Genomic DNA, 55,333 nt, shown 5'->3' with positions numbered 1-55,333 from the left:
AAGAACTTCAGCGTCGGCGTCGGCGCGCGCTATTGGGCCATGTGGACCAAAAAAGACAGCGAAGTGATATGCACAGGCTGTGATGGCCCGGGAACCACTGAGACTGTGTTTTCGAAGTTCAGCGCAGAGCGCTGGGGCACGTTCTTTCAAGCCTCTTATAGGCTCGATTGAAAGGTCACAGCTCCAAACGGAACGCGGCTTGGTTGAACTCCGGGCCTGCAACAACGCCCCTGGAAACCGGATGAGCTCCGAACAAGCCGTCTGTCATCATCGCGCAACTTGTCCGGCAGGCTTTAAGCAGTGTCAGGCCCAAGTCACTGCTCCAAGTCCGATCGAAGGCAGGGCTGATTTATGAAGCTGCAGCATGGCATTGGAGTTTGTTCGCCTCGCTGGCTGTGCGCTGCACCTGGCAGGGCCCCGGCGGATCGACGCCCGCATCGCCGAATAGTGCGCGCCCAATCGAGTTCTGGCGTGGAAGGGCCTTTCTCAATCGTGCGGATCGCTCGCGCCAGATGATCTCGCCGCACCTGCACCTCAAAATCAACGGAGCTGAGCAGATCGATCGTTCTCTTGTTGCCGGCGCGCACGCGTCTCCGAATCTTGTCGAAGCCAATGAATACGCCGCCGATCTGCGGCGAGCACCCTCGATGCCTGCTAGAATTAGTAGGTTCCCCGCTCTTAGCGAAGTGAGTAGAGCCATTTTGCGAGACACGCGTCGTGCAACAAGGCCAGACCCACGTAAATAAATGCTTGTTAGTTCGGCCTGTCCCTGAACGCGAACCCAAACTGGCCACTAGGCCGGCCCACTGCTTTTGCGCGATAACGCGAAGTACGGCCGGGATAGCAGAATCTCGATCCAGTTGGGTTTTGACCCCGCTGCGCCGCATCTCTGTTGCACTGGCCCTGGTTGGCTGCCCGTGACGGGAAGCGCCGGGGGCGACGATCCCGCCTCGTGCCACGACACCACGGCGAAGGCCAGTGGCACGGACGCGCGCAGCGCTGGCACGCCAAGTCCCCTATCGTCCATCGAGCATCGCCTGCCGCCAAATTCTACCACCCCTCAGACGCTCGAGCTGCCCGGGCGAACGCTTGGTTTCATCGCGACTGCGGGCTCGATCCGCGTGTTCGGCGACAAGGGCGAGCCGCAGGCGGACATCGCCTACACCTCCTATCAGCTCGGCGGCACAGATCGTGCCAAGCGTCCAGTCACATTCCTCTTCAATGGCGGCCCGGGCGCCGCCTCGGCTTGGCTGCGATATGGCAGCGCCGGGCCATGGCGGTTGCCGATCGATGCGGAGTTCGTCACGCCGTCGGTGTCGCCGGAGATCAGGCCCAACGCCGAGACCTGGCTGGATTTTACCGACCTCGTCTTCATTGATCCCGTCGGCACCGGCTATAGCCGTTTCGTAGCGACGGACGACGATGTGAGCAAGCAATTCTATTCAGTCGATGGCGATGCCTGTTCAATCGCGCTGGTGATCCGCCGCTGGCTCGAGAGGCACGAGCGGCTCTCCTCGCCGAAATATGTCGCGGGCGAAAGCTATGGCGGCATTCGCGGACCGAAGGTCGTGCGCAATCTGCAGATGCGGCAGGGCGTCGGGGTGAAGGGTCTGATCTTGATCTCGCCGCTGTTCGACTACAGCGAGTTCACAGGCAGGAGCCTTCTGAAATATGTTGCGACGCTGCCAAGCTATGTCGCGGTGGCCCGTGAAGCCAAGGGCGAGGGCAAGGGAGAGGTCAGTCGAGCCGACATCGCCGACGTGGAAGATTACGCACGTGGCGAATTCCTAGCCGACCTCGTCAAGGGCAAGGCCGACAAGGAGGCCACAAGCCGTCTCGCCGACAAGGTTGCCGCCTTGATCGGCATAGACCGGGCCGTCAGCCGACGGCTTGCCGGGCGCCTTGACGTCAGCGAATTCTGCCGCGAGTTCGATCGCGAGAGGGGCAACGTGACCGGCCGTTATGACGCATCCCTGCGCGGCCTTGATCCCTATCCGGATTCCGATGTCCACCGCTTCGGCGACCCCTCGGCAGATGGGCTGCGGGCGCCGCTGACGAGCGCCGCAGTCGACGTCCTGATCCGCAAGCTCAACTGGCGGCCGGACGGCTCATATGAACTGGCCAACAGCGCGGCAATTGGGGCGCGGGATTTCGGCCACGGCAGCTCTCCAGAATCGCTCTCGGACCTGCGCCAGATCCTTGCGACGGACGCGACAGTGAATGTGCTGGTTGGACATGGCCTTTTCGATATTGCGACGCCCTATTTCGGCTCGAAGATGGCGCTCGATCAGTTGCCGCGCTTTGCCTCGGCACCGCGAGTCAAACTCGTGGTCTATCCGGGCGGACACATGTTCTATTCACGCGACTCCTCGCGCCGTGCCTTTCGCGCAGAGATCGAAGCGATCATGAAGTACTAACATACCTAGCTGCCGCGGACATCGTAGCGCCATATGAAGGGAGCTGTCCGTGATCATGACGCGCGGCGGCGTGCCGGCGGATTTCAAGGGCTTCTTCATGAGCCGCTGCTCCGCGCGCGAGTCTCTTCGGCGCTGGATCAGGACGGCGAGAACAAAGCCCCTGGTCGACAGCGCGCCAAGAGCCATCGTTTGCCCACGATCGAGATAGGGGCTTGGTCCAGGTGCCATTTGTCGCCGCGAGCGGGAGCGCGCTGGCGGATCCGATCGGAGAGGCCTTGCCGAATTGCCGTCCCCACTGGCGCTCGGTTTCATGAGTCAGGCGAAGGCCACGCGCCGCCTGCTCGACCATGCGCAGCTAAGTTAAACCGGAATACCCCCAACGCATCGCTGATCGCTTCCGGTCGGAAGCGATGGCGGCGATAAAGAGAGCCCCGGCCGTCGGCATGCCGGTCACCACGCCCTCGGCCGGTCCAATTCATTGGCTTGACCGTGCAAGGGTGCGGCTGACCCGCAGCGCGCTCGCCGTCATAATCAAGACGTGGCGGCCGCACGCATCGAAGACAGCTCTCGTGCTCAAGAACGAGCACGTTTGGCCCGCAGGGCCACACGCTGGCCTATCTCAAGGGAGGCGTGGCTTGGCAAACAATCGCGGCGATGTCGTCAACAACAACGAGTTTAGAACACGCGCCGCAGGATGAAAGCCTGAGGACGTGTCCCTTGTACCCCTTTGCTGCGCATCTGTGCTCACTATCTCGCGGCGGAATTGATCGATCAGAACGGCAACTTCCAAAGGAAGTGGAGAAAGCAACTTGGTCCGCTGACAGACATCGCAATTAGAGACACCTGCTTCTCGGACCCTGCGAAATGGAACCCCTAGCGGCTCGCTGCAAATTTCCTGTCTTGGCTGCGCCGTACAACCACGGGCGAGTGCAGACGGATCGATGGCTTTCCCTTACGCGATAGGTTGATAACCGAATATCGGGCTGCCCAAATATGATCCGAAATTGGCTTCTGATCGAATTGAAAAATGAGGCGAAAGCACATCATGTGACCTTAGTCGAACGATGCGCCGCCCTGCTGCGGTTCTAATTGAGATCGAGCAGTTCGAAAAGGACGCGGCCTCTGGCGCTCTGCTCTACATCGCCGTGCCTTTAAGATGAGCACGAAATAACTTGAACCTGACGTAGCATCAGGTTGTAGCCTTGGCGTCGCCTGCAGCTCATTGAGAAACCAATTCGAGCGGCGTGGCTATTGTCAGCGCTTGTCATTTGAGGGTGATGAGTGATCGCCGAGGAACATCTCATGCCAGGGTGGCAAGGCGCAGGCTATTGGAGTGGGCTTAGATAAGCTCGCGACCATCGACCCGACCAGGGAGAGACGTTACCATGAACGCATCAAAGCCTTTTCCGCTCAACGCCTGGTACGCTGCTGCATGGTGCCACGAAATCGGCCGCGAGCTTTCCGCCCGCATCATCTGCGGCAAGAACGTCGTGCTCTACCGGCTCACCGACGGGGTGATCGCCGCGCTGGAGGATGCCTGCTGGCACCGGCTGCTGCCGCTGTCGCTCGGACATCTCAAGGGCGATGAGGTCATGTGTGGCTATCACGGGCTGGTCTTCAATTCGGCCGGCCGCTGCACCTACATGCCCGCGCAGAAGACGATCAATCCGTCAGCCTGCGTGCGCGCCTATCCGGTCGTCGAGCGGCATCGCCTGGTCTGGCTGTGGCCCGGTGACCCCGCGCTGGCGGACCCTGCCACAATTCCGGATTTTCACCGGAACGACGGCACGCAATGGGTCGGCGAGGGGGGCACGTTCTATCGGTTGAAATGCGACTATCGCCTTGTGATCGACAATCTCATGGACCTCACACACGAGACGTATGTTCACGCCGGCAGCATCGGCGACGAGGCGATCACGGCCGCGCCCTTCGATGTGACCCATACCGACGACACGGCGACGATGACGCGCTGGATGATCGACATCGAGCCGCCCCCGTTCTGGGCGCGCCAGCTCGGACGGCCGGGCCGTGTCGATCGCTGGCAAATCGTGACGTTCCAGGCACCATCGGTCGTCGTCGGCGACGTCGGCGTGGCGCTGACAGGTACGGGCGCGCCGCAAGGCGACCGCTCGCACGGCGCCAACGGCGCGTTCTTGGCGGCGATCACCCCCGAGACCGAGATGACATGCCACTATTTCTGGAACTTCGTCCGAAATTATCGCAGGGATGATGCGCAATTGACGAAAGAGCTCCAGCTCGCCCACGTCAATGGCGGAGCGGGCGTCTACGATCAGGATCACAGGATACTGGAGGCGCAGCAGGCCGCGATTGACAAGAACCCGCGTTCGCCCTTCTACGATCTCAACATCGATGCGGGCTCGCTCTGGGCGCGGCGGCTGATCGACCGGATGCTGGCCGACGAACAAGCCCGCGTGATCGCAAATGTTGCGGCCGAGTGAGCGAAAGGTCATGACCAAGCCGATCGAATGGGCAGCCGCGCGCCTTCGCGCCACGCGCGAGCTTACGCCTGACGTCCGTCTCTTCGAGATCGAGCCGGACCGCGCATTCGTCACCGCAACGCCCGGCAGTCACATCGACGTCGTTGTGCCTATTGACGGCCGGCCGCAGCTTCGCAGCTATTCACTGATAGGACCTTGTCCGGACGGACTCTATCGCATCGCCGTCAAGCGGCTCGCGTCCAGCCGGGGCGGGTCTATCGGCATGTGGCGCCTCAAGGTGGGCGAACGGCTTACGATCTCCGCGCCGAGCAACAGCTTCGAATTGAGCTACGGCCGGCCGGAATATCTGCTGCTCGCCGGCGGCATCGGCATCACGCCGATCTACACAATGGCACTGGCGCTGAAGCAAGCGGGCGCGAATTTTCGCCTGCTCTATGCCGCACGCAGCCGCGGCGACTTGGCTCTCGCAGACGAGCTAGCCCGTGACATCGGCGAACGGCTCCAGATCTTCGTCGGTGAAGAGGGACAGCGCATCGACATCGCCGGCGAGATCGCCCAACTCGATCGGCGCGGCGAGCTTTATGTGTGTGGCCCGTTCGGCATGTTGGAGGCGACCAGGCGCCTGTGGTGCGAAGCAGGCAGGCCCCTGGCGCACCTCCGCTACGAGACCTTTGGCAATGCTGGCAACTTTGCGGACGTGCCGTTCAAGATTAGGATTCCCCGGCTGGGTCTCGAAGTCGAGGTCCCCGCCAACCGCTCCATGCTGGATGCGCTTGAAGATGCAGGCGTCGACATGATCTTCGGTTGCCGACGCGGGGAATGTGGGCTGTGCGTCCTGCCGATTCTGGAGGCGTCGGCCCCGGTCGATCATCGCGACGTGTTCTTCAGCAGCGAGGAGCAGGCGACGAACGAGAAGCTGTGCACCTGCGTGTCGCGCGCGGTCAGCGGTTGCATTACCATCGATACGCCCGATCGTCTGCCGACCCAGCGTCATTCCTCGGCGTCCCTATCGTGCAGAGGTTGAGCAACGTGTAGTCATGCTGTGGACCGGCGTAGCCACGGTGAATTCACGGCCGAGCGACCCTATGTCAGCCAGGAGGAAGCCCTATTCAAATCGCGCCGCGTGATCACCGCGGAAGGATTGACACCAGGTCTTGGCTTCCAAGTCGCAACTGCGATTTCCATTCGTGATATTCGACTCGAATTGACCGACTTCATCGGCCGGCTCGCGGCTGCAGGGGCCTGGTCGCTCAACAATACCCGCAGCTATGCCGATACGTGGGGCAGGTTGATGAATATCCCGGCCAGGGTCCCGCTGCATTGGCTCGCGCGCGCAAAGGTGCGCATTGCGCCTATCGACGACAGTGTGACCAGGGATGAACAGAGCACGATCGACCTCTACTTCCGCTGGGGCCTCATCAAGCGAAAGCTTGATGCCGAGGATCTCGTCGACCGCTCCTTCTCGGACGCAGTCGCCAAAGGCTTGTGAGACCACCGCCGCTCGCGCTGGCCTTTGGGTGCAGGTCTCTGTTCGAGTCGAATCCTCCCAGTCATGCGAACCGCGCCTGAAAAACGCACCCTTTCGACGCCCCGCTCAAACCACCAATCTATTTTGCCGTCGCGTGCGCTGCGGAATGCCCCACCGCACAGATGATGTAATTGTCCTCGATGCGCCTGTACAATCACACAATTCGTCGTTTCAAGATGCCACCGGCTCGGAAACCGGGTTTCATGTATCATCACCGGACGTTCATCCCGGCATCTTGCGGCGCGTGACATAGCTGATCGGCCGCCACAAGACCGTTGTGACCCTTGATACAGGCCGCTCGGAGCAGTTGGCGCCGATTGCAGGGTTATATGACAGGGAGAAATCTCTGCGAGCCCTTCCCCGACGGAAACAGCATCGGCCTGCATTAAGCGTGCTGAACGGTATAACTAGGAAGCCAGATGTTTCGGCTCTAGAATTGTTGCCTCAGGCTTTTGACTGCGCTTTTGGCGATGAGCATTTTGAGCGCGGAAGGCCATCGTCGATCATTATTGCCGGTTGGCCTTTTAACGAGAAGCAGATGCTGGTTGGGGTGGCCTATCTGGCAATTGGCGTCTGCGTCACGGTCGCAGCCTAGCTTGTGACGAACTGCTTCATCTAGCAAGCCGTATTGCATGGGGGCGTCAATGCATGATTGGAAGAGCGAGCTCGATGCGCTGGTCGCTGAAACCGCGGCATTCGCTAGATCGCTGAAGGTGGATATCTCGCGGCCTCAGCCGAACGAAGCCGTCGAGCAGGGTACCTCCAGCGGGCCTGACTATGGCGGCAGCGAACGCGATGAGATCAAGAAGCGGGTCGAGAGTTTCAAAGCGCATCAAGAGCGCTTCATGCGCGAGCGCGAGGAATATGCCGATTCCTTGATGCGACGGATCAAGCCGATCACGAAACGCTAGAGAACTCGTTGGAAGTTCAGGAGCCCCATAGAGCCGTTAAGCCATACAGGTCACGCGACGCGGACTCTCAAACCTGACGAGGGGCGAACTTTCCGCCCATTTCGGTCGCCGGTAAGCTCACCGTATGCTTCGCGGTCGACCGAACTATTCGGGACCGCGAAGTTCTCAAGCCTGATCGATTGTTCGGTTGCAGGTTTCCACCGGACATCTACCCCATCGCGCTGGAAAAGTGCCTTTTTTCTACGAACAGCACGAGTTCTGCTCCGAGCTCGGGGTGCCACTACGGTCGAGCTTCTTTGGAGGCGATCGCGGGACGCACTGCGATCGGGTCGTTGCCATTGACTAGGATCAAAACACCAAGTGAGAATCTTATATCTTCACCAAGACTAAAATGAGGCTAGAGGTCTCATGCCCAATCTTCCGACCATTGGTGTGCTTGCACTTACCATTCTCGTCGACTTGGGATACCCTTCGATCGCCGCTCCGCGGGGGCACATTCCCCCGGCTCGGCAGGACATTTATTGTCTGCAGGGACGTACCTGGGGATATCCGGGCAATTGCCAGTTCTCGACCTATGACCAGTGCATGGCCACTGCATCCGGCACTTACGCTTATTGCGGTATAAACCCCATCTACGCCTTTCACCGGCACGAAGGACAGGTGCACTGACGCGTGATCGTCAAGCGTGATCCAGGCTTCCTTCGGATTGACCCGTCACGCGAGTCAAGAGTTGGTGGACGCCCGGTCGGACGCCCATCCTGCGATGCGTTCGCGGATCTAGTCTGCCGCGTCCTAGCGCGACAACGATCGGGAGGCTCCATTAAGAAGCAGCATGACTCGCCTTTCCCGATTGCCTACGATGATTTCCAATCCTGGAGCATGCAGCAACATCTGACCGCTCGGGCCAGGGGTCTTTGGTCGAAAATATTGTGAAGCGGCTCAGTCTCCACGGGCTGGACGGCCCGATCGTCGCGGAGTTGGAGCCGTTGATGCCAACCGCAGTGGGCGACCATCGCGCAGCCTCTCCGGGATTTTAGTACTTGCCCTCGGCGCTATTATGGTTCTTGCCGGCTTTTACGTCCTGGCCGGGAAACGGTTCGATCAGAATATCGATATCTTCCCAGAACCGGTTGATGACCTGGTGCCCCTTGGAGAGGAGCGTGCCGCCTTTGAGTTGGAAGATAAAGCCGAGCTCATCAAGCCCAATAGAGGCAGTGCATGATCCAGTAGTCTTGTTCGACCAAGGCCGGATCAATGCCCTTCTCTTACGCCACAATCCGGATCAGATCCGCAAACTGCGGGTGATTGTGGAGGAAGTCACGCGGCATGCAATTCGCTTGTTCGCAGCGCGCTCGAAGAACTTCTTGGCGCGCTCGCTGCCGTACGCTCGCACCACACGACTAAGCGCTTCTGATCAGTCACGGCGGCGTGCTCGGCCACGCGCTTGAGAACCTCGTTCTTTCCTCGGCAAGCTGATCGACGTTGTTGACGAGATCGACCAGCAGGAATTCCTTCGTCAGCGACTTGGGGACGCCCGGGCGCATCGCCAAACAGGTGGTAGACTCCCAAATCCATCAACTGATGCCGTGCAATTGGATGCCGCTCGACCGCTGCCCCTATGTGCTGCAGTCGACCAGCCCGCATCCGACACAGTCATCCTTGCATCGCGGCTTGCAAGACCGCGGCATTGGGCGATTGCAGGGGACCAAGGCCCCAAAAAAGCCGATGAAGAAGTTCAAGGCCGATCGGCATTTTCAATATCGGCATCGCCGAGCTTCAGACCGCCGAAGGCAAGGCCACCGCTAATTCGCGGTAGATCGCACCGGTAAGTTCGTCTTCGTGCAACGTCCAAGAGGACGGGCAGGACCTTCGGCCTTCCTGGAAGCTCTGGAACCGTCCTACAAAGATGCTCAAGGGTCTCGCTGATAATGGGATGCAGTTCACTTTCCTGCCGCGCTATGCGGGCGGACTGACGGCCAAATACAGAGGCATATGTTGGATCTGCTCTGCTCTGCCGAGAAAAGGTATCAACAGCGGCGTATCAAGGTCGAACATCATGGCGGCGCGTCTCAACGACATCGCCATGCGCCGATAGGGCTGCAAGGCATTCCCACGATTGCCAAATCACAGCTCATTGTGAAACTGACTCGTCAGCTTCTTGAAAGCTATGCCTCCTAGCATAAGAACATCTAGGCGAACCCGCGGAGCGCTGACATGGACCCGTTTCACGATCTGGACCGAAATGTCCCGATGTACAATTCCATGCTGCACGAGCAGCAAGCGTGGCAAGCGGAGTGTGAGCAGAAACTAAACGAGGATCCGCAATCCGATGGCGCGAAGCCTCCCAGCATGGCAAACCAGAATCCCTCCGATGCAGAGGCTGACCTCGTTCGCGCCGTCCGTGAAGAAGCTCTCGCTAGCGGCCCGTCGAAGAGAACGGTTTCGAGCTATATTGCCGCGCTCGTTCAGTTCTCTGATTTGATCAAGCCTTAGCATCACGGTCGGCTGGTTAGGCATACTAACGAGTTGCGTGCCGATGGTGGCGATGTCGTGCTAGGTCACTGAAAAGTGCGCGGTCGCTTAAGTCCGAGACTCCGCGCTGAGATCTGCTGTCGCCAGACGGCGTATGTGAGAAATGCTCGAGCTCGTGGTGCGCGCCACGACCGCACTCGTGTTCTGTTCGCCCTCGGCTTACGGTTAGAGCCCTTGTAGCCAGGGGCGTCGAGTTAGCTCAGGGGCAGCTATCAAATCTTGCTCATCTAAGGAGAGCGATGTGGAGCCGAACTATAACGATCCGAACTATTGGACCCGCTGGTACGCTGAGCAGCATGAGCTGCAGCGTGCGAGGGAAGAATCGGACGACATGCCAGCGAATCAAACTGGCTTTGAGCAACAGCTGACAAATCTGCAGCTCAGTTCGCCCGAGGAGAGTTCATCTGACCGGAGTTCGCCCGATATTCGACCCACCGAGCCGCATGAAATTGTCACGCGTACTGAATGGATGCGAACGCCGCCTCGATTCAACCTCCGCGACGATGCCTTCGGCAGCATGCGCCGTAGCGTAGACGTGCCTCGCGCTTACCCTGGCGGTTCGGCGGCGGGTGAATCCTACCTTGATTTGCGCGACAGGCCGTTCAAAAGCACGCGCTATACAGCACCGTCCGAACCGGAGCCCGCGGCCCAGACGAAGGACCGCAAAAGCCGCGGTTTGTGGTCGCGTGTCAAGTCTGGGGTCGGAAATGCCTTCGGGGGAAACCGTCGCAACAAGTCGTCCGGCACCGCGGCGCCCGACGAGGTCCATAAAGAGCTTCGCATGGATTTCGTAAAACGTGGTCGTCCGCCTGGCGAGATATATCCCGAAGACGAGCAATGCATTTCGCAGTTCGGCGAGGCAGTCCGAGACTACGAAATTTTACCCGACGGTAGCATTGGCCGAGGGGACGGAAGGGTTCCCGAGGGTACGATCAGGCCCAATTTAGCGCATATTAGAAGGTTTGCTCGTTGGCTCCGAGCAGAGGACAGGAATCCGCTGGCTTCTCGGCTCTTTAACGATCCAGAGTCACTAGCCGCTGACATAGAGGACTACAGGGCAAGCGGTGGGGACGATGACGACCGTCTCAAGTCGGCTCTGTCTCATCTCCGGAGGATCGCGCCTGAAGGGCGAGAACTCCAAGCCGTCGGCCCCGGCCCCCGCCTGATGGGGCTAGGAATCCACCATCCTTATCCCGACGACGCCCGCATTATCGATGGTCTGGCCAACGAAGAGTTGAGCACGCTCGGACCCGACTCGACTTACCAGAACCGTCGTCGTGTCACGTGGAATGCCAGCGCGCGACGCCGGTTCAGTGACTGGCTGCGAAGGGAGGGTAGAGGGAGCATAGCCAGCCGGCTCAACGGCAGTGATCAGCAGCAACGCTCGTTGAAGAACGATTACAGGGACTTTACCAAGACTGTGGGAAAAGCAGACATGAATCTAGATCGGCTTCGGCAGTACCTAGGCACCGAGTCCGAAGTGAAGGAGCTTCATCCTTATCCCGACGACGCCCTCATCATCGATGGTCTGGTCAACGAAGAGCTGAGCAAGCTCGGAGCAGGCTCGGCTACCCAAAGGAGAGTTGCCACAAATACAGCCCGCCATCAACGAAGGTTCAGTGATTGGCTTCAGACAAGGGGTAGGGAGAGCATAGCAAGCCGACTTAACGGCGATGACGAGCAGAAATGGTCGTTGAAAAAAGACTACCAGGACTTCAGCGAAGCCGTGGGAAAACGCTCCGTGGCACTCAAGCGGCTTGGGCAGTACCTACAAGTCGTTCAGGCGAACGCCGCTTTTGGGGAAGCCAGGGAACAAGCAAGTGGGGCGGGACCGGCCGATCCCGACACCCCCTCGCGGTCGGATCAACCCGCCGGGTCCGAGCCAACCCGGCCGCCGCAGCATGTTGATCAACCTATCCAAGACCGCAGCGGAGCCTCACTTGGTGCGACGCAGTGGCTGGGAGACGAGCATATTCACCGGGACTACGGGCTCCTGGCGCAGGAATTGCTGCAGAGCAATCCGGATCTTGCCATCCGCACGCGGTTCGTGGATCCCCTCATAGCCACTCAGTTGCTCCACTTCGAAGCGAGCGATGCGCTACGCGCGTTCCATCGCATCGTTAATGATCGGACGACTGGTTACGATACAGCCGATTTCCTGTTCTTGCCTGTGAACGACGCCAGCCCGGCGGATCTCAATCGCCGCGGTAACCATTGGTCACTGCTATTCGTTGATCGTCGGGACCGCTCAGGGCCCCTTGCCTATCACTATGATTCCGCGGGGAGGCACAACGAATCGCTTGCAAATCAGCTCGCAGCTAGGCTCGGCGCTCACTTTGAGTCCGCCCTCATGGCCCAGCAGCGAAACGGTCGGGATTGCGGCGTATACGTCTTGGATGGCACACGGGCGCTGGTCTCACGATTAGCAGAAGGGTTGTGGCCAGCCGCGGTCCCCCTCGACAGCCTTGTCATCGATCGAGAGCAACTCCGACGACGTCTGAGCGCCGCTCCCAGCGAACCGCGAGCGGCAGCTGCAGCCGATCGACCGGGGCCCTCGATACGAAGCGTCGATTCGGCAGAGTTTTGGCATGGAGTGGACCAAGCCGGCCAGCCTCCCTCCGATAGCTGGAATACTGCGAGCTTCTGGCGGGATGTGCCGATACCCGACCATTCGCCCGTACAAAGCGTCGATCAGCCAAGCCCATCATGGGAACAAAGCGTCGGGGAATCGATTTTCGGCGCGAGACAGTACATGCCGCCGCCCGTGCAAGACTTAGGAGGGTTCGTCCCTTCAACCTGGCAGCACCGCAATCAACGCGCGCCGGAAAACCTCATGCGCGGGATGCACTGGTACAATGTGCTGCCGAGCGCGGGCCGCCCCCAGACCAACTTCACAATCCATGGTGTGCTATACACGGCCACTTTGGGGCCATCAGGCAAGCAGAACGACATCCACGTTTTCCAGCAATAGGAGCGAGTAATAGATGCCTATGGTGGTGACAAAGGAGGGTCGTGTCCCCAGTGATGGTGTAGCTCAGCAAATCAATGCCGCCCGGTACGCGTGCGCCGTAGCGCGCGGGTGGCTTTGCGGTGGTCACCGGCGGTTCGCCGGCAGGATCGACTTGCGACATGCCAACGCAACCGAGGAACCATCGATGAGCGACGATATGCCGAACCTGCGCACGTTCGTGGAGAAGTCCCCCAATGCCGATCTGTTGCGTGAGATGATCGGCTTTGCGGGCCAGCGTCTGATCGAACTGGAAATCCACGGCCAGAGCGAGGCTGCCCACGGCGAGAGCAGCGCCCAGCGCCTGGCCCAACGCAACGGCTGCCGCGACCGGATCTGGGAGACCCGCATCGGCGCCGTCGAACTTCGCATTCCCAACCTGCGCAAAGGGTCCTACTTCCCCGGCTTCCTGGAGCCGCGCCGCATGGCCGAGAAGGCGCTCACCGCCGCAGTGCAGGAATCCAATGTGCAAGGCGTCTTGACCCGCTCGGTGGACGATCTGGTGCAGGCCATGGGCAATGAATGATGTAGCGCCGATGATTGGGTACTAAACTCTCTTTTTCCGTGGATTCACACCCGGCACTCGGGAAATGGCTCCCGTCGTTTCTTCGATCTGCAGCGCGGAGAGAGTGTCACAACCGCGTTGAAGATAACGCAATTCTCGCACCTGCTTAAAGCAAAACTGACCGTCTGACCTACAGGCGGAAGATGGAATTTTACCTAGCGAGTACGTGCAGTTTCCAACGGCAAACTTCGCATCATCACGTTGCTGGCAAATGATGCGTACCGCTATGATCTAGCAGGCTGTTGAAGAACTCAGCCGCGTTCGCAAACGAAGCCTGAATCGTCGCCATTGTGCATGTAGAACTGGCCGACGAGCCTGCCCGCGGTGCCGATCATAGCCCATCCGCGACCGCAGGCAGGATCACTCTCGTCGTGTCCTTCCCACGAGAACTCCGCGCAGGCCGATCCGTCCCGCGTGCTGTAGCGAACGTCGAGAAAGCCTTTTAGCGCGCCGAAGGCGATTTCACCATCGGACTTGCCCTTGAAGGTGAGATGCGCCTCTTCGACGAGATCGAGGAAGTCGCTGTCCCACTTGTCCATTTCGACGATGCGTCAGCGGCCCGCAAAGGCCTTGGCGAAGCCGGGAACCTTGGCCATCAGCCGGCCTCCGCTATCAGCTTCGGCAGCCGCACCAGATTGTAGGCGGCGGCAGCGAAGGTAAAGCCCATCCCATGCGATCACGGCCACGGAAGCTCGTCTTCTCTTGCCCGGCGATCGTGTTCATCCAGCCGAATGCCTCCTCGATGCGCTTGCGGATTCGTTGGTTGACGGCATAGCGGCCGTGCCGGGTTGTTCGCCCATTGATCGCAGAGCTGCGGCCCCTGATCTTCTGTGGAACGTGCGGTGTCACGTTCATCGAGCGCAGCTCGTTGATGAAGCGTTCTGCGTCATAGACTTTGTCGGCACCAAGCGTGATCGCTGTCGGCCGGTCGGCCCGATGAAGCACAGCTTCGTCTCCTTGCCTTTATCCCTGCGGTAGAGCCTGGCATCCGGATCAGAGGTCGAGGCATGGGTGTCGTTCGAGCGTTTCTGGCCATGGAGGTTCGCTTCCGCATTGCGACCGCCGCGCTGAGCCGGCGGCTCGCCAGAACCGTCCTTCGGCTTGATGCTCTTCGTCGAGGCCCCAGGCCTCGATCAGCGTGCCGTCGAGCGAGAAGTGATCGCTCGATAGAAGCTTCTTCACCTTGGGCTGCGCCAGCACGGCCACCAGGAACTTGGCCCCGATGTCGCCTTCCAGCAGCCGGTCGCGGTTCTTCGAGAACACCGAATGGCCCCAGACGGCGTCGTCGACGCCGATCCCGACGAACCAGCGGAACAGCAAATCGTATTCCAGCCGCTCCATCAGAAGCCGCTCCGAGCAGATCGAATAAAACACCTGCAACAGCATCGCCCGCACCAGCCTCTCCGGCGGGACCGACGGCCGTCCAATCGGCGAATGGAGCGCGGAAAACTCGCGTTCCAGCGTCGACAGCACCTCGTTCACAATGGTCCGGATCGCTCGCAGCGGATGATCGCGCCGTACCCGCGCCCCGAGCTCAACGTAGCTGAACAGCTCGCCGGTTCGATAGTCGCCGCCACGCACGCCCGTCTCCGAATCTCGTCGGAGACAATGAATCACGGTCGCAGGTCGGCGGCGAGCAGCTTTTTCAACAGCATGCTAGGGCTTACATGGGCCGCATGAGGCCTCCACGATGCTGCACGATGATAACGACGAAGCTCCCGACCGTCGTCGTTCCCAAAAATTTGGTTTTAGAACGTGCCTGCCGCGGATCAGTCTTTTCCAAATAGAACCCGCTTGACGCCTGCTTTGGAAGAGCGAGCCTCACTCGCATTCGGTTTCCGGGATTAGAATCCACCTCGCTCGGGGCAGATGGCGCAGGCGGGCGCTTCGGTCGTCATTCTTCGCTCGCAGGCAGCAAACCCGCCAAGGCCTTCGCTTCTGACTTCAGAGCATTGACTGCGGTCTTGCGCGCGTCAGCATCGAACCGCGTTCTGATCGCTGACAGTGAGAGGGCTCCCCTCAGTTTGCCATGCACGTCGACCAGGGGCACGGCTGCAGCAGCAACCTCCGGATCCCGCTCGCCGATCGAAACGTAAAAGCCGCGATCGCGGATCTTCTTCTCCGCCGGATCAGATGAGTCGCGGTAGGCGGTGAGAACCCGGCCAGCGGCGCCGCGATCGATAGGCAACCGCTGACCCTCTTCAAGGTGGTGTCGAACCGAACGTGGAGAATTGACGCGGTAAAGACAGATGCGTTCATCGCCATCCGCGACATAGAAGGACGCGGTTTCCCCGGTTGCTTCGACCAGTCGGCGGAGCGCCGGCCGGATCACTTCACCGAGGTCCAGGCCGCGTTGATAGAGCGCGCCGAGCCGCCACAGCTCCGGTCCCGGCCGAAACAACCGGTCCGGGCCCCGAACCAGGAAACCGTCGGCTTCCAGCGAAGCGGCCAGCCGCAGCACCGTGCTCTTATAGAGGTCGGTTGCGTCAGCAATTTCGGTGAGCGTCATCGCGGTGCGTTCCGCGCCGAAGGCTTTCAGGATCGCGAGAGCCCTGCCAACGGCGTCAACGCCAGTCTTGCCCATATCTGCTCCAGTTCTATGCAATAGAACTCATATCGTTGATGCAAGGTGAAATCCATCTTTATCGAGCGGAGTAGTTCTGACCCACAGAATGTGGTTGACCAGTTCGCCTCATGCAGGTACTGATTTCACACCACAGAATAAGTTCTACGGAGCGAAACTATGGAAGGGCAGCCGGCGCTCGCCGTTGACTTGCGTGACGTGATGATCCGCTTCGGCGCCTTCACGGCCGTCGAGAGTATGAACCTCCAAGTCGGCGACACCGAATTCGTCGCGGTCGTGGGGCCAACCGGGTGCGGCAAGTCCACCATCCTGAATACCGTCACGGGGCTTTTGAAGCCCGCTTCGGGGGAGGTCCGCATCTTCGGCATGCCGCTCGCCGGGCTGAATGACCAGTCCGGCTACATGCTGCAGCAGGAAGGGCTGCTGCCCTGGAAGACCGCGCAGGACAATGTCGGCCTCGGTCTGGTATTCCAGGGCAAGTCTATCCAAGCTGCGCGCGCGGAAGCGCGACCCTGGCTCGCGAAGGTCGGCCTCAAAGGATTCGAAGAGCGCTATCCGCATCAACTCTCTGGCGGCCAGCGCAAGCGGGTCGCGATGGCGCAGACGCTGATCATGGAGCCGAGAATCGTCCTGATGGACGAGCCGTTCTCGGCGCTTGACGTCCACACCCGCCGGCTGATGCACCGCATCCTGCTCGACCTCTGGCAGGCGGAGCGACGCTCCCTGATCTTCATCACCCACGATCTCGATGAGGCAATCACGCTGGCTGACCGCGTGGTCGTCATGTCGTCGGGCCCTGGGAGCCGGATGGTCGGTGACGTGAAGATCACCCTGCCGCGTCCGCGCGATGTCTCTGCGCTCCAGACCACCGATGAGTTCGTCGCCATCTATCGCGAGATCTGGTCCCTGCTCGGCACTGAGGTGGAGAAGAGCTATGCCGCGCAGAACTAAGGTCGTCGCCACGCAGGTTGCCATCATCCTTGTGCTGCTTCTGATCTGGGAATTCGGCGTACGGTCTGGGATTATCGATGCGTTCTTCTTTCCGGCGCCGTCCGCTCTGATCGAGCGCATAAAAGAATGGATGTCCACCGGCGATTTCTGGACCGATGTCGGCATTACGTTGGTCGAGACGATCCTATCCTTCGTCATCGGGATAGCGATCGGCACAGCGCTCGGGATTTGGCTCGGCCTGAGCCCGTTCGCGGCCGACGTCGTTCAGCCCTTTATCAAGATGTTCAATGCGATCCCCCGCATTCTGCTGGGACCGATCTTCGTCATCTGGTTTGGCCTGGGACTGACGTCCAAGGTCGCGCTCGGCGTAACCCTGGTGCTGTTCGTCGCCTTCTTCAATACCTTCCAGGGCGTGCGCGAAGTCAATCCGGTCGTGCTCGCAAATGCGCGGCTTTTGCGGGCCTCGAAATCCTCGTTGTTGCGCCACGTCTATCTGCCGTCCGCTACGACTTGGATCCTGTCGAGCCTGCGAGTGTCCGTCGGCATGGCGGTCATGGGGGCTGTCGTGGCCGAGTACCTCGGCTCGTCCGCAGGTCTTGGCCATCTGATCGCGCAGGCCGAAGGCGTGCTCGACGCAACCGGCGTGTTCGCCGGAATCATCGTCTTGTCTGCATTCGTCATTGCTCTCGACGCCGTCGTCGACCGTGCGGAGAAACGGCTCCTGGTCTGGCGGCCGGCGCCCGCTCACGAAACCTGAACTGATGCATCGTCAACCATGGAGATCCACATGCGCGCGTTGATGCGAGTCATCCTGAGTGTGGCAGCTATCGGCCTCTCGTCGGGTTATGCCGCCGAACCGGAGAAGGCGACACTGAAGATCGCTGTCGGCTCCCAGATACTCAACTACATGCCGCTCGAACTCGGGGTGAAGCTTGGCAACTTCAAGGAAGAAGGCCTCAACGTCACTGTCGAGAATTTTCAGGCCGGCGGCTCCAAGGCACTTCAGGCACTGATCGGCGGTTCGGTCGATGGCACGGTCGGCTTCTACGATCACACCATCCAGATGCAAGCGCAGGGCAAGGCGATCTCCTGCGTGTTCCTGCTCAACGACATCCCGGGAGTTCTCCTGGGCGTACGCAGTGAGCTCGCCGACAAAGTGAAGACCGGCGCTGGCCTCAAGGGACTGAAGCTCGGTATCACCGCGCCCGGCTCGTCGACCGATACGATGGCACGCTATTACATCAAGAAGTCAGGCCTCGGACCACGCGACGTCAATATCATCGCGGTCGGGAGCGGCGCGCCTGGCATGGTCGCGCTCGAGGCAAAGAACATCGACGCTCTGGTCTATTTCGACCCCATCGCCACGCTGCTGGCGCGGAAGAATGCGGCCAAGCCCCTGTTCGATGCGCGCACGGTCGAAGGTTCCCAGGTCGCCTTTGGAGGCGTCTATCCGACGGCGTGCCTTTACCTGCAGCAATCGTTCATCGAGAAGAATCCGGAGACCGTGCAGCGCCTGGTCAATGCGTTGCTAAAGACCCACCGTTGGATCAACTCGGCGTCGACCGAACAACTCGTCGATGCAGTTCCGGCTGGGTACAAGACGGACAACCGCGAGGTGAACATCGAGATTCTGAAGGCCTCGAAGGCGCTGTTTTCCCAGACCGGCCTCATGGACCCCGAAGCGGCCAAGGTTCCGCTGGCGGTACTGAGTGATTTCGACCCGAAGATTGCGGCGGCCAACATCGATCTCGGCAAGACCTTCACCAATCGTTTTGCCGAACATGCAGCCAAGTTGCTGAAATAGCTCCGGGTCCCGGCCGCGCATCTCAAGGAAGGCTTTGTCAGATGTCTCTGCCGCTCTCCGGCCTCCGCGTCCTCGACCTGTCTAATGTCTTGGCAGGTCCGTTCTGCGGCTACCATCTTGCGCGCCTCGGCGCGGAGGTCATCAAGATTGAAAACCCGAACGGCGGTGATCTTGCCCGCCGGCTCGGCGCCGATCCGGAAAGGGCAGAGCGTCTGCAAGGCCTCTCTTTCGTGGCCGTCAATGCCGGCAAGCAATCCATCGCGCTCGACCTGAAGTCGCAACCGGGTAAGGAGGTGTTTCTACGCCTCGTCTCCGAGGCCGATGTGGTTCTCGAAAACTTCCGACCAAAGGTGATGAAGCGGCTTGGTCTCGACTTCGACATCTTGAGCAAGCGTAATCCACGCCTCGTCTATTGCGCGATCTCGGGCTTTGGGCAGAGCGGCCCGTGGTCCGGCCGGCCGGCCTACGATCAGATCGTCCAGGGCCTTTCAGGTGCGATGAGTGTGACGGGCGATGCGGCCACGGCGCCGCTGCGGACCGGCTTCCCGATCTCCGACACGATCGCCGGATTGACGGCCGCCTTTGCCATCGCCGCCGCGCTCGTCGAGCAGCGGCATACGAAGCGCGGCCGTTTCATCGACGTCTCGCTGCTCGAGGCGACCATCGCGGCGATGGGATGGGTAGTATCCAATCATCTGAACGCCGGCGTCGAGCCGCAGCCGATGGGCAATGAGAATTTCACCGCTGCGCCGTCAGGCATTTTTCGGACCGCTACGGGTCCCCTCAATATCGCCGCCAACGAGCAAAAGCAGTACCAGACCCTTTGCGACCTGATCGGGCGGCAGGATCTGAAATCGAACCCGCGTTTTGCAAAGCGCGAGGCGCGCAAGTTGAACCGCGCGTCGCTGACCGAGGAGCTCAACGCGGCCTTGAACTCCAGGCCGGCAGAGGAATGGGAGGCGCTGCTGAACGCCGCGGGTGTTCCTGCCGGCTGTGTGCTGACCGTTCCCCAAATTCTGCAGCAGCCGCATGTGTTGGATCGTAACTTCGTGGAGAGGTTACCTGCTGAAAGGGCAGGTGAGCCGTCCTTGCGGGTCACGCGCCCAGGTTTTCTGCTGGACGAAGGGTTTCCCGTCCCATCGCGTCCGCCGACCCTCGGTGCCGACACTGAACGATGGTTGGCGCGGCTTGGCTACACCGCTCAGGAGGCTGAGCAGTTGATCTCCAGTGGCGTGGTCGGGACGCCACGCCAGGGCGAGGCACACTTTCCGCAGGTTCGCGCCGCAACCGATGGCGCTGCGTGAAGCAGTTGCATGCAAGTGGTGGCCAGATCGGCAACCAGCCAATTTGGATTGGAAAAGCAGAATGAGCGAAACAGAGCTGCGAGAACAGGCTGCCCATTGGTGGCGAACCTCCATATGCGATATCGCCCCAGGGCGGATCGCTTATCGCGGATACCCGATCGAGGACTTGATCGGGCAGATTTCGTTCGCCGCCATGATCTGGCTGATGCTGCGGGGCGAATTGCCTCTACCTGCGCAGGAGAAACTGTTGCAAGCTGCGCTGGTTGCCTCCGTCGATCACGGTCCGCACGCGCCATCGATTGCAATCGCCCAGATGGCGGTCAGTTGCGGGCTGCCGCTCAATGGTGCGATGGCGTCTGCTATTAACACGCTCGACGACGTGCATGGCGGAGCCGGAGAGCAGGCGATCGAGCTATACGAGGACGTCCTGCGACGCAGCGAGACCGCGGAAACCGACCGAGCCGCCAATGATGCCATCGACCAGTTCATCGCCATACGCAGCAAATATCTGCCTGGCTTCGGTCATCGCTTCCATCCCGTTGATCCACGTGCCGCACCGCTGCTGGTCCTCGTCGATGCTGCCGTGGGCGAAGGCGTTCTCAGTGGCCGCTACGCCAGCGCCGCGCGCGCGATCGAGCGCGTCATGCAGCGGCGCAAGGGCAAGCTCATCCCGATGAACATCGATGGCGCGACCGCGGTGATCTATGGTGAGCTGGGATTTGCCCCGCCGCTCGCGCGTGGCATCTTCTGCCTGTCGCGCGCGGTCGGCATCCTGGCACATGCCTGGGAGCAGACCGGACGCAAGGACCGCAACAAGGGACCCATGCCCAAGCAGTTCGCCTACAAATATGAGGGGCAGCCGAAGCGAAGGTTGGCGGGCGCGCCATGATGTATCTCGACAGGCCACCACAGGTCATCGAAACGCGCGTCTGGGCGACCATGCCGGCTGAATTTCGCAGGCCCGGTGTCCGCTCAGATTGGGCAGACGCCAACCGCGGCGGCAAGCCGGTCGATTGCTTCATCGAAGGGCCGTCGTTCGACGCGTCCGGAAACCTCTATCTCGTCGACATTCCCTTCGGCCGCATCTTCCGGATCGCACCGGATGGCGCCTGGTCCCTGATTATCGAGTATGACGGTTGGCCAAACGGACTGAAGATCGCGCCGGACGGCCGCATTCTGGTCGCCGACTACATGAATGGCCTGATGGAGCTGGATGCGCGGCGCGGCACGGTCCGGACCCTGCTCGGTCACCGCATTTCCGAGTCCTTCAAGGGCTGCAACGACCTGCATGTCTCGTCGACCGGCGACATCTACTTTACCGACCAAGGCCAGACCGGGTTACACGATCCAACCGGCCGCGTATTTCGCCTACGTCCCAATGGACAGCTGGATTGCCTGATCTCGAATGGGCCAAGCCCGAATGGTCTCGTGCTCGACCCCCACGAAACCGCGCTGTTCGTGGCAATGACGCGTGACAACAGCGTCTGGCGGGTGCCGCTCGTGCGCGATGGAGGAGTCGCCAAGGTCGGCAGGTTCAGCGTGTTCTTCGGGATAAGCGGTCCAGACGGGCTGAGCATGGACGCGAACGGGCGACTATTCGTTGCGCATGCCTCGCTCGGTCATGTCTTCGTGCTGGCGCCCAACGGTGAATGTATCGCGCGCGTCAAATCCTGCGCTGGCCCAACCTGCACGAATGTCGCATTGGGTCCAAATGGCGCTCTGTTCACCACAGAATCATCTACCGGCTCAATATTGATCGCCGACACTAGTGGTCTCTAAGACAGATTGATTACCAGCACCCGATCATTATCGGGGCTTCGACAAGCGGAGGATCAGAGCGAGTATTGAGGTTCGGCTGGTGTGGGGAAAACGCGGTAGCGCTCAAGCGTCGCCCCGCGACGAGCGAGTAACTCCTCGTTTCTTGAGAGATGCCGCGCAACGGCGGTCCGCACGGCGAGCCGTTACAGAATGCGATTTGAACTTGCGATTCAATAACGAGCACGTCCGATCGCCATGATCGAGACCGCCAATCGGAAGCTGGCCCCACGGCCAGCAACAAGAGCAGGACCTGAGGGTGGCTGTTCCGATGGCGAGGACGACGCAAATCAGCCCCCGCTCCAGTTTTTCCGCTCCCGCCGGGGCCTTCAACTGCTTCGCCTCGGCGCGCGCGAGGTGACCTTCAGATGCACCTGATGCGGCAGCGAGGAAGCCGGTAGGCTCTGCCGCTCCGCCACCTCGCGGCTCGGCGAGCATCGCGGCCTGGACGCTGCCTGGGCGGACGAGTCGCCGCGCAGGCCTGCTGGCGCTCAATCCAACTTCACCTGTATCGCAGCTTTCCTCAGCGAGCCCAGGCGCGCCCGCGTCCTTGCCCTACAGCTGGCGCACGTCCAGATGCACCTGATCGACACATCGCTGAACCGGCCCAGGATATGGCCGGTCGACCCAGGGGCGGTCGAGAGTCTCGATGGTCTGGATGTTCGCAAGCCGCAGGCACATCCAATCTCCCAGTTTCTTCCGCTCGCCAGTCTCATCCACGACCAAGACGAATGCCCGCTCTTCCCCGACAGCGTGGCCGAGGATGTATGGGCAGACCTCCAGTTCTTTACCCGAATAGTTCAACCGAACGGGTTTGCGGTGAAGCATGGCTTGCCTCAGGGCCGCGAAGGCGGCGCTGTGACCTGAGCGAATGATTTGGAAGCGCTGTTTGCGGCGCCCGTACCGGTACTTCTCGAACGATGCGTTGAAGGTTGCGGCCCGAGTAATTCCGTGCCGCTCCATCACCGCGAAGCTGGTGCAGTCGACGAAAGAAAACTCGTCGTCGGGGTACGCGGCCGGGATCTGCGAAGCCGCGTCGAGATCGCTGGCCGTGACCGGCTCGACGACGGCGCCGGACTCACGCAGACGGTCCCAAAACGTGTTCGCAACCTCACTGCCGTACCTTGCCGACAGCAGTTGCCAGGTCTCGGCGAGCACGTGGTCCGTCAGGGTCCATCCCTCCAGGCCGAGCAGAATGGACTTGGCGAGTTCGTTGTTGGGATCGCGCGCAGAGGCTGCGACGAACCAGACCGAACTGTCGACGAACGTGCTCACGTCTCACTCCTCAAGCGGGTATTCCCAAATCTTACCGCCGGGAGCGTTCTGCTCAAGCCACTTTTCGGCAGCTTGCCTGGAGGCGAATAGTTTGGCCCAGGCGAGATCTCCGACGGCTCTGGAGACCTCATCGGCGAGGAAGATCCAGACGGACGCTTGCCGAGGCCCGCCTTCGATCTCGTACTCCCACGCAACGCCCTCCGGATCGTGCTGGTCGAACCATCTGTCGGCGGCTTCGGCGGACGCGAACACCTTGACCCATTCGGGATCGCCGATAGTCCGCTGTGTTCCGCGGTCGAAGTCGTTGAGATAGAGCCACGCGGTCCGTCCCGTTCGCCGCAACTCGGCTCGATGCTCGACGGCGGCATTGACCTTTTGTCGGTCGGTCCGATCCTCTTCATCCAGAGACATCACGCTTGCGTGGACATCGGACGGAAGCCCAGGTCTTTGGCCGGGCGGGTTGTTGGCCCACGCGATCCAGCGGTCGAACGCGTCCGCCATGGTCACCTCCTCTTCACCCGGAATGGGTTCTCGATCGTGAATGCGTCCGGCCTGATCCCTCGTTCGATGCGCGCCCACGTCACCGGCGCGGCGATCGGAAAGTGTTCACGCGCCCGCGGCGAATAGGTGCCGATGGCGGTCATCCCGCGTCCGTTGCGCAAGTAGTCGAGAAAGATCCGTCCCCTGCGCCGCGCTTGCGCCGAGAGGATGTAGCGGTCCGGATCGCGCGCCGCGAACTCGGAGCAGAGGCTGCGGGCGATGCGATGCGCCCGGTCGTGCAGCATCGGCTGGTCGAGCGGCGCCATCAGATGGACGCCCTTGCCGCCGGTCAGTTTGGGCCAGGTCTCAAAGCCTTGCCGCTTCATGAGCGCGCGGAGCTCGAGCGCGGTCTCGGCCACCGCCTGCCATTCCACCTCCTCGCCGGGATCGAGGTCGATGACGACGCGGTCGGCCTGTTCGAAATCCTCGACGGTCGAATTCCACGGGTGCAGCTCGATCGCTCCGAGTTCGACGAGGCTCAGCAAGCCGTCCAGGCTGTCGACCCACAGGCGCGTGCCCTGGCCGCCCTCGCGCTTCTGGATGCGGAGCTGGTGCACGGATTCGGGAATGTCCTTGGGAAGCGGGCCCTTATGGTAGAACGTGGTGCCGTGCACGTGCCGCACCAGCTTGAGCGGCCGCTGGCCGAGATGCGGCAGCGCCTTCGTCCAGACCCGCTTCCAATAGTCCGCCAGCTCTTCCTTCGAAGGCGCCACCGCATCGGGAAGAAGCTGGAGGATGTTTTCCGCAGGCACGCCGAGCTTCCGCTGTCCTCCGGCGCCGGGCACCAGCCGCGGCCCCTTGACCTTCCGCACAGCAAGATCTTCGCGGAGCCCTTTGAACACGGCTTCGCGCAGCAGCCCGTCGTCCGTCAGCGCGCCATACTCCACCTCGGCATTGACCGTCGGCTCGACCCAGGTCGCTTTCGGCTTCTTGACCGGGACGTCGAGCGGCGATGTTCGCCGGATCAGCGGATCCAGCTTTTCGCGTAGTTCGCGCGCGGTCGTCTCCGTGTAGCCGGTGCGGACCTTGCCTGCGTAGATCAGCTTGCCGTTCTCGCGACGGCCCGCGTAGAGCGAGGCGACCCTGCGCGGATGGGCTCCCAGTTTTTCGACGAAGGCGACGATCGGAAACGTCTCGCTCTTCTTGCACTTGAGCTTGATCCAGCTCTCCTGCGGACCCGAGCGGTACGGCCGGCCGAGCCGCTTGGCGACGAGTCCTTCCAGGCCAAGCTTGCAGCCCTTCTCGAAGATCACGTTGCCGTCGGCCTTGAGCGCTTCGACGTAGATGAAAGTCTCCGGTGCGCCTTTCAGAAGCTGCTGCAGCAATCGCTTGCGGTCCTCATACGCCGCATCGCGCAGATTGTACCCGTCGAGGTACAGGAGATCGAAGGCGTGGTAGCGCACGCGCGCGCTGCGCTTAGGGCCGAGCTCGCGCCTGAGCTGCTGAAAATCGGGCAGGCCGCCGCTGCCGTACACCACCGCTTCGCCGTCGACGATCAAGCTGTTCGCTTTCAGCCGGCGCGCGCTTGCGGCAATCGACGAGAACTGCTCGGTCCAGTCGAGCCCGGTGCGCGAATAGACCTTGATATCCCCACCATCGCGATGCAGTTGCGCGCGGTAGCCGTCGGCCTTGATCTCGTAGACCCAGCCGGCCCCGCGCGGTGGACTCTCGCGCAGCGTGGGGTCGCAGGGCTCGATGTAACCTGGAATAGCGGCTTTGCAGGCGCCGGGGACGCCCGATACTCCCGAACGAGACTGACGCAACGCCACGGCACACATGCGGACTCAACGCGCCGAGGCCGATTCGTTCCGTGAAGCACTGCCAGACGACATCTGCGGTCGCTCGGAAGGAAGCCGCAGCGCGTCCGTTGGTCGGAAACGCATGCGACGGCCGGGCCAATGTGGGCGGTTCAGACGCAGCGAGCCCGACTGTGAGCGGCCCCAACGGATCCGGACGGCTATGGATCGGGCACCGCTACACTGGGATCGTCGGCGCGGACCGAAGTCTGCAACTGGCCTGGATCCACGTTTTTGCGCTTGGCCCATTCCACGAGGTTCTGCGGCCGGTAGGACGGATCGGCCCGCCATCGTTTGAAGACATTGGCGTCGATGGTCTCGTTGACGTTGGTGTGAGTTCCGTCGTCGCGCACGTCCGGCGCCGCGCCAATGGTCCGGTAAAATGGCCGTGGAGAAATGATTCGGTAGGCGCCGTACATGAAATCCCCGTATGAGTTCTTGATGTTCGCGGTGACGTTGTCGCCGTCCAGATCGACTTCCGACCGGAACGCCAGCCCCTGCGACTCCGCTTTCTTCATCAGCCAGCGCAGCGGAGGCTGCGCGAGCAGATCGGTTTCGTAGCCGCCGCCGACGTTGGCGTGCGCGCCCACGAACCAACGCTGTTCGACGCTCGAAAGCGGTCGCGGCTTGGCAGTGCTGCGATGGACGTCCCAGATCGTAGGAGCGAACTTGGCGCGATGCTCATCGACGGCGAGCGCGTGATAGCCGTTCTGGATAGGAAGACGCAGTCCCGTCTGCAGATAGTCGAACTGCGAACTGCTGATCCCGGTGAAGTCGCCCGCCGCGATGCCTATCGAGCCGACGGTATCCCACACGCCGACCACCTTGACGTTTACGGGCCGCGCGTATTTGAGCAGCCACTTCTCCTGGGGAGTTATCTTGGCGATATCGCCGGCCGCCTCCTTCTCCTTCAGTTGCCAAATCGTCTCCTCGTCGCCCCTTTTGTAGCGATCGAAAAGCTCGTTTACGCCGATCGGCGAGCCCTGCTGCAGTAGTCCGTCAATGGCGATCAGGCCCGCCAGCGCTCTGGCCGTGTACGCGCCGCGGCTGAAGCCGAAGATGAAGATCTCGTCTCCGTCCCGGTAGTTTTCGATCAGCCACTCGTAGGCCAGGCGGATGTTATCATCGAGTCCTTGCCCGAAGGCTCCGCCCAGAAAACCGTTCACGCCGACGGAATAGTAGATCAATTGAGGCTTGCCGTCCTTGCCCGTCGGCGCGCACAGAGAGCGCATGCGCCACACGTTCGTGTTGGTGTCGACGCTGTTCCACGTACCGTCGAGAAAGACAGCCAGGCGCTTCTGCTGCTGATCTGCGCCGGCGAGGTTCGACTGGTTGCCGCCCTTCTCCCCCGGACGGCCGATGAAGACGCCGATGGCGATCATCACGGCGACTACGGCCAGGAGAATGATCGAATGCGCGATCCGCCAGATACCGTGCCAAACCTTCATGCCTCACCTCCGAATCGCCCTGGGATGGCTTGAATGGAACTCAATCGGCCAGCGGGGCTTGCCGTCAAGCCCGTCGCCGGGATTCGCGAACGGATACACAGTTGCGCGCATTGAGCGTGGAGCTTGGACTTGGCGCGTTTCCGGAGGGCAGGGAAAGCTTCACGTGGCTGCAGACGGCATCGATCCGCGCAGGGAGGGCGCCGACGAGCGGCCAGCGCTCACCGCTGGAGCGGCTCGATGAAGAGCGACCAGTAATACTCGGCAGCCGCTTCCTGCGAGAGCTTGCGGTCTTCCACCGAACCGTAGGACGCCAGCCCCAGAGCCTTCAGAAAGAGACCGCCGTCGTCCGCCTCGACCGAAAGGCTCTCGTTCATGCTCCCGTCGCTGGCCTGATCATTGTGTGAAAAGGAGATGCCGCGTCCGAACGCCCCGCCGAAGCTGATCTTGCACCGACCGATCGCCTTTCCGTTCTTGTACACGACGGCGGTGAACCGATCGGAGTCGATGCGGCGGTAGTTGACTTCGATGCCGTCGTTCCTCTCTGCCAACTCTGTCAAAGATGTCTCGAAGAATTCCGCCAGGAAATCGAAGCTTTCGTGCAGGAAGCGGTCCCGATCGGCTTCGGTGAACGTCTTCTTTAGCCGCAGATTGCTGGACCGCGGCTTGGCACCCGAGACGGCTGCCGAGGTCGGAGCTGGAGAGGCTTTCGGCGCGTTGGTATTGGCGGTCGCTTTGGCCGGCAAGGCGGCTCGAATTTGCTTGACGACATCGAGGAATGCCTCGTCGACATCGGACCAGGCCTTGATCGGCTTTCCGTCCTTCGGTGCAGCCAAAAGCTTCCCGAACGGAGCCGAGTGCCAATCGCAATGTCTCAAGATAACGGGAATCACGCGGGCCTCGCGTGCTTCGTGACGCTGCATGGCGCGTTGCATCTCGACATCGTAGCAGTATGAGGACGCGAGGAAGTCCGCTGACACCAGCAGGAGGATGACGTCTGCTGCGTTCAGGTTGGCGTCGATGCTGTGGTCGACCTCGTCGCCGGCCTTGATGCGCCGATCATGCCACGCATCGATCAGCCCCTGCTTTTTCAACATGGCGAGATGCGTTTCCAACCGGTCCCGCAGGTCTTCGTCCTTGTGCGAGTACGAGAAAAATACGGTAGCCAATTCACTCTCTCCAGCCGCGGGAAGCGCGAAGCATCAGCTCTCGCGCCTGAGATCCGTCCGATTGCACCTGGGGCAGTGGATTTGCGAAAGAGGCTGCCTCCGCCGCTGCGCTTTCCGAACCTCGTCGGGCGTCAGTTCCTCGTAGTTAAAGCGATTTCCGCAATTCAAGCAGGTCCACGTGACCAGCCTCGGCATTACAACCTCCGCTCATATATATTTTTATTCGAATCTGGCGCCAGATAAGAAGCGCAAAGGCCGATTTCAAGTTGGCAATTATCGGCGGAAGCCGACACCCTGGCTCGATCAGATCGGCTTCACCATCCTGAATTCAACGGACAGGGCGGCGATCTCGCTGCTCCCTTCGTTCGACCCGGCGCTTGAGTAGGGGGCGCCTGTTCCGGACAGCGAGAGCTCCGGTCATCGGGATGGCGCTGAGGATGAACTCTGATTCCGAGATAGGCCGTTGGCTGTCTCGCGAGCACTAGTTCTGAATAGCGGGTCGTGAGACCTTTGGCTATCCGCGACAGGCGCCGTAGTTCAACGGCCGGCGACGGTCTCTCGACGGTCAATGGGCTATCAGGACTATCGTTCCCTCCGAACTTGAGGGTCCGCCATTCCTTCGTAGCTTTGTCCCTTGGGAGCAGATCTGGCGGGTTCGGTCGGCCACCGAAGGAGGCTCCGGACCCCCAGACCACAGGACCTGCTGGATCTCAGACCTGGCGGGTTACGCGGTAGCCGCCGCTCGCCCAGCCCCGGCGATCCGGTATTCGACATCTCCGGAGGGAAGCGGTTCGGTTTTCAGGAAACCAAGCTCCACCAGCCGCGCCACGATCTCATGGTCGAACATCGGCGGGCTGACCCAGGATTCGCCGAGGAGCCTTCTCAGAAAATCACGTTCCAGATTTGATCAGCTCCATCTCGATCTCCGCTCGTCCAGAACAACGCCGCCCAGCCGGGAACGAAGCCATCCGTCGTCCGGTTGATCCAGAAGACAACATCCAGGAGGTCAACATGGCCATGGAAAATCGCGAGACGTTCAGTCTCATCGGAAGCGACAAGGTCGAAGGCACGAACGTGTACGGGGCCGGCGGCGAAAAGGTCGGCTACATCGAGCGCGTCATGATCGACAAGGTCAGCGGCAAGTTATCGTATGCGGTGCTCAGCTTCGGCGGCCTGCTCGGCATCGGCGACGATCACTATCCGCTGCCCTGGCAGGCGCTGAAATACGACACCAACCTCGGCGGCTACGTCACCGGCATCACCCAGGACCAGCTCCGCGGCGCCCCCAAATACGCCGACGAGAGCAGTTGGAATTGGAGCGACCCCGCGACCACGCGCTCCGTGAACGCCTACTACGGTGTGCCGGTGGCCTGAGGCTTGAAAGTGGGTAATGCCGTTCGTGTTCTGGTCGTGGAGGATGAAGCGCTGATCTGCAGCTTCATCGAGGACGCCTTGCTCGACGGCGGTCTCGAGGCCTGCTCGGTCTCTTCGGGGGAGGCGGCCCTGTCCACCTTCTCCGATGGCCGCAAGGGGTGTCGGGCCCTGCAGACGGACGTCAATCTGGGTGATGGCATCACGGGTTGGGAGCTGGCGCGGCGGATCAGGGAAATCACGCCCGGCTTTCCCGTGATTTACATGACGAGCGCCAGTGCCCCGGATTGGAAATCGCAGGGCGTTGACGGTAGCGTCCTAATCGAGAAGCCCTTTGCGCCAGCGCAATTGGCTGCCGCCGTGTCGCAGCTGCTCGATACGGCGGCTTAGCCGGGTTGAATCCCTGTTCGAGCCTGCAACGCTGGCTATGCGTTGGCCCTGGATGCAGCCGCGGCGCGAGCCGCTGCTACCGCCATCCAGTCCCGCAGCAGGCCTCTGTCCTCCCTCGAAAAGGATGCGCGCCGCTTGAGATCTTCCAGCGTCTCGCCGGGATGGCATCGCTCGAAATCCTCACGGATCAGCGACTCGAGGTAGGTTCGATCCTCGGTGCCTGAAACGAAATGCTGGCGCGAATCGGTCCTCATGGTCGTGCCTCGGCGCACGCAGTCGAAGGCGGACCCGGATGCGGCACAACGGCAGGAACGATCGTTGGTTCACGAACAAAAACCGGTTCGGATTGACGCTGACCGCGTCAATGCCGCTGAGAGGCCCGTGGATCGTTGCGACCGCGGCCGCCATGAGGACGCTCGGCTGCTGAATTCGGGTAGGCTCACTCCTGCTTCGGTATTCGCCCCTTGCCGCCGCACTTCGTGCAGGGGCCAGGAAAGATCCTGCGACCGGGTTCGGTCTCGCGCGCCGGCTGGTGCCCGGCGCCATCGCAGGCGTCGCATTTGACCTCGGCGGAGCCGACATTCCTCATGCCTCGCCCGGGCCGGCGAAGAGTGTCGCCGGCGGCGTGGTGCGCGGCGGCGGCAGCGGCCGGGTGCTGCCGCCCGGTTTGCTTTTGGCGTCGTACCTTTTGGCCAAATCGAGCAGTCGTCTTCGTGTGAACGGGTCCGCCTTCTCCGCCAGATCGCGCGCCCGCTGCGCGAAGCCGCTGTAGAACTCTTCCATGACGCCACCCCACAACATCACCGAAGCTGGATTTGATTGCGTGGCGCGGTTCGCGTCAAGAGCTCGCTTGTGTCTGCGCTGCGATCGGCAATAGTCTAACCGCGGCAGGGGAAGCCAGATGTCGCTGCTGCATCCGATCCGGAAGCCGTGCCCGCACTGCGGGCGGCCAATGAAGCTTGTGCGCGACGAGACGGCCAGAGGCGGGGAGCGCTACGTCTGCCGCGACTGCGACGACGATCCGCTGCACGACCCCGATGCCCGGAAGTGGATGGAGGGCCCGCTGCGGCCGCCGGCCAAATAGCGGGAACAAATCAGCCTGAGCCGGTGATCCGGATTCGCAAAGCCATAACTGGCAAGTTCGTCGCGGGCGCACCAACTTCCCAGCTCAGGTGTCCAGAAGCGGGGAACGAGATGTCAACGGTTGCAAACCTGCTTGCGCGGAAGCAGGCGCTCACGGAGCGGCTGGAGAGCGATCCCGGGCCAAACGAGCGGGAGGAAATCCAGGCGCTGCTCGCCCAGATCGAGACGGCGCTGAACCTGCTCGATCCGAGAGATGCCCGTCCGAGCGACGAGTGAACCGAAGCCGCCGCCCGTCAGAGCGTGCTCAGATCGTCCGGCACCTCGCCGAACTTCCGGATGACCTTGGCGTCGCCGAAGTCGCCGCTGGATGGGTCTCCGGTCCGCGAGAAGGCGACCGCGCCGGCGCAGCCGGGTTTCCGCGACAGCGCTTCGGCGCGCATGACGGCGGCGTTGGCGCTCAGGCACTCCACCGCCTCGCCAGGCGCGAGCCCGTCGTCTGCCATGACGAACGGCAGTGCCACATAGTAGGTGACGTCCATCGCTACTCCTTGCGATCGCGCGGCGCGACGTAGCGGCCGCGCACATAACCGTTCGACACCGCGCCCTTGAGCTCGTCGACCTCGGACTCGAGGAAGTCGACCGCGACGAGCAGCGCCTTCACCGCCCCCGGGCGTCCCCTCCGCAGGCCTCGATCGCCTGGTCGGCGACGAACTCGAGATCGCCCTTGGCGGGCGCGAACGGTTGGGGTGCAGCGGGCATGGCGACATGTTCCCTTTCCGTTCTCGCAGAGTCAAGGGTCGGCGGCGGATTCCTCCGGCGCGGCCCGTAGGATCCGGCATGAATCTCGACCAGGCGACCCATACCTGTCGGAACTGGCGCCCGCCGTTCGTCTTGAATCCAGGCCGCCGCGACCGGAGTTCTGCGTTCATGGCCCCGCGCGCCAACTGGAAAGGCTTCCTGCGTCTGTCCCTCGTCACCTGTCCCGTGGCGCTGTATCCGGCGACATCGGACAGCGAGAAGATCTCGTTCAACCAGCTCAATCGGCAGACCGGTCACCGCATCAAGTACCTCAAGGTCGACGCCGACACCGGCGACGAGGTGCCCAACGAAGATATCGTCAAGGGCTACCAGCTCGAGAAGGACCAGTTCATCGAGGTCACCAAGGAGGAGCTCGAGGAAATCGCGCTGGAGTCCACGCGCACCATCGAGATCGACGAGTTCGTCGACAGGACCGACATTGATCCGCGCTACCTGATCCGGCCCTACTACGTGCGTCCGGACGGCAAGGTCGGCCACGACGCCTTCGCCGTGATCCGCGAGACCATCCGCGAGATGGACAAGGTCGCGATCGGCCGTGTGGTGCTGACCAACCGCGAGCACATCATCGCGCTCGAGCCGATGGACAAGGGCCTCGTCGGCACGCTGCTGCGCTATCCTTACGAGGTGCGCAGCGAGCAGGAATACTTTGAAGAGATCCAGGACGTGAAGGTCACCAAGGACATGCTGGACCTGGCGAAGCACATCGTGAACCAGAAGGCGGGGCGGTTCGATCCGGAGAAGTTCGAGGACCACTATGAGACCGCGCTCGTCGACCTCATCAACCAGAAGCGCGCGGGCAAGACGATCAGGCCGAAGGAGCGACCCAAGGGCGAGAATGTGGTCGATCTGATGGAGGCGCTGCGAAAGAGCGTGGGAAGCGCTGCGGCCGAGGCCAAGGTCGAGACCAAAGCGGCCCCGAAGAAGACGGCCAAGACGCCGCGCAAGGCGGCGGCCGGCCAGAAGGAGATGCTGATGCCGATCGCCGGGAAGAAGCCGGCGAAGGAGACCGCGGCGAAGAAGCCGGCGGGCAGGTCGCAGCGGAAGTCCGCGTGAGTGGCAGACCAACGCATGGCGGGCGCCGTCCCGCAGATTGGACACCCGAGGAGCAACGCATGACCCCACTTTTCCCAGAGGAATTGTCAGCCAGGTTGATCGACCGCAGTCCGTTCGTGGCCATAGGCGACATGACACCCCCCCGAGATCCGGATGAAGACGGAGACGACGAGGACGAGGACGAAGAGGAAGGCGACGAGAACGAAGGTGCCGAAGAACCGCCGGTGGTGCGGGAGCCTGACGAAGGCTAGAGCACGATGCTCCGGGACCGGGCGGCAGCGGCAGCCTCATTTCGCAGCACGAGCCGCATCCTGCTTCGACGAATGTAATTGGCCGACCGGAGCGCGGGATGGAACGAACCGGCCCGTCAGACGTCGATTCCCTGCCTCTGGCACCCTACTCCCCAAAGCCCCAAGCCGGAGGAAAACCTACCACCTAGGTTGGCGGTCCTGATGCGCGGACCAGTTTGGCGCCAAGGACCGTTTGCGACCGACGGAGGGAGCAAATGAGCAACCACATATCCGAACGGAGGCCGCCGACCGCGGCGGAACGGGAGGCTCACAAGGTCTTTCGGAAGGCGGAGGTAAAGGTGGCGCTGTCCGAGCGTGAGCGCGCCCAGCAGGCCTTCCACGCCAACCGCGAGCGGCTGAAGGCGGAACGTCTGGCTCGCGAGGCGGCGGCGAATCCGGAAGCGGGACGGAAGCGCAAACCTGAGAGATGACTTGTCGGGACGGGAATCCTACGGGGCGCCGGCCACCTGCCGTTTACGTTGTCCAGCTACGATATCGGGAGCATGGGCAACGATTACCAACCCGAGAGCGAGGCGATAGCGGCCATGAAGCTCGCGATCGCGGCCGATGGGCTGGAGCGGCAACGCTTGATCAACTTGGCGATGGCCTGGCAGGAGCTCGCCCGCATGCGGGCGCCCCCGACGTCCGGCGGCGCCGACGAGGCGGCCTAGGCGAAGTCTGGCGGGCACTCCGGACAGCTATCGCCGATCGAGTCCAGCATTTCTGCGATCGCCACGGACGCTGCCTCCAGCGAGACGCCAGGCGGCGGATCCCGGCGGGCGATGTCGAAGGCGCGTTCGCGCGCATGCGGGTCGGCCAGGTCCTGCATCCAGCCGTGCTCCTCGCATTCTCGGATGGCGCCGGCCTCCTGCAGCACGGAGATCGCCCAACCGCGCAGCGTTCGGATCGCCGGCCGTGTTTCCTTCGCCATCAGCATCGAGACCACTCCTGCCTGGACGAATCCTTCCGCCCGCCTGCTCGTTCCGGGCGCTTAGCACGGAGCAGGGATTCGCCATCGGCAGGGCTCGCGCTTGTCCACGTGTTCCGCGTACCTGTGCAACACTTGAAGAAGCTCGCACGAAGCGGCCGTAAAAAAGCCGATACATAAACGATGGCGCGGCTGGGTTCGCGGCTTCCTCTCGGGACCACGAGGGGCGAGATCGTCGCTTACGCCAGGCCACGCGCGCTCGAAGAGAGCGCCAAATTCATAGGGAGATACGGGAAGTTCTGGACTCTATCGGCGATACCCGTCCAGACCGTTCTCCCGAAAATTCTTGACCCGGCCGGCGTGCGTTGGGAGTCTCTCTTGAATAGCCGCGCATTCAGGGGGTCTATCTCACTCGGAAATGGCTGTCTGGCGGAGGCGATGAATGAGCAATGCCCTCGTCGTTCACAAGAATCATCTACCGAAAGCTGTCCTTGGTCTTCGGGCCGCTCAATACGTCCGAATGTCTACGGACCGGCAGCAGTATTCGATACAAAATCAGGCTGCTGTGATCGCGGCCTACGCTCACGCCCATAACTTCACGCTCGTACGGACCTATAAGGATGAGGGTGAGAGCGGACTATTGATTAAAAATAGAGCCGGTCTCCTACAATTGCTTGAGGACGTTGAAGGCGGACAGACCGACTTTGGTCATCTCCTGGTGTACGACGTAAGTCGATGGGGACGCTTCCAGGACGTCGACGAAAGCGCATATTACGAGTTCATGTGTAAGCGCGCCGGCATCAAGATCGCCTATTGCGCCGAACAATTCGATAATGACGGCAGCATGCTGGCGAGCATCGTCAAAAACATCAAACGAGTGATGGCAGCCGAATACAGTCGGGAGCTGTCGGCGAAGGTATACGCAGGCCAGTGCCGATTCGCTCGCCTCGGCTACAAGCCTTGCGGCGTGGCTGGATATGGGCTGGTACGAGAGCTTGTCGACGAGAAGGATCAATCAAAGGGGGTGATGAAGAGTGGCGACCGTAAATATCTCACGACCGATCACATCCGAGTCCGGCCGGGCGATACGAAGGAGATTGCCGTCGTCAGGTGGATATTTGAACGTTTCCTGGAAGTAAAGTGTGAGACAGTTGTTGCCTGGGAGCTGAACAAAGCGAAGGTGCCCACGAGGCCAGGCAAGCCGTGGACGCGAGTGATGATTGGTGCCATTCTTAGAGACGAAAGTTACATCGGGAATCTTGTATTCAATCGGCGATCATGGAAGCTTCGCCAAACTCGCACGTACAATCCTCCCGAACAGTGGATCAGAAGTGAAGGTTGCATCGAACCAATCGTCGATCGCGATATCTTTGTAACAGCCAATAAACTCATCAGAGAGCGTCGCGTCGATCTTACCGATGAAGAGATGCTCCTGCGGTTACGCAAGACGCTGCTCAAGGAAGGACGTCTTAGCATTAACATCATCGACCGGACGCCGGGCTTGCCCTGTGTGGCGACCTGCCAAACGCATTTTGGCAGCATGCGGAATCTCTATCGGCTGCTCGGGTATACTCCGAAGCGGAACTACGAATTTCTTGACTCTCGTGGGATTTGGTCCGAGCAGAAGACAATGCTTGCCTCTCGAATTGGTACTGCAATTAGAAAGGCCGGTGGTCGGACGAGCACAGGCGGGTGGACAGACTCAATGCGCGTGAACGGATCAACCTATATATCCGTCAGAGCAGCGCGCTGGACTCCTGGGAAGTTGGAGAGTCATTCTCCACATTGGACGATCCAGTGTGACGCACACGTACCCGCTGGATGGATCGCCGCGATCAGGCTGTCTTCGCACAATCAGGCCGTGCTTGACTACGTTCTGATGCCAACCGATGGCACTGTGAAGCGGACTATCAGGTTTTCGGAGGCCGCTCGCGAACGCCGCGCAATAATGTGCTTCAAGACGCCCGATGCGCTTGTTCGAGCAATCACCCGGCGACTAGCCAAGAAAGTCCGTGTTTCCCGAGCCAAGTCATCGCAACCGAGCAGACGAGTGAAATCAAGCCGCCCAAAAACCAAGAACGTCGGCGTCCGGCATTGATGGAGCGCAGATACAGGAATGCTCCTAGTAGCTTCCCGTAGTTCCTCCTGAAGTCTCCATTGAGCTTGGCAATCTTTGATAGGTCTGAAGACGTATCGTATTCATGGGTCACGATGCTGGCTCCCGGTGGCGGCTACCAGCACCCTATTAACCACTGTTTTGCCCGACGCCGCAAGTTAAATTCTGCTTACCAGAAATTTGTGAAGTGCTGGTCAGCGCTATTCAAGCCGGAGACCACCCCTAGCCTCAGCGTCTTCACGTCCACTCGTTTTCCGGCAGCGAGCCGGGCTGCGGCTTCAACTCCTCGCGACCAGCCTCGACGATAGCGATCTCGTCTTCAACGGACTGAACTGACTTGGAAGCATCGCGATATCCTCCTGATCGCGGCTGACACGATTCATCGGCTCTGCGAGCACGGCCCGAGCCCGTCTTGGCGTCGCGAAGTTCGCGGCATCGATTGCGGCCGGTTCGCCGGCGGGCTCTGGCGAATGTCCGGGCACCGGCGGTCCAGCACGCCCTGCGCAACCACGTCTTTGACGCTCGCAGTCTCTCCCGAATAGTGGTTTCGGCTAGCTGAACTCAGTCGAACCGCCGCGGTACGGACTCGTGTATGCCAAGTGGTGTGGGAAGGCGGGCATCGCGAGACGTCCCCCTGTCCCGATCAATCAAAGCACAAATTGCGGGCTAACCAGTCGGGGCTTTTTCGGCAGCGCCGCACCACGACTATGTAGGACGGACGCACTGATTCCCTAAAGGAGCTCTAGTCGCGAGCCACCGAAGGCGCGTCGTCGTGCTTGAGGTGTCGCTTCCGGATGTTGTAACTCACCAGCCAGATCACGCCGACCGCGATGGGCACGAAGGCTGCGGTTAGGAACGAGGGCTCTACATGCAGTCCGACGTCGTGCGCGCCCTTGGCCAGATAGCCAAACAGGCTGACCACGTAATATCCGATCGCCCCGACCGACAATCCTTCGACCGTGCACTGCATCCGAAGTTGCTGCCTCGCGCGCTCGTTGATAGCGTGCAAGAGGTCACGATTCTGTTGTTCAATTTCGACGTCGACACGGGTTCGCAACAGATCGGCGGCACGCGCGAGCTTGACCGAGAGGGTCGCCTGACGATCCTCCACGGTCGCGCAAGTTCGCATCGCAGGCGCCATGCGGCGCGCCAGAAACGACGACCAGGTCGGATAGCCCGAGACGTCGTTGCCCTCGATGATTGACAATCGCGATTGGACCAGCTCGTTATAGGCCCTGCTGGCCCCGAAGCGAAACAGGCTGGCGGTCGCGCCTCTTTCGAAGGAGGCGGCCAACGCCGTCAGCTCGGCAAGCAGATGGTTGTTGAATTGCAGCCCCGCACCGCTTTGCATTTTTTCGAGGGCATCGACAAGACGGCGGTCGATGCGATCAACAGACGGTGCAAGCTCAAGGGCCGCCGACAACCCAAGCAGCGCCAAAGGACGGTAGGTCTCTATTTCCAGGAGCCGTTGCACCAGCGCTCCGAGATCATGCGACGTCAACCCGAGGTCGCAGACGAGGATTTTCGTGAAGCCTTTTTCGTCCACGCGGAAGTCTGAGGCGGCAACGCCTGCACCGCTCTTTGTGGCAACCATCGCCAGGCTATTCTTGTCAAAAATCTGTTCGGCCCGCTTGGTCGGCGAGGCCTCCTGCTCCACTTCTAACCTGATGGCGACCAGCAATTGTCCGGACTGCCGCAACGCGCGGATCAACGATCGGACGGCATCATCAACTTTGCCGACTTGGTGAGCGGCAGGACGATTTGCGTTAGTCCAGAACCAGGTGAATGTCGTAAATTCCGCATGCTGCTCCCAGCGTAGCGTCGCGGGACCGATGACAATCTGATGATGTTTCGCCGATTGCGCAGGCGGCGGAAGATTGCGGTCTACGCAGAAATCGATAAAGCGGCAGCGATCGCTTGCGGCCGCCTCGCCCTGCGCAAGAAAAGCCAAGTGGATCACGCTGAATGGCGAAGCAAGGCGCGTGAAAGGGCGCGCGTGCACTTCGCCGAGCACGGCGTCGCGTTGCGGATGTGGCGTGAAGGTTCGCAGATCCAGTTCATCGATCATGTATTGACGCCTCGCTTCAAAGTGAGCAAGCAACCGTCAGCCTTGACGCGGGAGGCATTGGCGGTGCTGGAAAACGGGTGCGCGGCAAGGCGCCAATCAACTCACGTTGACGATCGATACCGAGGTCGCCTTCAGCTCGAGAAAGAGGTTTTGAGCGAGCAGGATCATGCCGAGCAGATTGAGCCGGAACAGCCTTATCCCGCTTTCGGCTGACCCCGTCAAAGACGTCTGCGGGGTACGGTCCGGTGGCAAAATGCCGGGATTGAGGACCAATGTTTGTAGCGATCGCGAACAAGCCGTTTCCGACATCGGGGGTAGCGTGCGACACCGTCCGACCAACGCCTTGATCGATCTAGACATAGTTGTCTGTCTCCGAATCCCACGGATATCGCCCGCCACCGAAGGATTGCCGCGCGCAAATGAAGATACGCCGGCCATCTTTTGAAGACAGGTTTCCAGCCGCATGACCGATGGCAAGCAAGAGCATCTTCCGCTTCTCCCAGCGGGGTGCAGACAGTCGACCTCGAGTGCGGCAACCGCATTGTCGATTGACAGATCGATGACCAAGCGCAACTCCCATCTTGTTGCTGACGCCCAACTTTCTGGCGCGGAGAGCCGGTGCAGGATTTGGGCCAGCACTGGAGAAGGGGCCGGCTCGCGTGTTTTTTGGCGCAATGGGGTGTTCGAAGACAGTCGGAGGCGGGTTTCAGACATGAAGCGTGCTTGCATTCTGACAAGAATGCGCTCGTGATCAGGCCACAGGGAATTGCCTGTTTCGGCAAGATGATGGTTCGCCCGGCCGCTGCCATTGTCGGGGGGGGACGCTGTGGTCGGATTTGTCGATGCAGTGTCCGGAGAGTGACCGCGCCCGGACCGGGGCAAGGCCTAGCGATGGGCTCATAACGTCACATCGAGTGAGGTTATCGCCTTCTACACACCAAGTAGTTTTTCTCTCCTCTACCCTGGCTCGCTACGACGGCTGAATACTTGTTGAACTGATCCATTCGCTGCCTTTCCTATCTATCCTCGTCGCTGATCGCCTGCCGCGATTGGCGCTCGACGGGTACGATCGTGGCAAGCACTTCAATCCATTCGGAAGCGTTCTCGCGTGGCGCGCGCATGCTGCGCGCCGCGTTGGGTCCCGCGATAACAGCTTCCTCGAAGACGTCAGCACTCCGACGTTGAGGTCGACATCACGCTCCAGGCCCATCGCCTCGGATGCGCATGCCTGTCACCGCGATCAGCCCGAACAAGGTATGGTAGGTCGATTGGCGCACGCCGTCGGCTGGCATAGCCAGCGTTGCCGTCAACAACGCATCGATCTTCGCTGTAGACATAGGGCTTGCCGCGCTTCCAACGGGCAGCATGCCGACAGGAAGATGGAAGTTGAAGAGTATTTGGGCGGAAGCCGGCTGTACCGGCGGTTGAGCAATGCCACGCGCCGTGCCGAACGAGCCTCTCTTGGAAGAGACGAGCGGCATAGCACTCGGCGAGCTAAGTCGGCATAGTTCGCCGGGCCTCATAAACATCGCCCCTCACGACCAGAGCCTACAGCGTCGGTTCGAACTGGCAGTGCACGAGCATCTCGGACACGGACGCGTTGTTCGGCAGCATGAGTGCGGTTTCCACCAGGCGGGCGATGTCACCTGGCTGGCTCATCTCGTGGCGAGGGATCTCGTCGTCGTTCAGCGTCATGTCGGTGGCAACGTAGCCCGGGCAAATCACCGTTGCACGAATGCCGGCCGCGCGTCCTTCCCGGCGAATGCCGTGGGTGAGTGCGACCACCGCGAATTTGGTCATGGCGTAGCCGACATTGCTGCCCACGCGCTTGCCGGCGAGGGAGCCCAGATTGACCACCCTGCCGTGGCCACACACGGCAAGATGAGGCAGAGTGGCCCTGACGAGGCGCAGAGGGCCCTTCACGTTAACGCGCCACATGTCGTCGAGGTCGTCCTCGCCCTCGTCGCAGACGCGAACTTTCGGGTTGATCCCCGCCGCATTGATAATGGCATCGACGCCGCCCCATCGTGCGACCGTGGCATTGACCCACGCGATCGGGCTCGCGGCATCTTCCGCGTCATAGCGATGCGTCATGAGGCGATCGCTTTCCGCAAGACGGCTCGCATCGCGAAGCCCCGCCGATATACGGAAGCCCGACGACAGCAGCCGGTCGACGACGGCGCGTCCGATGCCGCGCGAAGCTCCCGAGACCATGACGATCCGATTGCCGACCTCCAACATCCGAGTCCGTCTCCTATAAGTGAGCCAGGTGCATCACGAAATGTAAGGGGACGCGACCGATAGCAAGTAAGAGCAATTCGCTCTGCCGGCATCGGGCGTGCTTATGGCTGGCAGACCGGCGCATCCGGCCGGGATATTGGATGCCCTTATGAGGGCAGAACAAATCTGCTGTATGCCTACATCGGCCCATGCACGTAGCTTTCCGCCGCCTGGCTGCCTGCAAAAGAGCCCCCGCAGATGGGATTTTCGGACTATCGAACGGTATTGGTGACGGGCGCGTCCTCGGGTATCGGGGCTGCGACGATTCGGCGGCTCTGCGCCGAGGGGCTCGAGGTTCATGCGCTGGGGCGAGACCATCGGCGCTTGGCGAGGCTCTCGGCTGAGACGGGCTGTCGACTATGCGCGCTCGATCTGAACGATCTCGCCGCCCTGACGCGGCTTGGGGGCTCGGCCGAGTTCGACGTCCTCGTCAATAGTGCCGGTCAGTCGCGGCGCAGCAATATCCTGGATACTGCACCGGACGACGTCGACGCGCTGGTCGACGTCAATCTGCGCGCGGTCCTGCATCTGACGCGCCTCATCGTACCCGGTATGGCACAGCGCAACCGCGGCCACGTGGTCAACATCTCGTCGATCGCCGGCCATTATGCCTTCGGCGAGAATGCAACGACATTCAATTCATCGGCGGCCTATCACGCGACCAAGTCGGGCATTCATTCGCTGTCGCAGCAATTGCGCATCGATCTCTACGGAACCTGCATTCGCGTCACCGAAGTCTCGCCCGGGCGCGTGGCGACGAGCATCTTCCAGAACCAGAATGCCGCCGACAATCCGGATGCCCGCTTCGTCGGCGCGTTCGAGACGCTCCAGTCCGAAGACATCGCGGAAGCCATTGCGTTCGCGGTGGGGGCGCCGGCGCGGATGAACGTCGCGATGATCGAGGTCGTCCCCACGTTCCAGGTCATCGGCGAACTGCGATTCGCCAGCCGATCCGACACCACGCGATTGAGAGAAATGACAAGCGGAGCCGACAATGCCTGAACTTGCAAACCGCCTCAAGACCGTGAAGGTGTCGGCCTCGGCGGCGATGACGGACAAGGCGCGTGAGCTCCGTGACGCAGGTGTGAAGATCGTCGGCCTGTCGTCCGGGGAGCCCGATTTTCCGACGCCGCCGCATGCGATCGAGGCCGCTCATCGGGCGGCGCTTGCCGGCGATACCAAATATCCGGCGCAGCCTGGGACCGCCGCGCTGCGGACCGCGGTTCAGCGCAAGTTCAAGCGCGAGAACAATCTCGACTATGCTCTTGACGAGATCCTGATCGCCAACGGCGGCAAGCAGATCATCTTCAACGCGCTGTTTGCGACCTGCAATTCCGGCGACGAGGTGGTCATTCCGGCGCCGGGCTGGATCACCTATGCGGACATCGTTCTCCTCGCGGAGGCGACGCCGGTCGCTGTGCCCTGTCCGGAGAACAACCGGTTCAAGCTCCGCCCGGCGGACCTCGATGCTGCGATCACGCCGAGGACGAAGTGGTTGATCCTGAATTTTCCCAATAATCCGACGGGTGCGGCATGTACCCGCGAGGAGATGCGTATGATCGCCGACGTCATGTTGAAGTACCCGGACGTGTGGATTCTCACCGACGACATCTATGAGCATCTCACCTATGATGGTTTCGAGTTCTGTACCATCGCCGAGATTGAGCCACGGCTGAAGAACCGCGTCGTGACCGTCAACGGCGCGTCGAAGGCCTACGCCATGACCGGCTGGCGGGTCGGCTATTGCGGAGGTCCTAAGGACCTGATCGCGGCGATGAATAACGTCCATGGCCAGGCGACCGGCGGTATCTGCACCTTGAGCCAGGCGGCGGCGGTTGCGGTCCTGGACGGTCCGCAGGATTTCCTGAAGGAGCGCTCGTCCATCTATCGTGATCGGCGCGATCTCGTGGTCAAGCTTCTGAATCAGATCCCCGGCATCACCTGCCACAAGCCCCAAGGGGCATTCTACGTGTTTCCGAACATCGCCGGCTGCATCGGTAAGACCACGAAGGGTGGGCGGCGGCTGGACACCGATGCCGACTTCATCTCGGCTTTGCTGGAGGAGCAGCATGTTGCTGCGGTGCACGGTGGCGCCTATGGCATGAGCCCGTATTTCCGCATTTCCTACGCGACCGATATCGGATCGCTCAACGAAGGCTGCCGGCGCATCGCAAGCTTCTGCGAAAGCCTGCGCTGAGCGGTATTCGAAATGCAAGGGGGGGCCCCGGACGGTCGGCCAAAGCCATAACCAGCGGCCTTCGCAGATCAAGATTGGAGCAATATGCCGAACCGGTTGTCATAATCGTTCCTGATGCCCCTAAACGAAGATGTTCTTGGTCCTGTAGAATGCCAACGCATAAGCTTTGTTCTAAAGAGGGGTAGTCTTGGTATCGCACAGTCGAGGACGGCCAGCGATGACCACCAGTGACGAGGCGGTGGCGGTTTTGACTGTTGAGGCGCCACCGGTCGCCCGGGAGAGATCGCGCTGGCGCTTGGCGTTGCCCGTCGGGCTTCTCGCCGTGCCGATGTTGGCTTTCCTGACCTATTTCTTCTTCTATCCGGCGCTCGCCCTGCTGTTCTCGAGCATCCAGACGCAGGACAGCCGCGGCATCATCGGCCGCCCGTTCACGCTGGCGCATTACGCACGTCTCATTAATGTCGAACTCTACGCGCGCGTGCTTTGGACGACGCTGCGGATCAGCATCATTACCTCGGCGCTTGCGACGGTGCTCGCCTATCCGGTCGCCCTGGTGATGGTCAAGAGCCGTCCGATGGTCACGCGGGTCATCACCTTGATCGTGATCGCGCCCTTGATCGTCAGCGTGGTCGTTCGTGGATACGGCTGGCAGCTGGTGCTCCAGAACGGCCCGAAGGGGATGTTGAATTGGATCCTGATGACGCTGCATGTCGTCGACGCACCGATATCCGTCCTCTACACCGAAACGGCCGTCGTGATCGGATCGCTGCACGTGTTCTTCCCGATGATGGTTCTGCCGTTGGCGTCCGCGCTTGGCAAGATCGATCCCAACCTGGAGGACGCGGCTCGCATGCTCGGGGCGCCTTGGTGGAAGGTCTTTCTTCGGGTGACACTGCCGTTGAGCATGCCTGGCTTCGTGGCGGGCTTCACCCTGGTATTTTCGCTCACCGCCGGCTCCTTCGTCATTCCTGCGATCCTGGGCGGGGCCTCGGCGGTGATGCTGGGCAATTTGATCGAGCAGCAGATCTTCGTCGTCTACGACTGGCCGTTCGGTGCTGCGATTGCCGTCGTCCTCGTCGGCCTCGTTCTCGCGGTCAATGGCGTCTCGATGTGGCTTCTGGAAGGCCGGCGTCTCAGGAGGCCTGACTGATGGACGAGCGGTTTTCCGGCTTCGGTGCCTTCATCCTCTACTCCATCACGGCCGGCATGATGCTGTTCATCCTGGCGCCGCTGCTCCTCGTCATGGCCGCGTCGGTCTCCGATTCCTATTTCGTGACGTTTCCGCCGCAGGGCTTCACGCTGAAATGGTATGCCAAGGTTCTCCAGGACCGCGACTTCCTCGAAGCGATGCGGCTCAGCATTTTGCTCGCGCTCGGCACGACGGTGGGCTCACTGCTGTTCGGTGTGCCGGCGGCCTTCGCGCTGGTGCGCGGACATTTCGTCGGCCTCGCGGCGATCAAGGGTTTCCTGCTTTCGCCGCTGATATTTCCGGCCCTGATAACGGGCCTGGCGCTGCTCCAGGTGCTCAATAAGCTCGGCTCGACGGACGCACGGCTGAATCTTCTGATCGGGCATATCGTCGTGACCTCGCCCTATGTCATCCGGACAGTGGTTACCAGCCTGCAATTGGTCGACGAGAATCTGGAGGATGCCGCACGCACCCTCGGGGCCAGCCGGCTGCGAACCTTCTGGCGGGTGACGCTGCCGCAGATCGCCTCTGGCGTCGCCGCCGGCGGACTGTTTGCCTTCATGGTTTCGTTCGACAACTACCCTGTCACGATGTGGCTGGCGAACTCCGAATACTCGCCCGTTCCGCTGGTCTTGATGCGGCAGCTCGTCAATGTTTTCGATCCGTCCGTGCCGGCGATGTCGACCATCATCATTCTGATGGCAATGGTCGGCGTCTTGATTTTGGAAAAATTGGTAGGTCTTCGCCGCGCGCTGGCCGCCTGATGTACTCTTGTAGATGGAGATTGGACCATGAGACTGACGCGTAGGACTCTCATCAAGACCGGTGCATCCGCGGTTGCGTTCCCGACCATCATCAGCCGGGCCTGGGCGCAGGACGCCAGGCAGCTGCATGTTGGCGTTTACAACTCCGCCCTGGGCAAACTGATCCAGAAGGAGGTCATTCCCAAGTTCGAAGCCGAGTTCAAATGCCGGGTCTTCACGATCGAGGGCGCCACGCTCTCCAACATCGCCGCGCTTCGCGCAACCCGCGATACGCCGCGGTTCAGCGTCATGATGATGGATGATGTCGGCATCCCCCAGGCCAAGCAGGAGGGCCTGATCGGCAAGCTCGACGCCGATAAGATCCCCAATCTCGCGAAGGTCTATCCGCGATACATCTTCGAGGACGGCTTCGGGGTCGGATTTTCGAGCTCCAGCGCGGCGATGTTCATCAATCCGCAGGTGACGAAGCCACTCAAGAGCTATGAGGAGATCTTCGACGCCAAATATCGCAAGCAGATCCTCCTCAACACGCCGAAGAACACCCAGAGCGTGCTGATGCTCATCGTTGCGGCCTCGCTCGTCACGGGCAAGCCGTTCAAGGAGGCGCAATATTTGGTCGATCAGGGCTGGGACAAGCTGGCGACGCTCAAGCCGAACGTGCTGACGATCTATGACAGTGAGGCGCAGGTGCTCCAGGTCGCCCAGGGGCAGGCGACGATCGGCGGCATCGAATATTCCAAGGCGATCTATCCGCACACCGCGAAGGGTCTGCCGCTCGATATGACCTTCCCGAAGGAAGGCGCGTTTACCGGCATCAACAGCATGACGATTGTCAAGAACGCCCCGGAGCCGGAATTGGGAGCTGCGTTCATCAACCGCATCCTGGATCCAGCCGTTGCCAAGATGCTCTCCGAGCAGACGCTGAGTGCGCCCTCGGTCGGCGGCATCGAGTTCAAGCCTGAGACGGCAAAATACCTCGCTTATCCCGATACGAAGGCAACCGATCTCGGGCTCTTCACGCCGGACTGGAATTTCATCGTCCCGCGCCGCGGTCCCTGGCTGGAGAAATATAACGAGGTGTTCACGAGCTGAGCGGAGTCGTCATGAAGTCTTCTGAAGTCAGGCTTGAGCGCCTCGGCAAGGAATACGGCCGCATGGTCGCGGTCGACAACGTGTCGCTCGCGATCGAGCCCGGGCATATGGTCGCTCTGCTCGGTCCGAGCGGATGCGGCAAGACGACCTGTCTCCGCATGATTGCGGGACTGATCCGCCCGACATCCGGCGACGTCTTCGTCAATGACAAGAGGATGACCGGCGTGCCGGTGCATCGCCGCAACGTCGGGATGCTGTTCCAGAACTATGCCTTGTTCCCTCATCTGACTGTCGAGGAGAACATCGTATTCGGCCTGGAGATGCGCGGGATGTCTAAGGCGGATGCTGCGAGGAAGGTGAGCGAAGCTCTCAGCCTCGTCCAGCTGTCGAACTTCGGAAAGCGCTATCCGGCCCAGCTCTCCGGCGGTCAGCAACAGCGCGTCGCGCTGGGGCGCGCCCTGGTGATCGAGCCGGCAATGCTGCTGCTCGACGAGCCACTCGGGGCGCTCGACAAGGGGCTTCGCGAGAGCATGCAGGTCGAGCTGCGCGCCCTGCAGCGCAGGCTCGGCCTGACCACCATCATGGTGACCCACGATCAGGACGAAGCGCTGACCATGGCTGACAAGATCGTGGTGATGCGCGATGGCAAGCTCGAGCAGGTCGGCTCCGCCACTGAAATCTACCAGCGTCCGGCTTCGAAATTCGTCGCGCAGTTCATCGGCGCCTCAAACCTGTTTGAAGGTCCTGTCGAGCAGCGCAATGGCAGTGGAGCGGTCATTCGCGTGTCGCCCGAATTGAGCCTTCAGGTCGACCAACTTCCAGCATCGGCGAGCAACGCGGTGGTCTCGATCAGGCCCGAGGCGATCATCGTCGAGAGGGCTGGTCAGGTCTCGGCGGCGCAATCTCTGAACAGCGTGATGGCGCGTGTCGACCAGGCGATCTATCGCGGCTTCGTCAGTCACTATTACCTCAGGACGCCGAGTGGCGGACAGATCATCGTGTTCGAGCAGAATCAGTCGCAACAGGCGGGACTCCGATACGCCGTAGGCGAGGAAGTTGTCGCGCGGTGGGACACGCCGAGCAATCATATCATTGCCCGTCACTGATACGCGAGACTGGCGCAGCGGGTGCGGGCAATCGACATCCCTTATACCCGTAGACGAACATCGTCTTGGATCGACTTGGGCTGTTTGGTTAGAAATGGAGACGGCGGCGCCGCAGGCGCTGGACCAATGAGGCCCTTTTGTCGATTAATCAGCCCAGCGCTCCCCTTGTCGGCGCGATCGAGAAAAGCCCGAAGATCAGCCTGATCGGCACGCTTGCGATGCTGGTTGAGGCGCCGGGTGAGTTTGACCTAATTCAACAGGGACGCATCTGGGCGCTCGCGGATGCTGCGTCGTCCTGGCCGAACGTCCAGGAAGCCGTCATCGGCGTCACCAATGTGATGCTGGTATTCGAGCAGCCGCCTGCTGATATCGACATGCTCGCCGCTTCGATCGTCGAGCTGTGGCATCGCTTGCCCGGCCGCAAGGCCGACGGCAAGGTCATTGAAATTCCTGTGGTCTATGGTGGCGAGCTTGGCTTCGACTTGCCGGCGGTCGCGAAGCACACCGGACTGCCCGCGCGCGAGGTGATCAGAATTCATAGCGAGGGCGATTACACGGTCTGCGCCGTCGCGAGCTCGCCGGGGTTCGGTTATCTCCATGGCCTCGATCCGCGCATCCACATGCCGCGCAAATCGGTGCCCTCGCTCAACATGCGCGCGGGTTCGGTGACCATCGGCGGGATGCAGACCGGCGTCGCGGCGCTGTCGAGCCCCAATGGATGGAACGCGATCGGCTGGGCCTCTGTCGCCATGTTCGATCCGCAGCGCGAGCAACCGTCTCTCATGCTGCCGGGGGACCGTGTCAGATTCAGGATCGATCGGATCGAGCTATGATCGAGATCCTCGCCAGCCCCGCCTTCAATACGATCCAGGATCTCGGCCGGCATGGTGCGCGCGGCATCGGTGTGAGCACGTCCGGCGCCATGGATCCCGTCGCACTCGCGGCCGGAAATGCGCTGCTCGGCAATGAGGACGGTGCGGCCGGCATCGAGATCCAGACATTCCCGTTCCGCCTGCGTTTCCAGGAGGACATGACATTTGCGCTCACGGGCGCCGATCACGTTTCGACGCTGGCCGGATCATCCATGCGCCCGTGGTGGTGCAAGCGGGCGAGGGCTGGCGACATTCTCGCGATCGGAACGCCGCGCCGCGGTGCGCGCGTCTACGCGACGTTCGGCGGCGGCCTCGACGTTCCGTGGGTGCTGGGTTCGCGCAGCACGCATCTGCGCGCCGGCTTCGGCGGGCTCGAGGGGCGAAGCTTGCAGACGGGCGACGTCATTCCGGTCGGCAAGCCACCGCAAGAGGCTGCCCGCCGTTTCGACTTCGGCGCCGCGCCGCCGGACGTCGCGATCCCAGGCGCCGGCCCGCGAGATGACGGCGTGCTGCGGATACGTGTCATGCGGGCCGGTGAATATGATCTGTTTTCAGAGGCGATGCAGGCGAGGTTCTGGTCCACTGCGTGGAAGGTCAGCGCCCGGAGCGACCGCGGCGGATACCGCCTCACTGGAGACAAGTTGACATTGGACGCACCGATCGAGATGCGCTCGCATGGCGTCGTGGCCGGCGTCGTGCAGGTGCCGCCGGCCGGCGAGCCGATCATCCAGATGAGCGACGCCAACACGGCCGGCGGCTATCCCAAGATGGCGGCCGTGATTCAGGCCGATCTCTGGCGCCTGGGCCAGGCGGCGCCAGGATCATTCGTCGCCTTCAGGGATGTGAGCTACCAGGAGGCAGTCGCGGCCATGGCCCCCGTCAATGACTATCTCGCCAGCTTGCGGGCTGTCGCGGATCTTTATCGACAGCTTTGAGTGAACGTCAACGAGAACAAGAGCAGGGTGCGAACATGAAAGTCGGCATCAATTCGGACATGGGCGAGGGCTTCGGCAATTATCGCATCTGCGATGACGAGGCGCTGATGGGCATCGTCTCGTCCGCCAACGTGGCGTGCGGCTTCCACGCCGGGGATCCCATGATCATGGATCGCATGGTCCGCTTGGCAAAGCAGAAGGGAGTTGAGGTCGGTGCCCATCCGGGCCTGCCCGACCTGCTCGGATTTGGCCGCCGCGTGATCCAGATGGATGCCGCCGAACTCGAGAAGCATATGGTCTATCAGATCGGCGCCTTGCAGGCGATCGCGGCCAATGCCGGCCACCGCGTGACCCATGTCAGCTTCCATGCCGCGATGGGCAATATGGTCAATGCGGACCCCGGCATGGCTGATGTCGTCGCGCGCGCCATCGCGACCATCAACCGCGATTTCATCGTGTTCTCGCAGCCCGACGCCGAGATCGTGCGCGCCGCGCGCGAGGTCGGCTTGCGCGTCTTGACGTTGTTCCTGGCCGATCGGGCCTATGACGAGAACGCCCATCTGGTGTCACGCAAGCTTCCCAATTCCGTCATCACCTCGCAGGAAGCGGTAGCTGAGCGGGTCAAGCGGTTCCTGGACAGCGGAACGGTGAAGACCATCGAGGGCAAGTCGATCAAGATCGAGGCTCGCTCGATCCTGATCCACAGCGACACGCCTGGATCGGTCGATCTCGCCCGCACGGTTCGCCGTGTGATCGAACGGGGCGGCGGCGAAGTCACGCCTGCAACCGTACTGCTCAATTGAGCGGGTTGCCTGGCGCGAGCGGAAGGATGCGCACGATCGGAGTGCCGTAGCCGACCATGGCGCCGGTTTCCGCAATCACGGCATCGACGATGCCCGCGGTGGGCGCAAGGACGGGTGCATACAATAGCCCGATCTTCACCAGGCCGAGCGTCGCGCCCGCCTCGATGCGCTGGCCGGGCGCGACGAACGGCTTGTCGTGCCAGGGATGGGCCGCACGGAAATGTCCCGCGACATCGGCTTTCGCCATGACGAAATGATCGGCGGCAGGGGCGGTTGCGGCCGCAGGCGATGCAGAGGCTGCCGTGCGGAGCCTTGTGTCCACAACGAGCTTCAGGGTCAGTCCCGGCTCCTCGATCTCGATCGAGTCGACGCCGGAGTTTTCGAGGATCTGCACCAGGCGCGCGATATCGGTTGTCTCTATCGGCATGTTCGGGCCTCCTCGATAAGACGCATATTGGCCCGCAGCCGGTCGAGATAGGCCGACATCTCGCGTTCGGCTGCAAGAGCATCGGTGTAGGCGGTCTGTTCGAACCGCAGCTTACCGCCGAGCCGCGCCTGCCCGACGCGCCACAGGTCGGCCCCGATGACGGTCGCGATCTTCGGATAGCCGCCGGATGTCTGCGCGTCTCGCATCTGAATGATGGGCTGCCCGTTGGGGGGAATCTGGATGACACCCGGAACGATGCCGTGCGAGCGCTTTTCGAGCGACGCTTTCGGCTGCACCGCGGGGCCTTGCAGGCGGTAACCATAGCGATTGCTTTGAGGCGTGATCGTCCAGCTGCTGGACCAGAACAAGTCCTGCGCCGTGGCGTCGAACGCCTCATATTCACCGGCAACGATGACCCTGACGATGGTCTCGTCCGCAGCAGCGTTCGGCCGTGCCAGCGTGATGCCGGCGGGCTCGATCCCGAGCTCGCCAATGGCCGCAGCGGACGCAGCGCAGGGCAGGATGTCGCCCACCTGCAGCGGCCGTCCGTGCAAGCCGCCGAACTCGCCGCGAAACTGTGTGCTGCGCGAGCCCATCACCATCGGCACGTCGATGCCGCCGCTGACGGCCAGATAGCTTCGTGCGCCGTGAGACATCGCCTTGATGTTCAGAATATCTCCGGCGCGCGCGTACGAGCGCCACCACGGCGGAATGGCGCGTCCTGCGATCTCGGCCTCGACGGCGGCGCCGGTGAGCGCAAAAGCCGTGTTCCGATCGAAGCGGAGCCTGAACGGCATCATCGGGATTTCGACGGCGGCGGCATTCTCGTCATTGCCGAGCAGGATGTTGCCGGCGCGCAGCGCGACATCGTCCATCGCACCCGAGGTGCCAACCCCGAAGCGGTACTGGTCGAAGCGCCCGAGATCCTGGATGCTGGCCGGACCCGTGACTGACAGGATCTCGATCAACGGATCACCCGCTCGATCTCGAAACGGATCGTATCGCCCGGCACGAGCGCGGCTGGTGTCGGCCAGGATGGGTCGAAGAAAGTCCAGCTCGTGTGTCCGATAGCGTGCCAGCCGCTGGGGCCGGGAGAGGCGGAGACGCCGGTCTGCGACCCGCCGATCGAAACCGAGCCGCCAGCGGAGCGTTGCAGCGGTGTCTGTCGTCGCGGCATAGTGATGCGCGGATCCATGCCGCCGAGGTAGCAATAGCCGGGATGGCTACCCAGTGCGAACACCGTGTAGAGCGGCGCGGCATGGATGGCCACGACGTCATCGATGGACAGGCTGCAATGATCGGCGACGGACTGGAGCTGCGATCCGATCTCCCCGCCATAGGTGACCGGCAGCGTGATCTCGCGGCCGCCAATGGCGAGGCCTTCCGCCGTCTCCCAGCCGTCGTTGAGAGCGGCGATCAGGGCGTCGAGTTGGCGAGGAGGCGTTGCGAAGGTCAGCATCAGGTTGGTGATGCCTGGAACGGCTTCGCGAATGTCAGGCCATTTCGATGCCGTGGCGGCCAGTGCCCAGATGCGTCGCTGGTGCGGCAGGTCGAACGCCCCGGGGGCCTCGAACAGGAGAGCCGATGTGCCGAGCAGGCTGATCCGCGGCCGGTCGGGCACCGTCATTGTGCGGCCACCTTCGCATTCATCCAGTGTTCGAGATGGTGGATATCGAAGCCGCCACGGCAGAACGTCGGGTCCGAAAGGATCGCCTGGTGCAAGGGCACGTTGGTCCGGATGCCTTCGGCGCGCAGTTCGGACAAGGCGACGCGCGCGCGGGCCAGGGCCTCGTCGCGGGTGCTGCCATGGGCGATCAGCTTGCCGACCAGGGAGTCATAGTGACGCGGTACGGCGGCGCCCGCCGTGATATGGGAGTCGACGCGAATGCCGATGCCGCCGGGCACGTCCCAGCGCGTCACCGTGCCGGGCGAGGGCGTGAAGGTGGCGGGGTCTTCGGCATTGATGCGGAATTCGACGGCATGGCCGACAGGCGCGATGTCGCCTTGCGCGATCCCGAGGTGCTCGCCACGCGCAATTCGAATCTGTTCCTTGACGATGTCGATACCCGTCGTCATCTCGGTGACGGGATGCTCCACCTGGACGCGCGTGTTCATCTCGATGAAGAAGAACTGCCCGTTCTCGTAGAGGAACTCGAACGTGCCGGCGCCGCGATAGCCGATCCGCCGGCAGGCTTCGACGCAGCTCGCGCCGACCTGCTGGATCAGGGCGCGATCGATGCCCGGCGCGGGAGCTTCCTCGACGACCTTCTGGTTCCTGCGCTGGAGCGAGCAGTCGCGGTCGCCGAGCCAGAGATGGTTGTCGTGCTGATCGCACAGCACCTGAATCTCGATATGGCGCGGCTTCTCGAGGAATTTCTCGATATAGACCGCAGCGTTTCCGAAGGCCTTGCCGGCTTCCGCGCGCGTCAGCGCAAGCGCCTCGTCCAGCGCCTCTTCCTTGCGCACGATCCGCATGCCGCGGCCGCCGCCACCGCCGGCGGCCTTGATGATCACGGGATATCCGATGTCCCGCGCGATCGCGCGCACCTCCGCCGGATCATCCGGCAGGGCGCTGTCCGGGCCGGGTACGCAAGGCACACCCGCCAGCCGCATCGCGCGCTTGGCGGCAACCTTGTCGCCCATGGTCCGGATGCATTCCGCGGGAGGGCCGATGAAGGTGAGACTGGCGCGCGCGACCCGATCGGCGAACTCCGCGCTTTCCGAGAGAAACCCGTATCCTGGGTGGATCGCCTGGGCGCCGCTGACCTCGGCCGCGAGCAGGATCGCCGCCACGTTGAGATAGGTGCTGTGCGCCGGAGCCGGTCCGATGCAGAGCGCCTGATCGGCGAGCGCGACATAGCGGGCGTCGCTGTCTGCTTCCGAGTGAATGACGACCGTCTTGAGACCCATGGCCCGACAGGCGCGCTGGATACGGAGCGCGATCTCGCCGCGGTTGGCGATCAGGACCTTGTCGAACATCAGGATGAACCCGCAGGACCGATCCGGAACAGCGCTTGCCCCGCTGCGATCTCGTCACCATTCTCGGCAAAGATCGCAAGCACGACACCGGACGTCTCGGCGGCGATATCGATGAAGGCCTTCATCGCTTCGATCGTGCATATCTTTTGCCCGGCCTCGATCCTCGCGCCGACCTCGACCAGCGGGGGCTCGTCCGGCGCTGCAGACCGGTAGAACACGCCGTGCATCGGCGCGGAGACGACGATATCGGCGGGGCCGCCGGGCGCATGATTGGCGGAGGGAGTTTGCGGATCGCTTCCGCCGGCAGGACGAGCCGGGGCCGGCGGCGCTTCCGCAGCCGGGCGCTTGAGGATGCGGATGCGGGTTCCGTCTTGCGTCAGATCCAGCTCCGCGATGGAGGAGCGGGCAACCAGATCCACGAGTTGTTCGATCTTGGCGAAATCCACGGTCACGCTCCGCGTTGACGGCCTATCGCGCTCGGGCGTCACGCATTACTCAGCCGGCGGCCTGCTCTTCTGCGCGAAATTGAGGCCGCCGACGACTTGCTGGGTCGGCAGGACCTCCATGAAGGCTACGTTCATGCGCGCCGGCGATCCAATCGCAAATGCGATCGAATTGGCGATATCTTCGGGCTGGAGAGCATCATAATCATCGAAGAAGCGGCGCTTGGCTTCAGCCAGATCGCCCAGCAGCCGTCCGAACACTTCGGTCTCGACCCGTGCCGGCGATATCTCGGTGACGCGAACCCTGGTTCCGTAGAGATCAACGCGCAATTGCTGCGACAGGGAGTGAATGCCGGCTTTTGTGGCGTGATACACGGTATTGCCGCCGGCGAAGGCGTAATGGCCGGCAATCGAAGAGATGTTGACGATATGGCCGCGGTCGCGACTTGCCATGCCCCGCACGACGAGGCGCGTCAGGTGCAGGACCGCGCGCAGATTAACGTCGATGAGCGCGTCAATATCCTCCGGCCTGGTATCCAGGATGTTGCCGCGCCGGGACTGGCCGGCATTGTTGATGAGGACATCGAACTCGGCCGACTTCGCAAGCGCATCAAGCGCGTCGAGATCGCTGATATCGACGGCGCAGGGCTGGCATCCGGTCTCCGCGGCCAAGGCGCTCAAGCGAGCGGCGTCGCGGGCCACGGCGTGAACCTGGAGCCCTTCCGCGCTCAGGCGCCGAACCGTCGCGGCCCCAATCCCAGAGGACGCGCCCGTCACCAAGGCCGTTCGATAATCCGAAAATCCCATCCGCGAGGGCTCCTCTGCTACCGTCCGACCCGCTGGTGGCGTCGGCTGTAACGCGAGCGGAGGACGAGTTCAGCACTAGCTATAGGCCCCTCAGGTTCCCGGTGGTAAGAACAATTCCTTCTGATCCCATAGCTTCAGCCTATTGCTGCTGCATTGCTCCTTATCTGGATATCCGGAGACGCCGTATTGGATACGAAACGTTTGGAGGCCTTCATCAAGGTTGTGGATCTCGGCAGCATGACGAGCGCGGCCAAGGTGCTGAATGTCGCGCAGCCGGCGCTGAGTCAGCATATCGCGAGCCTGGAGGCGGACTTCAAGTGCAAGCTGCTCGATCGCAGTGCCCGCGGGGTCAAGCCCACCGAAGCAGGACGAATCCTCTACCGCTATGCCAAGTCGATCCAGCGGCAGATCGAAGAGGCCAGGCGCACCATTCTGGACAGCAAGCCGGAACTAACCGGCAATGTCACAATCGGTCTGGCCCCGCTCAGCTCGGCGGCGTTGCTCGCGACCCCGCTACTGATGCAGGTGCGTGAACGCTATCCCGGCATCGTGCCGCACATCTACGACAGCTCCGGGGTCATGCTCAGCGAGATGATCCTGAAGGGGAGCATGGATATGGCTGTCCTCTACGGCGAACGCCCGGTGACCGGTCTCGACTACAAGCCGCTGATGCGCGAGTACTTTTATCTTGTCGTGCCCCGCAGCATGTATCCGGAGCAGATGCCTGCAGAGGAAGTATCGGCGACGGAGGTCGCGCAATTCGACCTGCTTCTTCCCTATCGGGAATCCTTCCTGCGACAAACGGTCGAGCGCGTCTGCGCCGAGGTGGGACTCCGCCCGCGCATCGTTGCCGAGATCCATTCCCAATCGACTCTATCTTCGGCGATTGCAGCCGGAGTAGGGGCGGCAGTGCTGCCCATCTCGATCGCAAAGGAACTGCCGAACGTCGACGAACTCTGCATTCGGCGGATCAATGCGCCGTCGGCCTGGCAACAGATGTCGCTGTGCATTTCAGATAGCGCTGCGTTGTCCGATGCCGCATTCGCCGTCTACAAGATATTGCTTGAGATCATCGTCAAGACCTGGGGGCCGCCGGATCTCCATCTCGCCCCGGCGACCATCGCCACGGGGGGCTCAACGTCGCCTTTGGACCGGCCGAAGGACGAGCCATAACGAAACACGATGCGGCAATCCCAAAATCTGAATTTGCTGCCCCAAG

General features: G+C 61.7%; 60 protein-coding genes and 3 pseudogenes (1 of these 63 cut by a window edge). 38 read left to right on the top strand and 25 right to left on the bottom strand.

Translation table 11 applies throughout. The features are described from left to right. A protein-coding gene (locus JJE66_RS30890) for an outer membrane beta-barrel protein (RefSeq protein ID WP_200518365.1) crosses the window boundary here: on the top strand, positions 1-171 show its end. Its footprint begins 1,551 nt before the window's first position; the window shows 171 of its 1,722 coding nt (coding positions 1,552-1,722); its start codon lies off the left edge, out of view; it ends in the stop codon at positions 169-171. A gap of 746 nt (positions 172-917) precedes the next feature. Next, positions 918-2,417 (top strand): S10 family peptidase, encoded by a 1,500-nt coding sequence (locus tag JJE66_RS30885; RefSeq protein WP_409362846.1) that lies wholly within the window; start codon positions 918-920, stop codon positions 2,415-2,417. Here JJE66_RS30885 and JJE66_RS30880 read toward each other — a convergent pair. After that, a pseudogene (locus JJE66_RS30880) lies at positions 2,416-2,862 on the bottom strand (DDE-type integrase/transposase/recombinase); the annotation flags it as partial. The gene JJE66_RS30885 and the pseudogene JJE66_RS30880 overlap by 2 nt on opposite strands. A gap of 940 nt (positions 2,863-3,802) precedes the next feature. Between JJE66_RS30880 and JJE66_RS30875 the strand changes: the two are divergent. The 6 genes from JJE66_RS30875 (at position 3,803) to JJE66_RS30850 (ending at position 7,984) form a co-directional block, all read left to right on the top strand. Next, on the top strand, positions 3,803-4,876 hold the full coding sequence (locus tag JJE66_RS30875; RefSeq protein ID WP_200518364.1) for an aromatic ring-hydroxylating dioxygenase subunit alpha: 1,074 nt from the start codon (positions 3,803-3,805) through the stop codon (positions 4,874-4,876). Between the two features lie 10 nt (positions 4,877-4,886). After that, positions 4,887-5,900: a PDR/VanB family oxidoreductase gene (locus JJE66_RS30870; RefSeq protein WP_200518363.1), complete on the top strand. Its 1,014-nt coding sequence runs from the start codon at positions 4,887-4,889 to the stop codon at positions 5,898-5,900. 99 nt (positions 5,901-5,999) lie between these two features. Next, positions 6,000-6,365, top strand: coding sequence for a hypothetical protein (locus tag JJE66_RS30865; protein ID WP_246756599.1), 366 nt, complete (start codon positions 6,000-6,002; stop codon positions 6,363-6,365). Between the two features lie 316 nt (positions 6,366-6,681). Then, complete coding sequence (locus tag JJE66_RS30860; RefSeq protein WP_200518362.1) at positions 6,682-6,999, top strand: hypothetical protein; 318 nt, start codon at positions 6,682-6,684, stop codon at positions 6,997-6,999. Between the two features lie 49 nt (positions 7,000-7,048). After that, entirely contained in the window at positions 7,049-7,315 is a 267-nt protein-coding gene (locus tag JJE66_RS30855; protein ID WP_200298522.1) for a hypothetical protein, read from the top strand. A 408-nt stretch (positions 7,316-7,723) separates the two neighbouring features. After that, a complete protein-coding gene (locus tag JJE66_RS30850) occupies positions 7,724-7,984 on the top strand; it encodes a DUF3551 domain-containing protein (protein ID WP_200518360.1) in 261 nt (86 codons plus the stop codon). Between the two features lie 364 nt (positions 7,985-8,348). Here the strand turns inward: JJE66_RS30850 and JJE66_RS30845 are convergent, their stop codons facing one another. Both JJE66_RS30845 and JJE66_RS38545 read right to left on the bottom strand, forming a co-directional pair. After that, positions 8,349-8,570 (bottom strand): nucleotidyl transferase AbiEii/AbiGii toxin family protein, encoded by a 222-nt coding sequence (locus JJE66_RS30845; RefSeq protein WP_246756598.1) that lies wholly within the window; start codon positions 8,568-8,570, stop codon positions 8,349-8,351. 163 nt (positions 8,571-8,733) lie between these two features. Further along, entirely contained in the window at positions 8,734-8,865 is a 132-nt protein-coding gene (locus JJE66_RS38545; protein WP_283818530.1) for a hypothetical protein, read from the bottom strand. A 442-nt stretch (positions 8,866-9,307) separates the two neighbouring features. Here JJE66_RS38545 and JJE66_RS30840 point away from each other — a divergent pair, with 442 nt between their 5' ends. The 4 genes and pseudogenes from JJE66_RS30840 to JJE66_RS30825 form a co-directional block, all read left to right on the top strand. Next, complete coding sequence (locus JJE66_RS30840; protein ID WP_200495986.1) at positions 9,308-9,493, top strand: hypothetical protein; 186 nt, start codon at positions 9,308-9,310, stop codon at positions 9,491-9,493. Between the two features lie 36 nt (positions 9,494-9,529). Then, on the top strand, positions 9,530-9,808 hold the full coding sequence (locus tag JJE66_RS30835; RefSeq protein WP_200495985.1) for a hypothetical protein: 279 nt from the start codon (positions 9,530-9,532) through the stop codon (positions 9,806-9,808). 280 nt (positions 9,809-10,088) lie between these two features. Continuing rightward, on the top strand, positions 10,089-12,818 hold the full coding sequence (locus JJE66_RS30830; RefSeq protein ID WP_311979978.1) for a Ulp1 family isopeptidase: 2,730 nt from the start codon (positions 10,089-10,091) through the stop codon (positions 12,816-12,818). A 184-nt stretch (positions 12,819-13,002) separates the two neighbouring features. Beyond that, positions 13,003-13,371 (top strand): annotated as a pseudogene (locus tag JJE66_RS30825) (transposase); the annotation flags it as partial. A gap of 299 nt (positions 13,372-13,670) precedes the next feature. On the opposite strand, the gene JJE66_RS30820 reads toward JJE66_RS30825, so the two are convergent. The 3 genes and pseudogenes from JJE66_RS30820 to JJE66_RS30810 form a co-directional block, all read right to left on the bottom strand. After that, on the bottom strand, positions 13,671-13,958 hold the full coding sequence (locus JJE66_RS30820; protein ID WP_200518359.1) for a hypothetical protein: 288 nt from the start codon (positions 13,956-13,958) through the stop codon (positions 13,671-13,673). 56 nt (positions 13,959-14,014) lie between these two features. Next, positions 14,015-15,000, bottom strand: a pseudogene (locus JJE66_RS30815) (transposase). Positions 15,001-15,313: 313 nt separating this feature from the next. After that, positions 15,314-16,003: an IclR family transcriptional regulator gene (locus JJE66_RS30810; RefSeq protein WP_200518358.1), complete on the bottom strand. Its 690-nt coding sequence runs from the start codon at positions 16,001-16,003 to the stop codon at positions 15,314-15,316. Between the two features lie 159 nt (positions 16,004-16,162). Between JJE66_RS30810 and JJE66_RS30805 the strand changes: the two genes are divergently transcribed. The 6 genes from JJE66_RS30805 (at position 16,163) to JJE66_RS30780 (ending at position 21,841) form a co-directional block, all read left to right on the top strand. Beyond that, positions 16,163-16,954 carry an ABC transporter ATP-binding protein gene (locus tag JJE66_RS30805; RefSeq protein ID WP_200518357.1) on the top strand — a complete coding sequence of 264 codons (792 nt, stop codon included), beginning with the start codon at positions 16,163-16,165 and terminating at the stop codon, positions 16,952-16,954. Next, the gene (locus JJE66_RS30800) at positions 16,938-17,711 is read left to right on the top strand and encodes an ABC transporter permease (RefSeq protein WP_200518356.1); all 774 of its coding nucleotides are present in this window, start codon (positions 16,938-16,940) and stop codon (positions 17,709-17,711) included. Before JJE66_RS30805 ends, JJE66_RS30800 begins: the two co-directional genes overlap by 17 nt. Before the next feature lie 30 nt (positions 17,712-17,741). Then, entirely contained in the window at positions 17,742-18,758 is a 1,017-nt protein-coding gene (locus JJE66_RS30795; RefSeq protein WP_200518355.1) for an ABC transporter substrate-binding protein, read from the top strand. A gap of 41 nt (positions 18,759-18,799) precedes the next feature. After that, positions 18,800-20,062 carry a CaiB/BaiF CoA-transferase family protein gene (locus JJE66_RS30790; protein WP_200518348.1) on the top strand — a complete coding sequence of 421 codons (1,263 nt, stop codon included), beginning with the start codon at positions 18,800-18,802 and terminating at the stop codon, positions 20,060-20,062. A gap of 61 nt (positions 20,063-20,123) precedes the next feature. Further along, positions 20,124-20,951: a citryl-CoA lyase gene (locus tag JJE66_RS30785; protein WP_200518937.1), complete on the top strand. Its 828-nt coding sequence runs from the start codon at positions 20,124-20,126 to the stop codon at positions 20,949-20,951. Beyond that, positions 20,948-21,841, top strand: coding sequence for an SMP-30/gluconolactonase/LRE family protein (locus JJE66_RS30780; RefSeq protein WP_246756597.1), 894 nt, complete (start codon positions 20,948-20,950; stop codon positions 21,839-21,841). The genes JJE66_RS30785 and JJE66_RS30780 overlap by 4 nt, the downstream gene beginning before the upstream one ends. Before the next feature lie 591 nt (positions 21,842-22,432). On the opposite strand, the gene JJE66_RS30775 is transcribed toward JJE66_RS30780, so the two are convergent. From JJE66_RS30775 to JJE66_RS30755, 5 genes are all read right to left on the bottom strand, one after another. Beyond that, on the bottom strand, positions 22,433-23,152 hold the full coding sequence (locus JJE66_RS30775) for a PIN domain-containing protein (protein ID WP_200518346.1): 720 nt from the start codon (positions 23,150-23,152) through the stop codon (positions 22,433-22,435). Between the two features lie 3 nt (positions 23,153-23,155). Next, on the bottom strand, positions 23,156-23,653 hold the full coding sequence (locus JJE66_RS30770; protein WP_200518341.1) for a hypothetical protein: 498 nt from the start codon (positions 23,651-23,653) through the stop codon (positions 23,156-23,158). A 2-nt stretch (positions 23,654-23,655) separates the two neighbouring features. Continuing rightward, the gene (gene ligD, locus JJE66_RS30765; RefSeq protein ID WP_200518340.1) at positions 23,656-25,470 is read right to left on the bottom strand and encodes a DNA ligase D; all 1,815 of its coding nucleotides are present in this window, start codon (positions 25,468-25,470) and stop codon (positions 23,656-23,658) included. 179 nt (positions 25,471-25,649) lie between these two features. After that, entirely contained in the window at positions 25,650-26,936 is a 1,287-nt protein-coding gene (locus tag JJE66_RS30760; RefSeq protein ID WP_246756596.1) for a DUF2235 domain-containing protein, read from the bottom strand. 218 nt (positions 26,937-27,154) lie between these two features. After that, positions 27,155-28,102, bottom strand: coding sequence for a toll/interleukin-1 receptor domain-containing protein (locus JJE66_RS30755; RefSeq protein WP_200298535.1), 948 nt, complete (start codon positions 28,100-28,102; stop codon positions 27,155-27,157). Positions 28,103-28,280: 178 nt separating this feature from the next. On the opposite strand from JJE66_RS30755, the gene JJE66_RS30750 reads away from it, so the two are divergent. From JJE66_RS30750 to JJE66_RS30740, 3 genes are all read left to right on the top strand, one after another. Further along, positions 28,281-28,487, top strand: a complete 207-nt coding sequence (locus tag JJE66_RS30750) for a hypothetical protein (protein ID WP_200495976.1) — start codon at positions 28,281-28,283, stop codon at positions 28,485-28,487. Positions 28,488-29,113: 626 nt separating this feature from the next. Further along, the gene (locus tag JJE66_RS30745) at positions 29,114-29,476 is read left to right on the top strand and encodes a PRC-barrel domain-containing protein (protein ID WP_200518339.1); all 363 of its coding nucleotides are present in this window, start codon (positions 29,114-29,116) and stop codon (positions 29,474-29,476) included. 9 nt (positions 29,477-29,485) lie between these two features. Beyond that, complete coding sequence (locus JJE66_RS30740; RefSeq protein WP_200518338.1) at positions 29,486-29,863, top strand: response regulator; 378 nt, start codon at positions 29,486-29,488, stop codon at positions 29,861-29,863. Positions 29,864-29,898: 35 nt separating this feature from the next. Here the strand turns inward: JJE66_RS30740 and JJE66_RS30735 are convergent, their stop codons facing one another. Beyond that, positions 29,899-30,117 carry a hypothetical protein gene (locus JJE66_RS30735; RefSeq protein WP_200518337.1) on the bottom strand — a complete coding sequence of 73 codons (219 nt, stop codon included), beginning with the start codon at positions 30,115-30,117 and terminating at the stop codon, positions 29,899-29,901. Between the two features lie 331 nt (positions 30,118-30,448). Then, positions 30,449-30,646 (bottom strand): hypothetical protein, encoded by a 198-nt coding sequence (locus JJE66_RS30730; protein WP_200518336.1) that lies wholly within the window; start codon positions 30,644-30,646, stop codon positions 30,449-30,451. Between the two features lie 118 nt (positions 30,647-30,764). Between JJE66_RS30730 and JJE66_RS30725 the strand changes: the two genes are divergently transcribed. Continuing rightward, on the top strand, positions 30,765-30,947 hold the full coding sequence (locus JJE66_RS30725) for a hypothetical protein (RefSeq protein WP_200518334.1): 183 nt from the start codon (positions 30,765-30,767) through the stop codon (positions 30,945-30,947). 110 nt (positions 30,948-31,057) lie between these two features. Next, positions 31,058-31,222 carry a hypothetical protein gene (locus JJE66_RS30720; RefSeq protein WP_200518332.1) on the top strand — a complete coding sequence of 55 codons (165 nt, stop codon included), beginning with the start codon at positions 31,058-31,060 and terminating at the stop codon, positions 31,220-31,222. A 17-nt stretch (positions 31,223-31,239) separates the two neighbouring features. Here the strand turns inward: JJE66_RS30720 and JJE66_RS30715 are convergent, their stop codons facing one another. Next, positions 31,240-31,485: a hypothetical protein gene (locus JJE66_RS30715; protein ID WP_200495969.1), complete on the bottom strand. Its 246-nt coding sequence runs from the start codon at positions 31,483-31,485 to the stop codon at positions 31,240-31,242. Positions 31,486-31,873: 388 nt separating this feature from the next. On the opposite strand from JJE66_RS30715, the gene JJE66_RS30705 reads away from it, so the two are divergent. The 4 genes from JJE66_RS30705 to JJE66_RS30690 all read left to right on the top strand — a co-directional run bounded on the left by JJE66_RS30705 (position 31,874) and on the right by JJE66_RS30690 (position 33,779). Beyond that, positions 31,874-32,818: a Ku protein gene (locus tag JJE66_RS30705; protein ID WP_200518330.1), complete on the top strand. Its 945-nt coding sequence runs from the start codon at positions 31,874-31,876 to the stop codon at positions 32,816-32,818. Between the two features lie 59 nt (positions 32,819-32,877). Next, complete coding sequence (locus JJE66_RS30700) at positions 32,878-33,069, top strand: hypothetical protein (protein WP_200518326.1); 192 nt, start codon at positions 32,878-32,880, stop codon at positions 33,067-33,069. 254 nt (positions 33,070-33,323) lie between these two features. Further along, on the top strand, positions 33,324-33,539 hold the full coding sequence (locus tag JJE66_RS30695; RefSeq protein ID WP_200518323.1) for a hypothetical protein: 216 nt from the start codon (positions 33,324-33,326) through the stop codon (positions 33,537-33,539). A 72-nt stretch (positions 33,540-33,611) separates the two neighbouring features. Then, on the top strand, positions 33,612-33,779 hold the full coding sequence (locus JJE66_RS30690) for a hypothetical protein (protein ID WP_200495965.1): 168 nt from the start codon (positions 33,612-33,614) through the stop codon (positions 33,777-33,779). Here the strand turns inward: JJE66_RS30690 and JJE66_RS30685 are convergent. Beyond that, the gene (locus JJE66_RS30685) at positions 33,776-34,045 is read right to left on the bottom strand and encodes a hypothetical protein (protein WP_200518321.1); all 270 of its coding nucleotides are present in this window, start codon (positions 34,043-34,045) and stop codon (positions 33,776-33,778) included. The genes JJE66_RS30690 and JJE66_RS30685 overlap by 4 nt on opposite strands. Positions 34,046-34,478: 433 nt before the next feature. Here JJE66_RS30685 and JJE66_RS30680 point away from each other — a divergent pair, with 433 nt between their 5' ends. Continuing rightward, positions 34,479-36,134: a recombinase family protein gene (locus JJE66_RS30680; protein ID WP_200518319.1), complete on the top strand. Its 1,656-nt coding sequence runs from the start codon at positions 34,479-34,481 to the stop codon at positions 36,132-36,134. A gap of 760 nt (positions 36,135-36,894) precedes the next feature. Here the strand turns inward: JJE66_RS30680 and JJE66_RS30675 are convergent. The 4 genes from JJE66_RS30675 to JJE66_RS30660 all read right to left on the bottom strand — a co-directional run bounded on the left by JJE66_RS30675 (position 36,895) and on the right by JJE66_RS30660 (position 40,461). Continuing rightward, on the bottom strand, positions 36,895-38,220 hold the full coding sequence (locus tag JJE66_RS30675) for a DUF3422 family protein (protein ID WP_200518317.1): 1,326 nt from the start codon (positions 38,218-38,220) through the stop codon (positions 36,895-36,897). Between the two features lie 96 nt (positions 38,221-38,316). Further along, on the bottom strand, positions 38,317-38,787 hold the full coding sequence (locus tag JJE66_RS30670) for a hypothetical protein (RefSeq protein WP_200518315.1): 471 nt from the start codon (positions 38,785-38,787) through the stop codon (positions 38,317-38,319). A gap of 626 nt (positions 38,788-39,413) precedes the next feature. Continuing rightward, positions 39,414-39,701 carry a hypothetical protein gene (locus JJE66_RS30665; RefSeq protein WP_200518313.1) on the bottom strand — a complete coding sequence of 96 codons (288 nt, stop codon included), beginning with the start codon at positions 39,699-39,701 and terminating at the stop codon, positions 39,414-39,416. Between the two features lie 67 nt (positions 39,702-39,768). Then, complete coding sequence (locus JJE66_RS30660) at positions 39,769-40,461, bottom strand: SDR family NAD(P)-dependent oxidoreductase (protein ID WP_200518311.1); 693 nt, start codon at positions 40,459-40,461, stop codon at positions 39,769-39,771. A gap of 237 nt (positions 40,462-40,698) precedes the next feature. On the opposite strand from JJE66_RS30660, the gene JJE66_RS30655 reads away from it, so the two are divergent. The 9 genes from JJE66_RS30655 to JJE66_RS30615 all read left to right on the top strand — a co-directional run bounded on the left by JJE66_RS30655 (position 40,699) and on the right by JJE66_RS30615 (position 49,458). Next, positions 40,699-41,502: an SDR family oxidoreductase gene (locus JJE66_RS30655; protein WP_200518308.1), complete on the top strand. Its 804-nt coding sequence runs from the start codon at positions 40,699-40,701 to the stop codon at positions 41,500-41,502. Continuing rightward, positions 41,495-42,697 carry a pyridoxal phosphate-dependent aminotransferase gene (locus tag JJE66_RS30650; protein ID WP_200518307.1) on the top strand — a complete coding sequence of 401 codons (1,203 nt, stop codon included), beginning with the start codon at positions 41,495-41,497 and terminating at the stop codon, positions 42,695-42,697. The genes JJE66_RS30655 and JJE66_RS30650 overlap by 8 nt, the downstream gene beginning before the upstream one ends. Before the next feature lie 217 nt (positions 42,698-42,914). Further along, complete coding sequence (locus tag JJE66_RS30645; protein WP_200518305.1) at positions 42,915-43,847, top strand: ABC transporter permease; 933 nt, start codon at positions 42,915-42,917, stop codon at positions 43,845-43,847. Continuing rightward, the gene (locus JJE66_RS30640; RefSeq protein WP_200518303.1) at positions 43,847-44,650 is read left to right on the top strand and encodes an ABC transporter permease; all 804 of its coding nucleotides are present in this window, start codon (positions 43,847-43,849) and stop codon (positions 44,648-44,650) included. Before JJE66_RS30645 ends, JJE66_RS30640 begins: the two co-directional genes overlap by 1 nt. 27 nt (positions 44,651-44,677) lie before the next feature. Then, complete coding sequence (locus JJE66_RS30635; protein ID WP_200518301.1) at positions 44,678-45,742, top strand: extracellular solute-binding protein; 1,065 nt, start codon at positions 44,678-44,680, stop codon at positions 45,740-45,742. Positions 45,743-45,753: 11 nt separating this feature from the next. Further along, positions 45,754-46,848 (top strand): ABC transporter ATP-binding protein, encoded by a 1,095-nt coding sequence (locus tag JJE66_RS30630; protein WP_200518299.1) that lies wholly within the window; start codon positions 45,754-45,756, stop codon positions 46,846-46,848. A 137-nt stretch (positions 46,849-46,985) separates the two neighbouring features. Next, positions 46,986-47,681, top strand: coding sequence for a 5-oxoprolinase subunit PxpB (pxpB, locus tag JJE66_RS30625; RefSeq protein ID WP_200518297.1), 696 nt, complete (start codon positions 46,986-46,988; stop codon positions 47,679-47,681). Beyond that, positions 47,678-48,655, top strand: coding sequence for a biotin-dependent carboxyltransferase family protein (locus JJE66_RS30620; protein WP_200518288.1), 978 nt, complete (start codon positions 47,678-47,680; stop codon positions 48,653-48,655). The genes pxpB (JJE66_RS30625) and JJE66_RS30620 overlap by 4 nt, the downstream gene beginning before the upstream one ends. Before the next feature lie 35 nt (positions 48,656-48,690). Next, positions 48,691-49,458 (top strand): LamB/YcsF family protein, encoded by a 768-nt coding sequence (locus JJE66_RS30615; protein ID WP_200518286.1) that lies wholly within the window; start codon positions 48,691-48,693, stop codon positions 49,456-49,458. On the opposite strand, the gene JJE66_RS30610 is transcribed toward JJE66_RS30615, so the two are convergent. The 6 genes from JJE66_RS30610 to JJE66_RS30585 are packed head-to-tail and all read right to left on the bottom strand — an operon-like array spanning position 49,451 to position 54,114. Continuing rightward, positions 49,451-49,885: an acetyl-CoA carboxylase biotin carboxyl carrier protein subunit gene (locus tag JJE66_RS30610; protein WP_200518284.1), complete on the bottom strand. Its 435-nt coding sequence runs from the start codon at positions 49,883-49,885 to the stop codon at positions 49,451-49,453. The genes JJE66_RS30615 and JJE66_RS30610 overlap by 8 nt on opposite strands. Then, complete coding sequence (locus JJE66_RS30605) at positions 49,876-50,853, bottom strand: biotin-dependent carboxyltransferase family protein (RefSeq protein WP_200518282.1); 978 nt, start codon at positions 50,851-50,853, stop codon at positions 49,876-49,878. The genes JJE66_RS30610 and JJE66_RS30605 overlap by 10 nt, the downstream gene beginning before the upstream one ends. Continuing rightward, on the bottom strand, positions 50,850-51,512 hold the full coding sequence (gene pxpB, locus JJE66_RS30600) for a 5-oxoprolinase subunit PxpB (protein ID WP_200518281.1): 663 nt from the start codon (positions 51,510-51,512) through the stop codon (positions 50,850-50,852). The genes JJE66_RS30605 and pxpB (JJE66_RS30600) overlap by 4 nt, the downstream gene beginning before the upstream one ends. Continuing rightward, on the bottom strand, positions 51,509-52,864 hold the full coding sequence (accC, locus tag JJE66_RS30595) for an acetyl-CoA carboxylase biotin carboxylase subunit (protein ID WP_200518279.1): 1,356 nt from the start codon (positions 52,862-52,864) through the stop codon (positions 51,509-51,511). Before accC ends, pxpB (JJE66_RS30600) begins: the two co-directional genes overlap by 4 nt. Beyond that, positions 52,864-53,310: an acetyl-CoA carboxylase biotin carboxyl carrier protein subunit gene (locus JJE66_RS38750; RefSeq protein WP_200518278.1), complete on the bottom strand. Its 447-nt coding sequence runs from the start codon at positions 53,308-53,310 to the stop codon at positions 52,864-52,866. Before JJE66_RS38750 ends, accC begins: the two co-directional genes overlap by 1 nt. Positions 53,311-53,355: 45 nt before the next feature. Beyond that, complete coding sequence (locus JJE66_RS30585) at positions 53,356-54,114, bottom strand: SDR family oxidoreductase (protein ID WP_200518277.1); 759 nt, start codon at positions 54,112-54,114, stop codon at positions 53,356-53,358. Positions 54,115-54,300: 186 nt separating this feature from the next. Here JJE66_RS30585 and JJE66_RS30580 point away from each other — a divergent pair, with 186 nt between their 5' ends. Next, positions 54,301-55,287: a LysR substrate-binding domain-containing protein gene (locus tag JJE66_RS30580; protein WP_200518276.1), complete on the top strand. Its 987-nt coding sequence runs from the start codon at positions 54,301-54,303 to the stop codon at positions 55,285-55,287. Positions 55,288-55,333 lie beyond the last annotated feature (46 nt).

Origin of the sequence: Bradyrhizobium diazoefficiens (assembly GCF_016612535.1) — a bacterium.
Classification (GTDB): domain Bacteria; phylum Pseudomonadota; class Alphaproteobacteria; order Rhizobiales; family Xanthobacteraceae; genus Bradyrhizobium; species Bradyrhizobium diazoefficiens_C.
This window is presented reverse-complemented; position numbering and strand designations above follow the sequence as displayed.

Bases quoted from the DNA above. Each gene is read 5' to 3' on its own strand.
- JJE66_RS30875 (WP_200518364.1), top strand. From the start codon at position 3,803: ATGAACGCATCAAAGCCTTTTCCGCTCAACGCCTGGTACGCTGCTGCA.
- JJE66_RS30870 (WP_200518363.1), top strand. From the start codon at position 4,887: ATGACCAAGCCGATCGAATGGGCAGCCGCGCGCCTTCGCGCCACGCGC.
- JJE66_RS30855 (WP_200298522.1), top strand. From the start codon at position 7,049: ATGCATGATTGGAAGAGCGAGCTCGATGCGCTGGTCGCTGAAACCGCG.
- JJE66_RS30850 (WP_200518360.1), top strand. From the start codon at position 7,724: ATGCCCAATCTTCCGACCATTGGTGTGCTTGCACTTACCATTCTCGTC.
- JJE66_RS30840 (WP_200495986.1), top strand. From the start codon at position 9,308: ATGTTGGATCTGCTCTGCTCTGCCGAGAAAAGGTATCAACAGCGGCGT.
- JJE66_RS30835 (WP_200495985.1), top strand. From the start codon at position 9,530: ATGGACCCGTTTCACGATCTGGACCGAAATGTCCCGATGTACAATTCC.
- JJE66_RS30820 (WP_200518359.1), bottom strand. From the start codon at position 13,958: ATGGACAAGTGGGACAGCGACTTCCTCGATCTCGTCGAAGAGGCGCAT.
- JJE66_RS30810 (WP_200518358.1), bottom strand. From the start codon at position 16,003: ATGGGCAAGACTGGCGTTGACGCCGTTGGCAGGGCTCTCGCGATCCTG.
- JJE66_RS30805 (WP_200518357.1), top strand. From the start codon at position 16,163: ATGGAAGGGCAGCCGGCGCTCGCCGTTGACTTGCGTGACGTGATGATC.
- JJE66_RS30800 (WP_200518356.1), top strand. From the start codon at position 16,938: ATGCCGCGCAGAACTAAGGTCGTCGCCACGCAGGTTGCCATCATCCTT.
- JJE66_RS30795 (WP_200518355.1), top strand. From the start codon at position 17,742: ATGCGCGCGTTGATGCGAGTCATCCTGAGTGTGGCAGCTATCGGCCTC.
- JJE66_RS30790 (WP_200518348.1), top strand. From the start codon at position 18,800: ATGTCTCTGCCGCTCTCCGGCCTCCGCGTCCTCGACCTGTCTAATGTC.
- JJE66_RS30785 (WP_200518937.1), top strand. From the start codon at position 20,124: ATGAGCGAAACAGAGCTGCGAGAACAGGCTGCCCATTGGTGGCGAACC.
- JJE66_RS30780 (WP_246756597.1), top strand. From the start codon at position 20,948: ATGATGTATCTCGACAGGCCACCACAGGTCATCGAAACGCGCGTCTGG.
- JJE66_RS30770 (WP_200518341.1), bottom strand. From the start codon at position 23,653: ATGGCGGACGCGTTCGACCGCTGGATCGCGTGGGCCAACAACCCGCCC.
- ligD (WP_200518340.1), bottom strand. From the start codon at position 25,470: ATGTGTGCCGTGGCGTTGCGTCAGTCTCGTTCGGGAGTATCGGGCGTC.
- JJE66_RS30760 (WP_246756596.1), bottom strand. From the start codon at position 26,936: ATGAAGGTTTGGCACGGTATCTGGCGGATCGCGCATTCGATCATTCTC.
- JJE66_RS30745 (WP_200518339.1), top strand. From the start codon at position 29,114: ATGGCCATGGAAAATCGCGAGACGTTCAGTCTCATCGGAAGCGACAAG.
- JJE66_RS30735 (WP_200518337.1), bottom strand. From the start codon at position 30,117: ATGAGGACCGATTCGCGCCAGCATTTCGTTTCAGGCACCGAGGATCGA.
- JJE66_RS30730 (WP_200518336.1), bottom strand. From the start codon at position 30,646: ATGGAAGAGTTCTACAGCGGCTTCGCGCAGCGGGCGCGCGATCTGGCG.
- JJE66_RS30725 (WP_200518334.1), top strand. From the start codon at position 30,765: ATGTCGCTGCTGCATCCGATCCGGAAGCCGTGCCCGCACTGCGGGCGG.
- JJE66_RS30720 (WP_200518332.1), top strand. From the start codon at position 31,058: ATGTCAACGGTTGCAAACCTGCTTGCGCGGAAGCAGGCGCTCACGGAG.
- JJE66_RS30715 (WP_200495969.1), bottom strand. From the start codon at position 31,485: ATGGACGTCACCTACTATGTGGCACTGCCGTTCGTCATGGCAGACGAC.
- JJE66_RS30705 (WP_200518330.1), top strand. From the start codon at position 31,874: ATGGCCCCGCGCGCCAACTGGAAAGGCTTCCTGCGTCTGTCCCTCGTC.
- JJE66_RS30700 (WP_200518326.1), top strand. From the start codon at position 32,878: ATGACCCCACTTTTCCCAGAGGAATTGTCAGCCAGGTTGATCGACCGC.
- JJE66_RS30695 (WP_200518323.1), top strand. From the start codon at position 33,324: ATGAGCAACCACATATCCGAACGGAGGCCGCCGACCGCGGCGGAACGG.
- JJE66_RS30690 (WP_200495965.1), top strand. From the start codon at position 33,612: ATGGGCAACGATTACCAACCCGAGAGCGAGGCGATAGCGGCCATGAAG.
- JJE66_RS30685 (WP_200518321.1), bottom strand. From the start codon at position 34,045: ATGCTGATGGCGAAGGAAACACGGCCGGCGATCCGAACGCTGCGCGGT.
- JJE66_RS30680 (WP_200518319.1), top strand. From the start codon at position 34,479: ATGAGCAATGCCCTCGTCGTTCACAAGAATCATCTACCGAAAGCTGTC.
- JJE66_RS30675 (WP_200518317.1), bottom strand. From the start codon at position 38,220: ATGATCGATGAACTGGATCTGCGAACCTTCACGCCACATCCGCAACGC.
- JJE66_RS30665 (WP_200518313.1), bottom strand. From the start codon at position 39,701: ATGCCGCTCGTCTCTTCCAAGAGAGGCTCGTTCGGCACGGCGCGTGGC.
- JJE66_RS30660 (WP_200518311.1), bottom strand. From the start codon at position 40,461: ATGTTGGAGGTCGGCAATCGGATCGTCATGGTCTCGGGAGCTTCGCGC.
- JJE66_RS30655 (WP_200518308.1), top strand. From the start codon at position 40,699: ATGGGATTTTCGGACTATCGAACGGTATTGGTGACGGGCGCGTCCTCG.
- JJE66_RS30650 (WP_200518307.1), top strand. From the start codon at position 41,495: ATGCCTGAACTTGCAAACCGCCTCAAGACCGTGAAGGTGTCGGCCTCG.
- JJE66_RS30645 (WP_200518305.1), top strand. From the start codon at position 42,915: ATGACCACCAGTGACGAGGCGGTGGCGGTTTTGACTGTTGAGGCGCCA.
- JJE66_RS30640 (WP_200518303.1), top strand. From the start codon at position 43,847: ATGGACGAGCGGTTTTCCGGCTTCGGTGCCTTCATCCTCTACTCCATC.
- JJE66_RS30635 (WP_200518301.1), top strand. From the start codon at position 44,678: ATGAGACTGACGCGTAGGACTCTCATCAAGACCGGTGCATCCGCGGTT.
- JJE66_RS30630 (WP_200518299.1), top strand. From the start codon at position 45,754: ATGAAGTCTTCTGAAGTCAGGCTTGAGCGCCTCGGCAAGGAATACGGC.
- JJE66_RS30620 (WP_200518288.1), top strand. From the start codon at position 47,678: ATGATCGAGATCCTCGCCAGCCCCGCCTTCAATACGATCCAGGATCTC.
- JJE66_RS30615 (WP_200518286.1), top strand. From the start codon at position 48,691: ATGAAAGTCGGCATCAATTCGGACATGGGCGAGGGCTTCGGCAATTAT.
- JJE66_RS30610 (WP_200518284.1), bottom strand. From the start codon at position 49,885: ATGCCGATAGAGACAACCGATATCGCGCGCCTGGTGCAGATCCTCGAA.
- pxpB (WP_200518281.1), bottom strand. From the start codon at position 51,512: ATGACGGTGCCCGACCGGCCGCGGATCAGCCTGCTCGGCACATCGGCT.
- accC (WP_200518279.1), bottom strand. From the start codon at position 52,864: ATGTTCGACAAGGTCCTGATCGCCAACCGCGGCGAGATCGCGCTCCGT.
- JJE66_RS30585 (WP_200518277.1), bottom strand. From the start codon at position 54,114: ATGGGATTTTCGGATTATCGAACGGCCTTGGTGACGGGCGCGTCCTCT.